The sequence below is a fragment of the Streptomyces sp. NPDC027185 genome (genome assembly GCF_055567035.1).
On record NZ_JBVHRF010000003.1, the window covers coordinates 115,344 to 172,800 of the forward strand.

Below are 57,457 nucleotides of genomic sequence, written 5' to 3' on the forward strand. Positions count from 1 at the left end.
GGTACGGGCTGGCGTCGGAGGCGTAGCGGACGAGGTCGGAGACGGTGTGCAGCACCTTGTCCGCGCCCAGGAGCGCGATCAGGTCGCCGCGCAGCGGTTCCGGGGTGCCGCCAGCGCGCTCCGGGGGGACCCGGTCCGGGGCGGCGCCGCCGCTCGGTTCGGGCCGCAGGGCCTCCGGTCTCGGCTCCAGCAGGGGCATGGGACTCCTCCGGTCGGCTCGTGCCCGCCCGGGGCGCGGCCACGGCGTCCCCGCCCGGCGCGCGACGCCCGGTACGTACCCTCGTGGCATCGTCGGGATCACCCCGATACGCCCAGTATCAGGGCAAACCGTCGCCCGGTGCGGGCAGGCGCGGGGCGCCGCGCGTCCCCTCAGTGGCGCGGTCCCTCCTTGTCGACCAGGGTGGCCAGCAGTCCGCCGAGTACGGTGCGTTGCTCGGGGCTGAGCGGCGCCAGGATGTCCTCCGCGGCGCTGCGGCGCGCACTGCGCAGCGCGTCGAGGGTGGCGCGTCCGGTGGCGGTCAGTTCGACGCGGATCACCCGGCGGTTGGCCGGATCGGGCACCCGGCGGACCGCGCCCTGTGCCTCCAGGGCGTCGACCAGCGTCGTCACCGCACGGGGCACCACCTCCAGACGGGCGGCGAGGTCGGCCATCCGGGGCGGGGTGTCGCCGTGGTGGGCCACCACCCGCAGCAGCCGCGACTGGGCGGGGGTGAAGGCGAGGTCGAGCTGGGCCATGCGGCGTGTCTGGGCACGGTGCATCCGGCGGGTCAGCCGGACCAGTTGCTCGGCGACGTTCGCACCGCCGGGCGCCGGATCGTCCGCCGGGGCCGGTTCCGGCTCGGGGGCCGGGTGGGGAGAGGGCATGCCCAGAGGCTATCAGGAGGGAGTTCATTGTGAGCTTAGGTAACAATGAGCTAGGCTCCGTGAATCACGCGATCCGCACCCGACCTCTCCGAAGGAGCCCATGCGCCGCGACGAACCCGAGTGGACCCCGCCGCCGAAAGATCCCGACGCCCCGGACCAGCCGGTGCAGATCCGGCGGATCCTCGCCCTCTTCCGCCCCTACCGCGCCCGGCTGACCGCCGTCGGTCTGCTGGTCGCCGCCTCCTCCCTGGTCTCGGTCGCCGGACCCTTCCTGCTGCGCGAGATCCTCGACGTGGCCATCCCCGGACGCCGCACCGGCCTGCTCACCCTGCTCGCCCTCGGCATGATCCTCACCGCCGTGACCAACAGCGTCTTCGGCGTCCTGCAGACCCTGCTGTCCACCACCGTCGGCCAGCGCGTCATGCACGACCTGCGCACCTCGGTCTACGCCAAGCTCCAGCGGATGCCGCTGGCGTTCTTCACCCGCACCCGCACCGGCGAGGTGCAGTCCCGGATCGCCAACGACATCGGCGGAATGCAGGCCACCGTCACCTCCACCGCCACCTCGCTGGTCTCCAACCTCACCTCGGTGATCGCCACCGTCATCGCGATGCTCGCCCTCGACTGGCGGCTGACCTGCGTCTCCCTGCTGCTGCTCCCGCTCTTCGTCGGGATCAGCCGCCGGGTCGGCAACGAACGCAAACGGATCACCTCGCAGCGCCAGAAGCAGCTGGCCGCGATGTCCGCCATGGTCACCGAATCCCTCTCGGTCAGCGGCATCCTGCTCGGCCGCACCATGGGCCGCGCCGACTCCCTCACCCGCGGCTTCGCCGACGAGTCCGAGCGCCTGGTCGACCTGGAGATCCGCTCCAGCATGGCCGGACGCTGGCGGATGGCCACCATCGGCATCGTCATGGCCGCCATGCCCGCCCTCATCTACTGGTCCGCCGGACTCGTCCTGCAACTCGGCGGCCCCGCCTTCTCGCTGGGCACCCTCGTCGCCTTCGTCACCCTCCAGCAGGGCCTGCTGCGCCCCACCGTCTCGCTGCTCTCCACCGGCGTGCAGATGCAGACCTCCCTCGCGCTCTTCCAGCGGATCTTCGAATACCTCGACCTGCCCGTCCCGCTGGCCGAACCGGAGCGCCCCGTCCACCTCGCCCGCCCCCGCGGCGACCTCCGCTTCGAGAACGTCTCCTTCACCTACGACACCGCCGCCGCGCCCACCCTGAGCGGTATCGACCTGACCGTCCCGGCGGGCAGCCACCTCGCCGTCGTCGGCGCCACCGGCAGCGGCAAGAGCACCCTGAGCTACCTCGTCCCGCGGCTGTACGACGTGAGCGCGGGCCGGGTCACCCTCGACGGCACCGACGTCCGCGACCTCGGCTTCGACACCCTCGCCCGCGCGGTCGGCGTCGTCTCCCAGGAGACCTACCTCTTCCACGCCTCGGTCGCCGAGAACCTGCGGTTCGCCAAGCCCGACGCGAGCGACGAGGAGATCGAACGCGCCGCCCGCGCCGCCCAGATCCACGACCACATAGCCGCCCTGCCCGACGGCTACGACACCCTCGTCGGCGAACGCGGCTACCGCTTCTCCGGCGGCGAGAAGCAGCGGCTGGCGCTGGCCCGCACCATCCTGCGCGACCCGCCGGTCCTCGTCCTCGACGAGGCGACCAGCGCCCTGGACACCCGCACCGAACACGCCGTCCAGCAGGCCATCGACGCACTCAGCGCGGGCCGCACCACGGTCACCATCGCCCACCGGCTCTCCACCGTCCGCGACGCCGACCAGATCGTCGTCCTCGACCGTGGCCGGATCGCCGAACGCGGTAGCCACGACGAACTCCTCGCCGCCGACGGCCGCTACGCCGCGCTGCTGCGCCGCGACGCCCACCCCGCACCCGACGGCGCCGCGGGTGACCCACGCCTCACCGGTCACCCGGTGCCGCAGGAAGTGACTCGCGGGTAGGGTCGGGCGCGCGGCGGCCGGTTCAACGGTCGGGGCGGCCGCCGCACCCCCGTCCGGCCCGCACCCGCCCGGTGCGCCCGGCCGGGCCCCACCGGCCCCCGGCCCGCCTCTCAGGGAGCACTTGTGGCCGTCACCGTCTCCGCCACCCGTCTGCTGGCCGGTCTCCTCGCCGGTGCGGGCGCCGCCCATTTCGCGCTGCCCCGCCCGTTCGACGCCCTCGTCCCGCGCCGGCTGCCCGGCTCCGCCCGCACCTGGACGTACGCCTCCGGCGCCGCCGAACTCGCCGTCGCCGCGGCCGTGGCGCTGCCCCGCACCCGCCGCGCCGGTGCCCTGGCCGCCGCCGGCCTCTTCGTCGCCGTCCTGCCCGCCAACATCAAGATGGCCCGCGACTGGCGGCACCGCCCGGCCCCGCTGAAGGCCCTCGCCTACGGCCGCGTCCCCGCCCAACTCCCCCTCATCGGACTGGCCCTGCACACCGCGCGGACGGCGGGAGCGCCCTCGGGCCGGTGAGCGCCACCGGGCCCGCCGCCCCCGCGTTCATTGCCGTTTTCTTTCGGCCGCCGCAGACCCTGGCGGCCGGCCGCCCGATCGGTACATGATCGCGGGACGGACCGGCCCGCACCGCGAGCGGCGGCCGGCCACCACGGAACGGACGCGGGACCGAGCGGAGGACCATGCCGAGCGCGGAACACACCGAACCCCTGACGAAGGGGGCGGCCGGCCGACGTCCGTCAGCGGTGCGCCAACTGGCCGCCGCCTCCGTCGGCAACGCCGTCGAGTGGTACGACTGGTACACGTATTCCTTCCTCGCCACCTACATCGCCGCGCAGGTCTTCCCCGAGGACGCGGCGAATCCGCTGGTGCCGCTGCTCTCGACGTTCGCGGTCTTCGCGGTGGGGTTCTTCATGCGGCCCGTCGGCGGGCTGCTGATGGGCGCCGTCGCCGACCGGCGCGGACGCCGTGCGGCGCTGACGGTGACCATTCTTCTGATGGGCGGGAGCAGCCTGCTGGTGGGGCTGACGCCGACGTACGACGCCGCCGGGGTTCTCGCGCCGGTCGTCCTCGTCCTGGCCCGGCTGCTGCAAGGGCTCTCGGTCGGCGGTGAGTTCGCCGCGTCGACCACCTTCCTCGTGGAGTCCGCCGGGCCCGGCCGACGAGGGCTCTTCTCCAGCTTCCAGTACGTGTCGACGACCGCCGGACAGCTCGTCGCGTCCGGCGTCGCGGCGCTGCTCGTCGCGAACCTCGCGCCCGCCACCATGGGCAGCTGGGGCTGGCGGGTCCCGTTCGTGGTGGGCGCGCTCCTGAGCCTCGTGGGCTTCTGGGTCCGGCGCGGCTCGCACGAGACGCGCAGCGAGGAACAGGCGAAGGCGCCCCGCCCCGGCCTCTTCGAGGCGCTGCGCCGCCATCCGCGCGAGTCGCTGCTGATCTGCGGGATCACGGCGGGCGGCACCCTCGCGTACTACACGTGGACGTCGTACCTGCCGACGTACGCGGAGCTCAACGCCGGGGTGACGAAGGCGGACGCGCTGCTGGCGGGCACCCTCTCGCTGACGTTCTTCGCCGTGCTCCAGCCCGTCGCGGGCATGGTGTCCGACCGCTTCGGACGCAAGCCGCTGCTGCTGATGTTCGGGATCGGCTTCGCCGCGCTGTGCGTGCCGCTGCTCCGCGCGCTCGACGACTCCTTCGCCACACTGCTGCTCGTACAGTGCGCGGGCATGATCCTGCTGAGCGGCTTCACGGCCGTCTCGGCGGCGGTGAACGTGGAGACGTTCCCGGCACGGGTGCGCGCCGCGGGCATCGGCTTCCCCTACTCCCTCACCGTCGCCCTCTTCGGCGGTACGGCGCCCTACGTCGGCACCCTGTTCAAGGACCTGGGGGAGGCCGGCCTCTTCCCCGTGTACGTGGCCACGCTGTGCCTGGTCTCCTCCGTCGTCTACCTCCGGCTGCCCGAGACGGCCCACCGGACGCTGGAACGGTGAGGAGGCGGGGGACCGACCGGCTCGGGCGGCGCTTTCGTCGGGGTTGCCGAAGGCACCGACCTACGCACCTACGTTTTGCTTCCCCGAGCGGACTCTTCTGACCTGCGACAACGCTTTTACGGTGACTTTCGGGGCCGTACGCGTTCAGGCAGTCCGGAAGTCCTCATGAAACTGCCCAGCGAGGCCGTTCTCCTCAGAAGCCCCAAGGCGGGGCGCGTAGCGCGTTCCTCGGTGGTTCCGGCCGGTGGTCAGCTACGGGGCACCCGCTTCGCCCAGGCGGGGTGGGTCTGGTGACGGTCACCCATGGATGAGGCATCAGCACGCAGCGGACACCAACCGCGTGCCGGCCCACGCCACGACGGGCAGGTCCTGTTCCTTCACAGCGGTACACCGTCGTCCTGATTAGAGGGCACGCTGTGGGGCGTCACCCGATGTCGTCTACGACCCGGCCTCCGCCTTGTTCGGTCCCGCAGGCGCCGAGCGACCTCATCCCTGTCCGCTACCGCAGCACTCGGGCCGATGGGTCGTCGCCCACCACGCCCTCATATCCCTGCACGGCATCATGCCCGCCCGTACTCCTCCGGATCCGCAGCACCATCGGCCGCCCCCCCCGGCCCGCACCCTCCAGACCGAAGAAGCCCTGGCCTCCGAAGCGGGGCGGAACGTTCTCTCCGCCGATGGTCCGCTGCCCCAGCAGGCATTCAGAAAGCGGAACTGACAGGATTCCCCGCTGCGGGGCGTCGGGACCGATACGGGACGAGGCCGAGCGGCTGGGACGCCACACGTGCTGCGGATCTCCCTGCGGGCGCCCAGTTTTGAGCAGCGACCCCTTCATGGGAAAGCCAGGCTGGGCGGACCGCGCGCAGAGCGCCGAGTCGACCCGGGAGGGACCATGTTTCGCCTTGTTTCCAGGGCACACCGCACACCGAGCTTCGATCGATCTGCCGCATCACGCGCCGGCGGTCCGGTGTCCGAGGCATCGGTCGACCGACTGCGTGCGCTGGGCACGGGGGTCTTCGCCGAGTTGCAGCGTGCCGATGCCAAGGCGGCGATGCTCGCTGCCACGGCCGGGGCCGGGCTGGGTGCCGTCTTCGCGATGGTGACGGCGTTCGCCAAGACCATGCCGCTATGGGGTGTGGTCGGAACGGGATGCGCGAGCGTGTGCTTCGCCCTGTCGATCTGGCAGTGCCTCTCGGCCGTGCGGCCTTCGCTCCGGCCCGGGAACCGGCGGCGACCGGATTGCTATCTCGACTGTGCACAAGCCACAGCGGATGAACTGCTGACCGCTGTGGTGAACCTCTCCGCGTGGGAGGTGGCCCGCGCCGAAAGTCGGCGCGTGACGGAATTGTCGACCCTCGCACAGGCGAAGTTCAGGATGCTGCGGCGGGCAGCCGTCTTCTCACAGCTGGCCGTGGCCGCGGCCTGTCTCGGCGCCGCATGCGTACTCCTCGGCGCTCTCACCGGTACGTGAGGGCGCCGAATATGCTGGTCCCTTCACGGTCCGTTGAGACGGGGGTGCGGGTGGGGACCAGGCGCCTGATGTCTCAGTCTCGGGGAGGGCGTGTTGTACCAGTCCCATCAGGCGTTGCTCGGCGAAGAAACGTGGGCCGCTTTGAAGCGCCTCGCTCCGGAAAGAATCCGCGAGACGCGCAGTTTGCTCCTGCGCCAAGGCGATCCTGCCACCCATGTTCTCCTGCTGAGCCACGGCTCCGCCGCGATCACGCGTCGTGACGGGAGTGGCCAACGGACGCTGCTCGCCGTGCGTGGCGCCGGCGAACTGCTGGGTGAGCTGTCATTGCTCGACGGGGGAGCCCGCAGCGCCACAGTCATCGCGGCCGAGCCCTGCCGGGTCCATACCGTGCCGGCATCCGAATTCAACTCGTTCGTCAGCGACCGCGGTCTGCTGCACAAGCTGATGCGCCATGCGGTGGGGCGTATCAGGGAAGGCGACGAGATCCGCCTGGAGCTGGCCACGGCGCCCGCCGCCGCTCGCCTGGCCGCTGCCCTCCTCCGCCTGGCCGCGGTCTCGGGAGAATCGCCGACCGGCTCCGTCCACATCCGGCTTCCCCAGGAAGAACTGGCCCAACTGATCGGGGCGTCACGTAATTCCGTGGTTCAGCGCCTCGCACCGTGGCGCGCCGAAGGGTGGATCCGTTCCGCGGCCGGCGGAGGACTGGTGGTCGAGGACCTCGGAAGATTGCGCCGGATCGCCGAGAGCCGCTGAGGGGCCCGGCAGGTCGATGAGACCTACGTCATCCGTGGAGTGCCCAGTTCTGGGCAGCGCGACGGATGACAGGCACGCATCATCGTCTCCCACAACCACCGCAGGCATCACCGCCGGAAGGACGTGTCCATATGACAGCCCGTATTGACGACGATGTCCGGGATATACCCGACTATCAGGCCCTCGTCGTGTTCGACATGAAGGGATACAGCAAGGTTCGCTCCCCGTACATGCAGACCACTCGCGACGAGCTCGACAGCATGCTGGCCACGGCTTTCGTGGAAAGTGGCCTCGGGGAGGAATGGCAGCACTGCGCGTACTGGAGCGACACTGGCGACGGCTGCATTCTGGCGATGCCGGTCCGCCGGATGTGGCGCCTGGTCGAGCCGTTGCCGGAAATTCTCGATGGTGTACTGGCCCGGTATGACCGGGAACGGTTCGCCTCCACGCCGGAGATCCGGGTCCGTATGAGCGTGCACCTCGGTCCGGTGTCCGAGAAGTTCCGGGGCGACCCGATCAACGATGCCTGCCGGCTGATCGACAGCGACGCGGCCCGCGACGCGGTGGCGAAAGCCGAGCAACTCGGCTCGTACGTCGCTTTGGTGATCTCCGAAGCGGTTTTCCAGGCCGTCGTGCGAGGAGGACGGACGACCCGGCTGACGGAGCTCGATTTTCTTCTCACGCGTGCGGAAGTCGGCGACAAATACTCCGAACCCGCCTGGGTGCATGTGCCGCGGCGCAGCCCGTCCGCCCTTGGCGTCCCGGCTGCGCAGCCGACGCAGGAAGCCGCCGTCGCACCGGGCGGGCAGTCGGCCCCATCGGTGCCTCGTACCAACACCATCGACACCGTGAACAACTACTTCGACGCGCCCCAGGGGCCGTTGACCTTCACGCAGGACTTCCGGCGTACCGACCGGTGAGTGACCGACACCCCGCTCTGCGTTCAGAGGAGGACCAGTGAACATGAACGAGCCAGTGACCGATGGCGCCACGGGCGAGAACCCGGCGGCGGGCGATGCGCAGCTCCCCGGCGGGTCGGGGAACGCGCCCTCGCCGTCCGCGCCACCGCAGCCGCCTGCCCCGACGCGTCCGGAAGGCGAGCCGTTGATGCCGGACCACGCGGGGACGGGAAGCGCGCCTAAGCCTACGACCGACACCCCCGAGGGCGCAGCAGACCCGGAGCCCAGTCGGAGGCTGCCTCAGGATCCGAACGGGGAGGGACCTGACCCGGCAGGTCCGGGGCAGCAGGCGCAGAGGCCCGAGACGAAGCAGTATGTGCCGATCGCCGCTCTCACCCAGCCCGGTCATCTCCCCTCGATCGGCACCGTCGCCAACCTGATCGCGAGCCCCACGGGGCCTGTGAACATCCAGCAGACCAACGAGGTCCGCACCGCGGATCTGCTGGAAACCGTGGACGTCTCCCGCGAGCAGGTCCTCGCCGACGCTTCCTATGTCGAGGCACAGGAGTGGCAGGAGGCCCGGCGTCGCGGGACGAAGGCGCTGGTTGCGGCGTCCGTGGTCTTCATCGTGGTGCCGCGCCGGTACGGCGCGACGACCTTCTCCCTGCGGATGCTTGCGGAGGAGACCGACTCGCAGGTGACGCTGCAGGTGGTGGAGCCGAGCTGGGACCGCCCGCTGGTGAGCAGGCTCCCGGTGGAGCCCGGTGCCGCCTACCTCCTCGACCTCCAGGACCCGGAGCGGGACCGCGTCGACCGGGCGTTCCTGACCGGTCTCAGCAAACACGCGGACAAGCTGACCAAGGCCGGGTCCCAGCTCGTCCTCACCATCACACCCGAGCTCTGGTCCGCCGTCGCGGGCCAACTGCCCGCCGACATCGAGGTGGTGCGGCTGAGCGCTCACCCGAAGGCCGATCAGGTGGTGCAGCGGCATGTGACCGCCCGCGGGCGTGCGGACCTGCTGCGGTACTTGAACGACCCGCAGGTGCAGGCCGGCATCACCGGCTGGAATCCGGCCCGTGCCGTCTGGCTGGTCGACGAGATGATCGCTCTTGCCGAAGCGGACGCCCGCGCCACCGCGGAGGAGGGAGCCGACCCCACGCAGCGCGAGAGCCACCTGCTCACGGCTGCCCGCGAACTGGCCGAGGGGTGGACCAACGTCCTGAATGTGCGCTTCTCCGGCTCGGGGGGCACAAGGTCACCGGAGGCGAACCACGAGCATGCCGAACCGCTCGACATCGACGACCGCTGCCTGTCCCTCGCCCTCGCCGTACGGGGTTCGGGGCCCGTCACGCAGATCCAGGACGACGCCGAGCGCCTGGTCAATGCGCTCGCCGACGGGAACGCACCGAGTGGCGGGAAGAGCGGCGACCGCAAGGGGAGCCCGGATCTCCGGAAGGTCCTGGGCGGTGTCGGACTGCGCACCCGTTTCCAAGGCATCGGGGCAGAAGTCCGCTTCGGCGAGGCCGAGTTCACCTCGCCCAAGTACGGGGATGCTCTCCTGGCCTATGTCTGGGACCAGTACCACCCTCTGCACGAGCGGCTCGTGGGCTGGATGCTGTCCTGCGGCGGCTCGGACGGTAGCCCGGCCCACGACGACCCGGCCGTACGGGCGCTTCTGGGGGTCCTCACCTACCACCAGGACGACTCGCAACTCGCCGAGATCCGTAAGCAGGGCGCGGCCCAGGGAAAGCGTGCGGTCGCGGCCGCAGTCCTCGCGGGAGCGGCACGGGACGAACACCTGGGCCGGCGGGCCCGGCAATTGCTGTACTCCTGGGCCGATGACCACACGGAAACGCAGCGACTGGTGGTCGCCGTGTGCCGCGAACTCATCGGCGATCAGCCCTTGCCGGCACTGACCAGGCTGCGTCGGGTGGCGGACAACCTCGGCGACGGAGAGGAAGCCCGCAAGGTGACGGCCGAAGTACTGGGCGCCTTCCGGGAAATTGCCCGCAACGCGGAATTGACCGAGTGGTTCGCCACGACGGTCGCTGCGTGGCAGAAGCAGGCAGGGGAGGAAAGCTCACACGCCGTGAGCCTGGGAGCGCTGGCCCTGATGTCTGTTGACGTGGAAGGGCGCCCCTGGCTCCTGACCACCCCTTCGCACAAGCTGGACGTGGCCCTCGCGCTGCGCGGGCTCTTCGTCGACCTCGACCGCAATGCGGTGGTGATCGAGGAGATCTCCCGCTGGATGCGGGCCGACGGCGGGGCGCTGCGGGATCAGGTCCTCACCCTGGTCCAGGAGGCCATTACCCAGCGCGTCGGTTTCCGGGCGCTGGCCAGGCTGTTCACTGAACTGAGCAAGGACCGTACGACCGACGGCGGCAGCACCGGAAACCGGATGGAGGACATCCTCGGGCACGACCCGGATCTCGGCGCCTTCCACCTGGGGGAGCCCTCCGCGTGAGATTCCGTTTCCGCCGCCCGCCCACGTACACCGAACTCACCTTCACCGAGCCGCGGACTCTGCGCAGCGGCACCCCTGGGGTCAGATTCACGGCGATGTTCTCCGCACGATGGTCTCTGGGCGGCGGGGACCACCACACTCCCGAGGCTCTGGTGATCAACGAACTCGTCCGGCTCGCCGGCTCGATCACCAAGGACTGGGAGGCGCTCGACACACAGAGCGCCGAGGACACACTCAACGCGGTGCTCGGCCGGGCCGCTCCGATTCCGCATCTGCCGGGATCGGAGCTCTCCGCACGGGTGCGCTTGACGCTGAGCGCCCAGGCCCGACGTGATGCCGAACAGTACCGGGAGGACAGGAACCGGGTGGACCGGCTGCGGTACCTCAAAAGGCACCTTTACAGCGACCCGGAGATGGTGCTTTTGGACCACCTGGAGAGGCATCCGGAGGACCTGAAGACGGCTGATATCAGGGATTTCCAACGCCTTTCCCGAAGCCTGCGGCTGGGAGGACAATGGTGGTATCCGCTGCTGGACTGCCTGGAAACGCTGACGGTCGAGGCACCCACGCGGCACGGAGACCGCCTGGCGATGAAGTTGTTGTTGCGGGCGTTCAAGGACACACTTCCTGAACTCATCGAAAAGTACGACCTCCAAGGCCTGGCCGACCAGTTGCTGGAGGACCCCGAAACAGAGGGTGTCTAGAACTCCCGCTGCAGTTCGCTGTTCCGGCCCGTGGCAACGGCCTGCGGTGTGTGATCACGGTGCCGTGATGCCGCCAGGGCGGGACACCCTGAACACGCGGCATCGGAACGGCGCTGCCCCCCATCAAGAGGAGTCGAGCTCGAGCTCAAGGGCCCCAGGCCTGGGCCGCTTGCTGAGCTCTCTCGTTGTCATGGCAGGGTGTCGGCGGGAGCAGGAGACATCTGCAGGCTCACCCAGCATGCCCGTCACCACGTGCCGGTCGGTTCTTCCTCCGGCCCCGGGAGCGCTGATCGGGGGCTCCTCGACGAGGCGCGTGTCGTCCCGGCAGCCCTGGGCACCGGTCGCCGGGCATCAGGATCTTCAGTCCATCGTGGAGGGCAGGGACGAGAAGGCGGTGCACGGTGACGCGCCTTGCCGGGCGTCGCCCCGGAGAGCCGCAGGTCCCCCGATGCTCGGGAGCTCCCATGGGCGAGCCGCCGGGGGCGAGAAGCCGTGCCTGCGGCCGGTCCGCCCGTACCACCGGGCAGCGGTGAGGCCCTCATCGAGTCGGTGGTCACAGGTACTGGTGCGGAGGCCGGCGGGGCCCAGGGGAGCGGCGCGTACGGGCAGCGCGGGACCGTCGGCGCGCAGTGGGAAGGCACCCATGACGCAGCCATGCCGTGGCATGCAACTCCCCCCCCCACCCGATCGGCGACGTCGGCGAGCAGGCTGGAGTCGTCCTCGTCTTCCGCGAGCCGTGTCTCGTCGTCCACCTGACGCTGCCGGAGACGGCGCGGCGCCCGCTGGATGCCACGGAACCGGAGCGGACGGCGGCGCCGCAGCCGTAGGCGCACACACGGAGGCGCCGCCCCTCCCTGGGACGGGGAGGGGCGGCGCCGTGGTGCGGTCCGTCAGACGAGCCAGCCCACGAGGTGGACGACGCCGGCGAGCAGGCTGGTGAGGATGTTCATCTGAGTGTTTCTCCTTGTACGTATGTGGGACCAACTCTCCGGCCCAGCAAGGGATGTCGACCGGAGGCGCTGTGACGGTCTGCAGCCCCTCACTCGCGCCCCGTAATCATCACCCGGCGCGAGATGTCCGGGTAACCACTTTCGGGGTCGATCACGCCTTCTGGCGAACACTCGCTCCCGCGTTCGTGTGTTCCCTTTCCGCAGGGTCATCCGCGTGCGCGCTGCCACCGTGACCGTTCGTCCCGCGCCCGTCGGCCGGCTGCGGCGGACCGCCCAGCAGCCGTGTCAGCTCGCGGACGGCCGCCCGCCCCGCGCGATTCGCCCCGATCGTGCTCGCAGACGGCCCGTACCCCACCAGATGCACCCGCGGATCGCGTACCGCCCGCGTCCCCGCCAGGCGGATGCCGCCGCCCGGCTCCCGCAGCCGCAGCGGTGCGAGATGGCCGATCGCGGCGCGGAACCCCGTCGCGTACAGCAGTGTGTCGGCGGCGACGGTGCGGCCGTCGGCCCAGACCACACCGTCCTCGGTGATCCGCTCGAACATCGGCAGCCGGCGCAGCACGCCGTCCTCGCGGGCCCGGCGCACCGCCTCCGTCATGGGCAGCCCCGTCACGCTCACCACACTGCGCGGCGGCAGCCCCTCGCGGACCCGGTCGGCCACCGCGGCGACCGCCGCCCGGCCCTCCGCCTCGCCGAACGGGCCGTCCCGGAAGACCGGTGGCCGCCGCGTCACCCAGACCGTGGCCGCCGCGACCGGCGCGATCTCCAGCAGCTGCTGCACCGCCGACGTTCCGCCGCCGATCACCACCACCCGCCGGCCCCGGAACTCCTCCGGCCCCGGGTACCGCGAGCTGTGCAACTGCCGTCCGAGGAAGCGTTCCTGGCCGGGCAGGCGCGGCAGGAACGGCCGGTCCCAGGTGCCCGTCGCGTTGATCAGCCCGCGCGCCGCGTACGTCCCCTCCGACGTCTCCACCAGCAGCCGCCCGCCGGGCCCCGGCCGCACCGCGGGCACCTCCACCGGACGGTGCGGACGCAGTCCGAAGCGCTCCTCGTAACGGGCGAAGTAGCCGCCTATCACCTCCGCCGACGGGCGCGCCGGATCGGCGCCGGTCAGCTCCATGCCCGGCAGCGCGTGCATCCCGTGCACCTTCGCGTACGTCAGCGTGGGCCAGCGGAACTGCCAGGCGCCGCCGGGGTGCGGCGCGTGGTCGAGCAGCACCGTGTCGCGGTCGGGCGCGTAACCCGCCCGCCGTAGGTGGAAAGCGGCGGACAGTCCCGCCTGGCCTGCGCCGATGACGGCCACCTCGATTTCGCGCACCGCGCCCGGCCCACCGCTGTCGTCCATGCCCGCACCAACGGCCGGGGGCGGCCGGATCTTCCCGTTCCGTCACCGGTGTGACGGAACGGATCCGGCCGCCCCGGGGAGCGATGGCTCAGCGTCCGCCCGCGACCAGCAGGGGCGCCCCGCCGGGCGCGGACGCCGGACGGCCGTTGGCCGCCGGGACGCCCTCCAGTGGCGAGGGGATCCCGGCGAGCAGCCCGCGCGCGGCCAGCTCGGGGCGGACGCCCTCGCCGAACCAGTACGCCTCCTCCAGGTGCGGGTAGCCGGACAGGACGAAGTGCTCGATGCCCAGCGCGTGGTACTCCTCGATCCGGTCGGCGACCTCCGCATGGCTGCCGACCAGCGCGGTTCCGGCGCCGCCGCGGACCAGACCGACACCGGCCCACAGGTTCGGCGCGATCTCCAGCTTGTCCCGGGAGCCGCCGTGCAGCGCCAGCATCCGCTGCTGGCCCACCGATTCGCTCTTGCCCAGGGCCTGCTGGGCGGCGGCCACGGTGTCCGGATCCAGATCCCCCAGCAGCCGGTCGGCGGTCGCCCACGCCTCCTTGGACGAATCGCGGGAGATGGTGTGCAGCCGGATCCCGAAACGGACCGTACGGCCCTCCTTCTCGGCCAGCCCCCGGATCCACTCGATCTTCTGCCGCACCTGCTCCGGCGGCTCGCCCCAGGTCAGATACACATCGACGTTCCGTGCGGCGACCGGACCCGCCGCCGCCGACGAACCGCCGAAGAAGATCTGCGGCAGCGGGTCCGGCGGCAGCGCCGTCAGCCCGCCCTCCACCTGGTAGTGCTCCCCGCGGAAGTCGAACGGCTGCCCGCTCCACACACCCCGTACGACCTGGAGGAACTCATCGGTGCGGGCGTAGCGCCGGTCGTGGTCGAGGTGGTCGCCGAAGCGCTTCTGTTCGGTGGAGTCACCGCCGGTCACCACGTTCAGCAGCAGCCGCCCGCGCGAGAGCCGCTGGTACGTCGCGGCCATCTGCGCGGCCAGCACCGGCGAGATCACCCCGGGCCGGAACGCCACCAGGAACTTCAGCCGGTCGGTGACCTGCGTCAGCGCCGTCGTCGTCAGCCAGGCGTCCTCGCACCAGGTGCCGGTCGGCGTGAGCACCGCCTCGAACCCCAGCTGCTCGGCCGCCTTGGCGATCTGCGCCAGGTATGCGACATCGGGCGCGCGCACCCCGCTGACCGGTGTGATCCGGTCACGCTTGATACCGCCGTCGGTGTAGGCGTGCCGGTCGACCAGGGTGCGCCCGTCGCCGCCGGTCGGCAGGAACCAGTGCAGATGTACGGACATGTCAGTGGGCCTTTCCGTAGGAACGCGGCGCCGTACCCGAAGGCGGCAGATCGCGGTTGAAACGGGGGTCGACGAACTCCCCGAAGTCGAAGGAGCGGGGGATCAGCCCCGCGCGGGCGAAGGCGTCGACGATCCGCTGCTCGGAGGCGACGGCCGCTTTGTCCAGGGCGACCTGCACGGCCGTGCCCCGGGTGCGCCTGACCGCGTCCAGCGCCACCTTCCGCGGCATCCCGGTCTCCCGCGCCCACACCTTCGCCCAGGCGTCCGGGTGCGCGTACACCCAGTCCTGCGCCCGGCGCAGCCGCTCGACGTAGTCCTTCAGCGCCGCCGCCTTCTTCGCGTCGCCGAGCGCGGCGGGCGCGGCCACCTGGAAGCTCAGCCCGTTGACCACGCCCTGCCCGGTGGCGAGCACCCGCGCACCGGCCTGATCCAGCGCCTGCGAGGTGTACGGGTCCCAGATCGCCCAGGCGTCGACCTTGCCGCGGGTGAACGCGGCCAGCGCGTCGGCCGGCTGGAGGTAGTTCAGCGTGACGTCCTTCGGCGTGAGGCCCGCCTTCCGCAGCTGCGCGAGGAGTTGGTAGTGGGCCGAACTGCCCTGTGCCACCGCGATCGACGCGCCCTTGAGCTGCGTGGTCCGGGTCAGCGGTGAGTCCTTGCGCACCAGCAGCGCGTCGCCCTCGGCGCGGCTGTGCGCCCCGGCCACGACCTTGATCTTCGACTTGGCCGCCGCGGCGAACACCGGGGGAGTGTTGCCCACCCCGCCGATGTCCACGGCACCGGCGTTCACCGCCTCCAGCAGTGGCGGCCCGGACGTGAACGTCGACCACTTGATCTTGTACGTGAGGTCGTCCAGCTCCCCGGCGGCCCGCAGGATCGCCTCCGAACCACCCTTCTGATCACCGACGTTGAGGGTCAGGGACCCCTTGCCGTCGACATCGCCGCCCGTCCCGCCGGCCGCGCCGTCCGCCCGCGATGCACCGCCGCAGGCGGCCAGCAACGCCGCGAGCGGCACCAGCAGGGCGGGCGCGGTCAGCCGCCGCACACGTGCTCTCATCCGTCCGTTCCGTTCTCTCGCCACCGTCATCGCTCCGCTCCGCCCGCCGCGACGGGCTCCTTCCCGGCGGCCACGGGCGCCGTGTCCTCGCCACCCGCCGGCTCCGCCACACCGAGGCGGTCCAGCAACCGGGCACGCAACTCCGCGAAGGCGGGATCGGCGGGCGTACGCGGCCTCGGCAGCGCCACCGGTGTCTCGTACGCGATCCGGCCGCCGTCCATCACCAGCGCGCGGTCCGCGAGCAGCAACGCCTCGTCCACGTCATGGGTGACCAGCAACACCGCGCAGCCCCGCTGCCGCCACACGTCCGCGACCAGCCGCTGCGCCGTGATCCGGGTCAGCGCGTCCAGCGCGCCGAACGGCTCGTCGAGCAGCAGCAGATCCGGCTCCCGCACCAGCGCCCGCGCCAGCGAGGCGCGCTGCGCCTCACCTCCGGAGAGCGTCCGCGGCCAGGCGTCGGACCGGTGGCCGAGTCCGACCTCCGCCAACGCCCGCTCCGCCACGGCGCGTTCAGGCCGCCCCGGCAGCCCCAGCAGTACATTGCGCCACACCTTCTTCCAGGGCATCAGCCGCGGTGCCTGGAACGCCACCGCCTTACGGCGCGGTACCCACACCTCGCCGCCGATCTCCCGGTCGAGCCCCGCCAGCACCCGCAGCAGCGTGGACTTCCCGCACCCGCTCCGGCCCAGCAGAGCCACGAACTCGCCCGGCTCCAGCGTCAGTTGAAGATCGTCGATGACCCGCCGTCCGCCGAACTCCCGCACCAGCCCCCGGGCGCGTACGGCCGCCGCCGGATGCCCGTCCTCACCTTTCGAGGTGCTCACTTTCCGGTGAATGTCGGTCGCCATTGCAGCAACAGCCTTTCCAGGGTACGGACGAGGAAATCGGCGAGCAGACCGAGAATCGCGTACACCACCAGGCACACCACGATCACATCGGTACGGAAGAACTCCCGGGCCTGATTCATCAGAAATCCGAGACCGTCATCGGCGTTCACCTGCTCACCGAAGACCAGCGCCAGCCACGCGGTCGCCAGGGAATACCGCAGCCCGGTCATCGCGCCGGGCAACGCCCCCGGCAGCACCACATGCCGTACGAGCCCCCACCGCCCGAGCCCCAACGACGTCCCCGCCTCCACCAATTGTGCGTCCACGCCGCGGATTCCGGCGTACACGTTCAGATACAGATGGAAGGCCACGCCCAACGCGATCAGTGCGATCTTCGGCGCCTCGCCGATGCCCAGCCAGATGATGAAGAGCGGAATGACTCCGACCCACGGAATGGAGCGCAGCATCTGCACCGTGGCGTCGATCAGATCCTCCCCGAACCGCGAGAGCCCGGAAAGCAGCGCCAGTACGATCCCGGCGACCCCGCCGATCAACAGTCCGACCGCGACCCGCTGCAAGGACACCGCCATCGCCGACGGCAGCGTCCCGTCCGCCACGAGCCCCGCGGCGGTCCGCGCGATGGTGCCGGGCGAGGCGAGCACATCCTCCTGGAGCGCCCCCGTGGCACTGAGCATCTGCCACACGACCAGCAGCGTTACCGGTCCCACCGCCCGCCGCAGCCACCGCGGCACCCGGAGCCGCCGCGCCGACACCGCCACGACCGGCTCCAACGCCACCTGCCGGGCGGGGGGTTCCGCCACGGGCGCCGCCTCCCGCCGGCTCCCCGGGGCACCGGTTCCACGGGGCGGGGCCGGTCCGGCGGCGGACCGATCGAGGTCGAGACTCATCGAAAACTCCAGGGGAGGGGGGACGGGCGCCGATCCTGTGGAAAGGCCCGCCGGAGAGAAAAGGGGGAGCCGCTCTTCGCCGATACCGGTGACCGCGGGAGAGCGGTCCGAACGCGGCGATGAATTTCTGCACATCGCTCCGGCACGGCATTCCGGGCGCGAACTCGTGCGGACTCGCGTGCACTCCGAGCCGCAGCACGAGAAAACCCACGGCAACAGAACGAGAAAATCCACGGCACCGCGGACCGGCGCGAGGCGAAAGGAGCGGAAAAGGGAGGGAGGAGAAGGAGAAGAAGGCCAAGAAAGGGGGGTGCGGTGGACGCTTGTGACGCTTTTCGGTGGTCAGTTCACGTACAGCGCCGACGGGCCGTCAGCAGCCGTAAAGGGGAGTGAATCCACCATCGTCGCAACACCGCAACGCACAGCCCCGCGCGCCGCCGCGACGACACGCGGCGGAGGTCACTCGCAGCAGGTCGATGTGACCACGCGTCGTGAGCAAGGCTGGCGTCAACATGTCGCCGAACGTATCCGCGCCTTCCGGAACGGGTCAATCGTCGTCTCGGCAGATGGATATTTATTGCGGACACATTGCGGGATTTCCAGGTGTCGCCGGGCGCTTTCGGGGGAAGTCCGGCCCCCGGCCGGGGCGCGCGGCGGCCCCGCGCCGCGCGAGGCGGCGCGGCGCGGGTCCGGCGTGATCACCAGCCCGGGGCGAATTGTCGCTCTGTGTTAATCTCAAACGTTTGGACGGCCGTGACGTGCGGCGATCCGCGCGCATGCGGTTCCGCCCCGCTCACCGGCCGCCCGTCACTCCTGCCGGGCCTTCCTCGGTATGTCCCTCTGCGGAAGGCTCTTCATGAACCACCCGGACCACCTCGGCACCTCCACCGCCGACGGCCCCGCCCCGACGGCGCCCCCGGTGACCTTCGCCGACCTGGAACTTCCCGCCGAGGTGCTGCGCATCCTCACCGAACGCGGTGTGCACCGGCCGTTCCCGATCCAGGCGGCCACCTTGCCCAGCGCCCTCGCGGGACGCGACGTCCTGGGACGCGGACGCACGGGATCGGGTAAGACACTCGCCTTCGGCCTGCCGCTGCTCATCCGGACCGCGGGGCGGCGCGCGGAGCCCAAGCAGCCCCTCGCGCTGATCCTGGTGCCCACCCGGGAACTGGCCCAGCAGGTGACCGAGGCGCTCGCCCCGTACGCCGACGCGCTCCGCCTGCGGATGGCCACGGTCGTCGGTGGTCTGTCGGTCGGCCGGCAGGTCGCCGCGCTGCGCGACGGCGCCGAGGTCGTCGTCGCCACGCCCGGCCGCCTGCACGACCTCATCGAGCGCCGGGCCTGCCGCCTGGGCCGGGTACGGATCACCGTCCTCGACGAGGCCGACCAGATGTGTGACATGGGCTTCCTGCCGCAGGTCACCGAGGTGCTCGACCAGGTGCACCCCGAGGGCCAGCGGATGCTGTTCTCGGCCACCTTGGACGGCGACGTCGACCAGTTGGTCCGCGGTCACCTACACGATCCGGTCGTCCACTCCGTCGATCCGTCGGCGGGCGCCGTCACCACGCTCGACCACCATGTGCTGGTCGTGCACGGTCCCGACCGGTATGCCGTCACCACGGAGATCGCCGCCCGCGACGGCCGCGTCCTGCTGTTCCTCGACACCAAGCACGCCGTCGACCAGCTCACCCGGCATCTGCGGGCCAGCGGGGTGCACGCCGCCGCCCTGCACAGCGGAAAGTCCCAGCCGCAGCGCACCCGGACCCTCGCGCAGTTCAGGAACGGCCAGGTCAGCGTCCTGGTGGCGACCGATGTCGCGGCCCGCGGTCTGCACGTCGACGCCCTCGACCTCGTGGTGAACGTCGATCCGCCCACCGATCCCAAGGACTACGTCCACCGTGCGGGCCGCACCGCCAGGGCCGGGGAGTCCGGCCGTGTCGTCACGCTGGTGCTGCCGGGGCAGCGCCGGGAGACGGTCCGGCTGATGACCGGGGCCGGTATCGAGCCGACGGTGACCAAGGTGCGCTCGGGCGAGGCGGAGCTGAGCCGGATCACCGGCGCCAAGGCCCCCTCCGGCACCCCGCTCGACGGCGCGCCCGCCGCTCCCCGCCCCAAGAACACCAACGTGCCCTTCCGGGGCCTGGGTACCGGAAAGGGCAGCACCCGCGGCGCCGGCGGCAAGTCGTCCCGTAAGGCGAACGAGGCCCGTAAGCTCGCCGAGGCCCACAAGGCGGCCCGGGTGCGGCGCGGCCACTGAGGGGCGTTGCCCGGGGACGCGCAAGGCTGACGCTCCGTCCCCGTAAGGCCTGCGGCGCCGCCGCTCCGGCCGCGTTTGCCGCCGTGAGGCGTACGCGGGGCGGGTGATCGGGCGCCGGCGCCGGTGGTATTCGCGCGCGGTCACGGCGCACCCGCGCTCTTTCGCGTAGCCGCCCGGCCGGTTGCCGCTCCCCGGCCCGACACCGCCCGGACACCCGCAGGTCGACGCGCACCCGCAGAATCTCACTCGACGTACAAGGTGAGGCCAAAGCTTTTGGCGAAAGCGGGAACCTGGCGCCCCTGCCGCACGTGTTCCCTCAGGGGGATTCACCGGCCGTGAGGGGCGGGGTTCCGGGGCGTTCGCCGGTGTGCCGCCGGGGCTTTCGGGGGTGCGTGGGATCACAGCCCGAAGGCGGCGATTCGGACGGCGTGCGGTGACTGTGGCCGGATACGTCCTGTCGTGGCCGGCCTTCGTGCGTCACGCTCGGTCTTGCCTACCGGCTATCACAGCCTTTGTGGCGCTAAAAGCGATATACGGAATCTGTCTAGTTTTTTAGAAAGGCGGACCACGCAGTGCTGGTCAAGTTAGAGAGGCAGGACCGCGCGCGCGTCGCGCCGTTATTCGGGCCTTCATACCCGAATCTGGCCTTTGTGCATGCTGTCCTGCAAGGGAAGATACCGGGCCGTGTCTGGGCGGATCCCGGTCACGGCACCCCCGTGGCGTGCTTGATCGCCACCGCCTCGCCCTTCTGCTTCGCGGCCGGAACGATGTCCCCGGCCTTCTTCCGTACGGCATACGACCTGCTCAAGGGGGATGGCGAGGTCCAACTCGTCCATCCGCCCGAGCCCGGCGCCGACGCGTCGGCGGTGGATGCCGGGTTCACCCCGGCCCGGCGTCTGCAATGGGGCCAGCCGCCCTCGCCGGACTGGATCGCGCCCGCCGTGGAATTCCCGGACGGGTACGGGCTCGCCGGAATCGACGGTGCGACCTTCGCCCGGCTCGACTCCCCGATGGCCCGCAGCATCTTCGGCTCCGCGGCCGACTACGCCGAGCACGGCATCGGCTTCGCCCTCCACCGCGACGGACGGATCGCGGCGGACGCCCACGGCGTCATCGGCGGGGACCTGATCGAACTGGGCTTCCGCACCCACCCCGACCACCGTGGCCGGGGACTGGCCACGGCGCTGGCGGCGCACGTCAGCCGCTGGGGCACGGAGCGGGGCCTGCGGTCCGTCATGACCTTCTCCGAGCACAAGCAGGCGAGCAAGGCGATAGCCCGCCGCCTCGGCCTGGTCGAGGAATTCAGCTATCCGACGGTGGAGCTGCCGTGACCAACGCGCCGGCTCCCGACGTCACCTTTTCCCCCGAGGCCGTCCGGGACATCCACGAACTCATCGGCCCGCACATCCGGCACACCCCCCTGCTGCGCTCCAAGGCGCCCGGCTCGGCCGAGGCGTACCTCAAGTGCGAGAACCTCCAGGTCACCGACTCCTTCAAGGTCAGAGGGGCGCTGAGCGCGCTCCACGGCTACCGCAGGTTCCGGCCCGAGGTGTGGCGCCACATCCAGGATCACGGAGTGGTGACCTGCAGTTCGGGAAATTTCGCGCAGGGACTCGCCCACGCCACCGCGGAACTGGACCTCGAATACACCGTCGTGGTGCCGGAGTCCATCGCGGCCGCCAAGCGCAGCCAGATCTACCACTACAACCCCAAGTCGCAGATCGTCGAGGTCCCGTACCCGACCTGGCGGCAGACGATGGTCAGCTCGTACTACCCCGGGCACCCCGGCTTCTTCCTCTCCTCCGAGAGCAACGCCTACGCCTCGCTCGGCATCGCCACCCTCGCGCGGGAGATCCTCCAGGACCAGCCGTCCATCGACGCGCTCCTGGTCCCGTACGGTGGCGGCAACCTCGTCTACAGCCTCGCCTCCTTCCTGCGGGAGGCCGGCAGTTCCGTGCCGGTCCACGCCGTGGAGGTCAGCACAGGCGCCCCCCTGACCGCGTCCCTGCGGGCGGGCCGCCCCACGGATGTGCCGTACGAGCACAGCTTCGTCGACGGCATCGGCGCCAGCTTCGTCCTCCCCTTCCAGTTCCACCGGGTCAAGGACATGCTGGCCGGGGCCTTCACCGTGACGCCGCAGGAGATCGGGGACGCGCTGTCGTCCCTGGCGTTCACCGACAAGATCGTCTGCGAGGGGGCGGGCGCGGCCGCGTACGCCGCCCTGCGCAAGTACGCCCCGGCACACGGCTGGCGCCGGCCCTGCGCCGTCGTCAGCGGCGGCGTGATCGACCCCGCCGTGCTGCTGCGCACCTTCGCCGCCGCCATGGAACCGGGGAGCGCGTCCGCGACGCCCCGGGAGGCGGCCGCCGCCCTCCCCGCGGGATAGCGCCCGGGGCACCGGACGACTCCCGCGCCCCCCGGCCCGCCGATCGGCCGGGCCCCCTTCCGTCCAGAACCAGAAGCAACTCTTCGCAACTCTTCAGAAAGGCAAGGTACGAGGAGATATGAGCCGCTCCCTTCCGACCGTGGTGCCGGTCAGCCCGGCCATCGGCGCGCGGGTCCTCGACGTCGATCTGTCGCAGGACCTCACCGACGAGGCGTGGCAGGTCATCCACGACGCCTTCCACCGGTACAACGTGCTGGTTCTCCCGGGTCAGGACCTGACCGTTGAGCAGCAGAAACGCTTCGCCGGCCGGTTCGGTGACCTGCTTGAACACAGCCACCTGCTGAACATGACGCTGCCCGGCCACCCCGAGTGCATGGTGCTCCACAACAACGAGCAGAAGCCGCCGGGGCTCAACGACTGGCACACCGACAACAGCGGCTGGGCGGAGCCCCCGCTCGGCACCGTGCTGTACGCCAAGAAGACCCCCGACGTCGGGGGCGACACCCTGTACTCCAACATGTATCTCGCTTTCGAGACGCTCTCCGCGCCCGTGCAGGAGCTGGTCCTCCAGCTCACCGCGGTGCACGACGTACGCAAGGCGTTCGGCCCGGACTACGCCAACCTCCAGCGCTCGCTCCGGAAGCAGGGCATCGACCCGGACGAGCAGTTCGCCGACCACCCGCCCATGGACCACCCCCTGGTCCGGACCCACCCGGTCACCGGGAAGAAGGCGCTCTACCTCTCCCACCCGTACGTGACGCGGATCAACGGGGTGACCGACGCCGAGAGCCGGGCGATCCTGGAGCTGCTGTACCGGCACATCGAGACCAACGAGATCATCTACCGGCACCGCTGGGCCACCGGCGACCTCCTGGTCTGGGACAACCGCTGCACCCAGCACCTCGCGGTGGCCGACTACTTCCCGCACGAGCGGCTGATGCACCGCATGAACATCGCCGGGGAGAAGCCCTTCCTCACCGTCTGACCCACCGGCGGCGCCCCGGCGCCCCCCGTTCCGCCGAGACCACCGGGACTTCCGGCACCCAGGACCCGGCCGGACTCCGCGGCCACGGGGCGGCGCCGGGGCGCGCCGCCGGTCCGGACGGCGCGGCGGCCAGAACCGTACGGGGCCCGGCCGCGGCGTGCCTGCGCCGCGCCGCGGCCCTCAGACGGGGGACACCAGGACCGGTAGCGCCGTGAGCCCCCGCACCAGGCGGGTCCTGCGCCAGGTGAGCCGCTCGTCCGGCACCGCGAGCCGGATGCCGGGGAACCGGGTGAGCAGCTGCCGCAGCGCGATGTCCGCCTCCGCCGCGGCGAGGGGCGCCCCCACGCACCGGTGGACGCCGTGTCCGAAGCCCAGATGACCGGCGGCGCTCCGGCCGAGATCCAGCTCGTCCGGCGCGGGCCAGCGCTCCGGATCGCGGTTGGCGGCACCGAGAGCGATCAGCACCGGCTCGCCCGCGGGGATGCGGACGCCGCCGAGCGTGACGGCTTCGGTGGTGAACCGGAACGTCGCGGTGGCGACGGGCGAGTCGTACCGCAGCAGCTCATCGAGGGACGCGGCGATCCTGCCGGGGTTCTGGCGCAGGTTCCGCAGTGCCGACGGGTTGCGGAGCAGGGCCAGCACGGCGTTGCCGAGGAAGTTTCCCGTCGTCTCGTGGCCGGCGACCAGGAGGAGCACGCCCAGGGACACCAACTCCTCCTCGGAGAGCCGGTCATCCCCGTCGCGGGCCGCGATGAGGCGGTCGAGCAGCGCGTTCCCCGGCCGGGCGCGGCGGTCGGCGATCAGCCTCGTCATGTAATCGGCCAGGGAGTGCGAGGCGGCGTCGATGACGTCGGGCGCCCCGGCGGCGAACAGCTCACCGGACCACCTGCGGACCACCGCGCGGTCCGGCTCGGGAACCCCGAGCAACTCGCAGATCACGATGACGGGGAGCGGCACCGCCAGCTCCGCGACGAGGTCGACCGGACCCTCGGCGGGCCACCGGTCCATGAGCGCGTCGGCGGTCCGGGCGATGAACGGCCGCAGCTCCTCCACCGCGCGCGTGGTGAACGAGCCGGTCACCAGCTTGCGCAGCCGGGTGTGGGCCGGCGGATCGGTGGCCGGCATGCTCCGCGCGACGGCCGGGTGGAGGCGGCGCGGCGACTCCTTGCCCGCGAAGAACGCCGCGGTGTCCTTCGACAGCCGCGGGTCGGCGAGCGCCTCCCGCGCCTCCTCGAACCCCGTCACCAGATAACCGCCGCGCCCGCCCGGCCCGGCCGGCATCCGCCGTACCGGGCACTTCGCGCGCGGGGCGGCGGGAGCCGGACACCGGTCGTGCGGCGGGGCCGGGTCCGTCATCGGATCACTCATGCCGCCAGCTTCCCCCAGGCCCGGCCCGAGCACCGTCGCGGACACACACGGGGGTGCGCCGGACGCCGCGTGGAGCGACGGCCGCTCCGCCCGGCTCCTGCCCCGGCGCACCCGGCTCGGACTTCCTAACCGAGATCGAAGGTGTTGGGCAGCCCCAGGCGGTAGCGCGCCTCGTCGACGCGCTTGAGGGGCTCCAGCTCCGGCGGCCGGTACAGCTCCTGGACGCGGCACCGCTCGGCGGGCGAACCGTCCGCGTCCAGCAGGGCGTTGACGGCGCGCCGGGCGGATTCGTTGGCGCCTTCCATGGTCGCCAGGTCGACGTCGGTGCGGACGTAGTCGCCCGCGAGGAAGAAGTTCGGGATCGCGGTTCTCGCCGACGGGCGGTGGCGGAGGGTGCCGGTGGGATGGATCAGGAGCTGTTCGCGGTTGCGCGGGTGGGGGCCGCCGAGGTCCGTCACGGCCGGGTCCATGAACCAGCCGAGGCGGTCCTCGTCCCTGAGCGTCGTCCTGCCGGAGTCGTTCAGCCCGTCCTTCAGCTGGGCCCACAGTTCGGCGACGATCTCGTCCTTGGTGCACTCGCGGGCCGTCTTGCCGTACAGGATGCCGGGCTTGTCCCACTCGGAGATGATCGTGGACAGGCAGTCGCGGGCCCGGCCGTCCCCGTAGTCGCGGGCGAAGTCCCGGCCGTCCCAGAACTGTGCCTGGCCGATCGCGGTGACCGCCCAGGGGGAGTCGAGGCAGTTGATGTGGCCGTGGACGACGGGGGTGGGGGTGCGGAGGTAGAACATCACACCGGTCATCCAGTCCGTCTTCAGCGCGTCGCACCGTCCGAGCTGTGGATCGGCGGCGCGCAGGGCCGGGCCCCAGGTGGCGCGGGCGTGCTCGACGGGGAGCGCGGAGACGTAGTGGTCGGCGGTGACGGTGCGCGGCCGGCCGCCCTCGCGCGGCGCCACCCGTACGCCGGTGATCCGGCCGTCGTCGTACCGCACCTCCCGGACCTCGGTGCCGAGGGCGAACTCGACGCCCAGGGAGCGCAAGTGCCTCTCCCAGGGGTCGATCCACGCCTCGCTGGTCGGGGCGTTCAGCACCCGGTCGATGTCCGCGTCGCCGTCCATGCCGCGGCCGAGCATGCCCCACAGGAGGAGCGCTTCGATGATGACGCGGCCGACGGTGCGGGTGGAGGCGATCTCGGCGCGGGTGGCGACGAGGTTACGGGTCTGGCCGATGCCGAGGAGCACCTGGTACTCGCGGCTCATCTCACCGGCCCGGATGAAGTTCCACCAGGTGACGTCCTCCCACTGGCCCTCGCGGCGGGCGTCGCAGCTGGTCAGGTGGACCAGGAGGCGGCCCGCGAAGTAGGCGGCCTCGTGGGCGGGCAGGTGGGTGGTGAGGTCCAGCACCGAGAGGATCTGATCGCGCAGCCAGGACGGGGTGAGGTCGCCGAGGCGCGGCGGCGTGGTGATCCGGCGCAGCGGGAAGTGCAGGTCCGGGCGGCCCGCGCCGCGGGCGAACAGTGCCTCCGTACCGCTGCGGAGGTTGTCGTGGACGCCGTTGGGGTTGCCGGGGACGGGGATGCGGCGCAGGGTGTCCGGCAGGTTCCGGTAGAAGCCGGGGAAGAAGCGGAAGCCGTGTTCGCCGGGGAGCGGCGCGCGGCCGCCGGCCGCGGTCCCGGGGACGTCCATCGAGCGGGCCTTGCCACCGAGGACGTCGTAGTACTCGTAGACCGTGACGGCGTAGCCGCGTTCGGCGAGTTCGTGGGCGGCGCTGAGGCCGGAGACCCCGCCGCCGAGGACGGCGACGCGCTTGCCGGCGGGGGCGGCGGCCGCTCGGCCGGCGGCTCCCGTGGCGCTGACCGCCGCCCCGCCGACGACGGTGGCGACGGCTCCTCCGGTCGCCGCCAGGAAGCGTCTGCGGCTGTGTCCGTCGCGTGCCTCGGGCTGCTGCGCGTGCGCGTGTTCCGTTGTCATGGGTCCCGGAGCGTAGAGAGGGGCTCCGGGGCCCGGAAGCCTTACCCGTCGTCACGCACAGTATTCTCACAAATACGGGGAGGGAGCGGCGTGGAGGCGTCCGCGCAAGGGTGCGGCTCCGGCCACCGGGCCTGTCCGGGAACCGGCCGGTGAGGGAGGCGGCCGGTGTTCGAGACCAGGTACGGCCTGTCGGTGCCGGGCAGGTCGTCGTGGGCGACGGCGAAGTCGCGCAGCACGGTCAGGATGCCCGCGCCACCCCGGCCGCAGCGGGCCCGTGGCCGTGCGCCCGCACCGGAACGAGCCGCCGGTCAGGTGGTGCGGCCGGCCGGACCGCCGTGTACGGTGATGCGCCAACTGCCGCTCCAGGAAAGGGTGGTGGCTCCCACCTGGCCCTTCTCCCCGCCGCCTCCCGTCGGCCACGGCCGGCCGAGGCCCCGTACAGCGGCCGGTGAAGCGGCCGGGCTCCCACCGCCCTGCTCCTCACCCCCCACCACCGGAGGGCTCCATGAGAACCGTCAGGTCCGCCACGCGCGGCATACCGGCGCTGCTCGCCGCCGTACTGCTGGCCGTGACCGCGGCCGTCCCCGGAGCCGCCGCGGCTCCGGACCCCGCTTCCGCCACGTCCCCCGCCACCTCGACGGGCAAGGGCCTCGCGGCCTCGTGGACCGGCCCGCTCAGCACCCGCGGCCGGTACATCGTCGACGCCGACGGAAACCGCTTCAAGCTCAAGTCCGGCAACTGGGCCGGTGCCCAGGGCACGTACACCGGCAGCGGCGACGCCGACGACGTGGCCAACCACCAGGCACACCAGAAGTCGAACAACATCCCGCTCGGCCTGGACCGCACCCCGATCGCCCGGATCCTCGCCGACTTCCACCGCCTCGGCATCAACAGCGTCCGGCTGCCGTTCGCCAACGCGATGATGCACGACAAGAACGCCGTACCGGACGCCGCCGTCACCGCCAACCCGCAGCTCAAGGGGAAGACACCGCTGGAGGTGTTCGACGCCGTCGTCGAGGCGCTGACCGCCGACGGTTTCGCGGTGATCCTCAACAACCACACCACCAGTTACCGCTTCTGCTGCGGTCTGGACGGCAACGAACGCTGGAACAGCGGCCAGTCCACCCAGCAGTGGATCGACGACTGGGTGTTCATGACCGAGCGCTACCGCGACGACAAGCGCGTGGTCGGCGCCGATCTGCGCAACGAGGTCCGCCGCGACACCTGGGACGACGCCAACTGGGGCATGGGCGACGACCACGACGAGTACACCGCCTTCGAGCAGGCCGGGAACAAGATCCTCCAGGCCGACCCCGACATGCTGATCATCATGGAGGGCATCAACTGGCAGGGCATCCCCGCCGCCGGCTTCCCCCACCAGCGCCCGGACCTCAAACCGGTCCGCACCCTCTCCCACGCCCTGATCGACTCGGGCAAACTCGTCTACGCGGTCCACTTCTACGGCTACACCGGACCCGCCAACTCCGGTGCGGGCAGCGGCCCCGGCTCCACCGACGACCCGCGCTACCAGGACTTCACCCCCGAGAAACTCGCCGAGGTCGTCCGCGACGAGGGCCTGTTCGTCACCGAGGAGGGCAAGCACTTCACCGCCCCGGTCTGGGTCAGCGAGTTCGGCGCCGGCGGACGCGGCTCCACGGACACCAAGGAACAGACCTGGTTCAAGAACTTCACCGACATCCTGGTGAAGAACGACACCGACTTCGCCCAATGGCCGCTCGTCGGCTGGAGCGACGACAAAGGCACTCCCAACGACACCTGGGCGCTCCTGTCGTACGACGCCTCCGGGAAGCGGCTCGGCGTCCAGGACGGCGGCGACTGGCGGGCCACCGACTGGAACAAACTGGTCAACGCCCCCGCCAGGACCGGCCGCATCGCCCCGGTGAACCACTGGAGCACCGTCTACACCGACCACGGCGACTGGAACCTCTCCCGCACCATGCTCGCGAAGCCGGACTGGAGCCCGGGGCACTCCAAGGGCAACTGCCCCGACACCGACCGCCTGATCGGCCTCAGCCACCACAACGGCCGCGGTCTGTGCACCGACGCCGCCGCACCGGCCAAGGCGGCGGGCGACTGGGAACGCGTCACCGACGACCACTACGTGAAGCAGGACTGGGCCGGCGGCTACGACAAGCTCCAGTGCCCCGACAGCAGCTTCGCGGTCGGCTACGCCAAGAAGGGCCCCGCCATGGCCGCTCTGCTCTGCGCCCCCTCCGCCACCCCGCTGCCCACCGAGGGCCGCACCGTCTGGTTCGACAGGTCCGACAACCGCCCCGCCACCGGCGGCGCCCACGGCAGCGACTGGGCCGAGAACGACTACAAGGGCCAGTGCGCCGACCACGAGTACGTCGCCGGCGTCGCCATGACGTGGAAGTCCGTCCAGCAGGGGCGCCCGGCGGCGTTGCTGTGCCGGGGGCTGGGCTGAGTTCCCCGTACCGGCTGGTCAGGGCGGTCGGTCCGCTCCGACCAGCCGGTCCCCGCTGCCGGAGGGGCGGCTCGGACGGCCCCGGTCCCGCGTGCGCCGTGAACGTCACCACGGGCACGCTCGTCGGCTCGTTCGCGACCGTTGCGGGGAGGCCGGACGAGGTCGCCGAGGTGCCCGGCGTCACCGGATCATGCCCAGCGCCGTTGCCGCCGCTGGTGACGGCCGGTCGGCGCGGAGACAGCTCGGAGGGGGCGGACCGGTGCCGTACGCCTTCGTGTTCCGTTCGCGGCCGGGCGATCGGCGCCGACCGGGTGTTGCCGTGGCTCAGCGGTCTGCGGCGGGTGCCGTCGCGACGACGCCGAGCACGGCACCGCCCCTCTTCCCGGATTTGCTGTGCTCCGGCCGCCCCAAAAACTGTTCCGGTGGAGCCAGAATTTCAGCCGGGCCTGCGAACAGATTTATTTTCGCCGTGACCACAGGGGAAATGTTGACCCTGCTCGAGCGGCTTCGGCGTGCTACTGTCGTTCTCAGTTGCAGTTGTGGTTCCCAGTATTTCAGGTGCTTCGGCCGGCGTTCGCGCCGCTGAAACCTTCCTGGTAATTCCGGTCTTTTCCGGTGGGGGTAATCATCGCGGCGACACGGCTTTCGCACCGTGCGGACGTCGATGCACTGCCCCGAAGGAGAATGATATGAGTTCAGGTACCGTGAAGTGGTTCAACGCGGAAAAGGGTTTCGGCTTCATCGAGCAGGACGGTGGCGGCGCCGACGTGTTCGCCCACTACTCGAACATCGCCGCCCAGGGCTTCCGTGAGCTGGTCGAAGGCCAGAAGGTGAACTTCGACATCGCGCAGGGCCAGAAGGGCCCGACGGCCGAGAACATCGTTCCCGCCTGACGCGACCGACACACTTGCAGAGGGGGCCCGCATCCTTCGGGGTGCGGGCCCCCTCTGCATGTATGGCGCGGCGTCGGACCCATCCGGAGCAACGCGAGCCGTATTCGATGCATTCGCCCCACCCGAAGTGCCCCGAAGGGGCGCAGGAGCGCACCCTGGCCGCCCTGCGGCGAAGCGCCCGGTGACGTATCGCCCTCGTGTGACCTCCTTTCCCGCGGGCACCTGCGCAGACTGCACGCGATCAATTCCTTTTTCGCGTTCCATCCGGCCGATTCATGCGATTCTCCGTGCTGTTCATCGTTGCGGAAAATTCCTTGATGCGCGCCGTGTCAAGGAAGGTTCCGTATGAACCGCACAGGCAATAGCTTTTCCCGCACCCGTGACAGCAATGCCGGCTCGGGGAAGAGCGGCCACCACGGCTCGCCGAAAGTGGCCCGTTCCGGAAGGCCGGCCCGTTCCGGCGCCCGCAGCGCGCGTCCCGTCCGGGCGCAGGCCGAGTTCGCGCTCCCCAGGACGGTCACCCCCGCGCTTCCCGCCGCGGAGACGTTCGAGGAACTCGACATGCCCGGGGCGCTCGTGGCAGCGCTCGGCTCGCACGGCGTGACCGCGCCGTTCCCGATCCAGGCCGCGACGCTTCCGAACTCCCTCGCCGGCCGCGACGTCCTGGGCCGGGGACGCACCGGCTCGGGCAAGACGCTCGCCTTCGGCCTGGCCCTGCTGGCCCGTACCGCCGGGCGGCGCGCCGAGGCCGGGCGACCGCTCGCGCTGGTCCTTGTCCCGACCCGTGAGTTGGCGCAGCAGGTCACCGACGCGCTCACTCCCTGTGCCCGCGCCGTGCAGCTGCGGCTGGCCACAGTCGTGGGCGGCATGCCGGCCCGCAGGCAGACGGCCGCTCTGCGCAACGGTGCCGAGGTCCTCGTCGCCACGCCCGGACGCCTCAAGGACCTGATCGACCGAGGCCACTGCCGGCTGGACCAGGTGGCCGTCACGGTTCTCGACGAGGCCGACCAGATGACCGACATGGGCTTCATGCCGCAGGTCACCGCCCTGCTCGACCAGGTGCGCCCCGAAGGGCAGCGCATGCTGTTCTCCGCCACCTTGGACCGTAACGTCGACCTGCTCGTGCGCCGTTACCTCAGCGATCCCGTGGTGCACTCCGTCGACCCCTCGGCCGGCGCGGTCACGACCATGGAGCACCATGTGCTCCAGGTCCACGGCGCCGACAAGCACGCCGCCACCACCGAGATCGCCGCACGTGACGGCCGGGTGATCCTCTTCCTCGACACCAAACACGCCGTCGATCACCTGACCGAGCATCTCCTGAACAGCGGGGTCCGGGCCGCGGCCCTGCACGGCGGGAAGTCGCAGCCGCAGCGCACCCGCACGCTGGCCCAGTTCAAAACGGGCCACGTCAGTGTGCTCGTGGCGACCAATGTCGCCGCCCGCGGAATCCACGTCGACGACCTCGACCTCGTCGTCAACGTCGATCCGCCGACCGACCACAAGGACTACCTCCACCGCGGTGGCCGCACGGCCCGAGCCGGCCGGTCCGGCAGCGTCGTCACTCTGGTCACCCCCGCCCAGCGCCGGAGCATGACCCGCTTGCTGGCAGCGGCCGGCATCGTCCCGCAGACCACCCGGGTCCGTGCCGGCGAAGCGGCCCTGCACCGCATCACCGGCGCCCAGGCCCCCTCCGGCATTCCCGTCGTCATCGCCGCACCGGCACCCGAACGCCGCCACAAGCGCACCGCGGCCTCACGCGGCCGGCGCCGCCCCGCTGCGATGGCCGGGCGGGCGCCCGCAGGGCCGTCCGCACCCGGAGTGGCGGCCTAGTCCTTCGTGATCAGGAAACTGACCCCACACTCACTCTGCAGGAGGCACCTCGTGACACCGGTCCGGACGCACCCCCGCCCCGCCGCCCCCCACGCAGTGCAGGAACCGGCCGGTGCCACAGCCCCGGCCGCACCCCAGGTCTGGGACACCATGACCGTCGAGGTGGCACTCTCCCTCATGGCCGCCGCCCGCGCGGGCCACCTGGTCATCTACGACGAGGACGGCCGACGCACCGGAGGTGTCACCCTGGCCGGCCTCACCGATGTCCGTGACAGTCCCCACTACACGGACCGGATCCGCCTGCGTGACGTCGCCGGCGACTCGGTCCCGGGCGCGCTCACCGCCGCCCGCTGAACGCCCCACCCCGCACGGTCCCGTCCACTCCTTCCCTGTGAGGCATCATGCGCTGTGTCATCGCCCGCTTCCCGTTCGACCTGACCAAAGACGGCGTGCTGGAAGCGATGAAGGGTGTCAAGCCCGAGCCGGTCACCGACGACCTCGTCATCATCGGACGCCGCCACTACCCCGCCAAACAGGTCGGACAGGTCATCACCCGCCAGGACCGCCGGGACTTCAGCGCCGTCGAGGTCCTGAGGGCCATGACCCGCCTCGGCTTCACCTGCCGCACGCGCTCCACCGCCGGGCCCGTCCCTGTGACCGACCCCTACCGGAGGGCTTCCGCCATACTCGGCACGCAACCCGTCCCCCTCGACGGCGGTCAGGCGTAAGCCCGAGCCGGAGCCGGACAGAGCCGTGATACGTGACGGAACCGGGCGGGCCTCACCGCCCGCCTCGTCCCGGTGGGCGGTGAAGCCGCCGCCTGCTGTCCGGGCCCGGAACAGCAGTGGTTGACGGCGGCCGGAGTTACCGGAGCGGCGGCGACCATCCGCTACCGGAAGCGGGACCCCGCGGCGCGCCGCAGCCCGGGGACATCGCCGGGGGAGTCCGCGCCCGCGCCTTCCGGTGCTCCGCCTCGTCCGGCAGCCGGGCGAGGCTCAGGCCGAGGGTTCGGACCGGCTCTGACCGCGGAGTTCTTCGTTGATGCGCCGGGCTTCCTCAAGCTGATCCTCAAGGATGATGATGCGGCACGCGGACTCGATGGGCGTCCCGGCGTCGACCAGTTCGCGAGCCCGGCCGGCGATACGCAGCTGGTAGCGGGAGTAGCGGCGGTGGCCGCCTTCGGACCGCAGCGGGGTGATCAAGCGATGCTCACCCAACGCGCGCAGGAAGGCCGGCGTGGCGCCGAGCATCTCGGCGGCCCGGCCCATGGTGTAGGCGGGATAGTCGTCATCGTCGAACTTGTCGGCAGGGCGGGTACTGCGAGGGGGCATAGACCTCTTCTTCCGGGGACGCATCGAGGGGCCCGAGCGCACATGGCGCTCGGGCCCCGAGCTTTCAACACCATCTGCCGGCTGACTGCACCGGCCTTCTTCTTCCGCAGGTCCACCCGCGAGGGCGGGGCTGCGGGGATCGCGGTTGCGTGACCGGGGACCACCTTCCAATCCGGGGTCTGCGGTACCCGGGCGGACATGGTCCAGGCCCCGGGCGATCCTGATGGCGCTTCTGCTCCTTACTCTTCGATCACTACTCTTCGATCACTCTGCACTGGCTGGTGACACGGTACTGCTGTGCGGCCCCTCGGGTCGCCCGGCCCGGCAGCCAGCGGAAGAACCCACCACTTCCGGCTCCACCACTCCGCCGCCGGGCCGCACCTGCGTCGGCCTGCCTGCGCGGCAGTTCGTCTCTGCCGCGCCCTTTTCGACTTCCGGGCTACGGAGAAGACGGTAGCCCGTGCCGATGCCCATGTCTACATCAGCCGCTACAGATTTTCTTCAGTGTCGACCCGTCCCATTCTTCCTCTGCCGCACCCGGAAGGGTTTCCTGGCTGGTCGAATTTCTGGGCTGCGGGCGGGAGAGCCTGACGCGGCGGCGCGACCTGCACGCGGGAGCCCCGCCGCCGCCCTAGCCCCGCCGCCGCCCTAGCCCCGCCCCGGCCCCAGCAGCTCGCCCAGCCACGGCACCTGGCGGCGGTCGGGTACCTCCAGTGCCAGCCAGGAGCCGTCGGTGAAGGCGAGGTCGACCCGGGCCCGGTGGCGGTGCGGGTGGGGCGCGGACCGCGGGCCGTAGCCGCCCTCCGGGACCGTGCCGAGCAGCTGTGCCGCCTCCCGGTCCGGGTCCGCCGGCTCGCTCAGCAGCAACAGCCGCCGGTCGGTGACGGCCAGCGCCAGGCGGGTGTTGCCGTACCCGGCGACGTCCGCCGTGCCGGTGCGGGCGTCGATGACGAAGCGGCCCGCGGCGCTCTCCCAGCCGCCGTCCCACACCCGGCCCCGGAAGATCCGCCGGATGCCGCGCCAGGTGTGGCGGGCGCCGGCCTCCAGCAGACCGACGGGCAGGGAGCACAGCCACATCACGAAGGACACCGGCAGGAGGGCCCGCTGCCACCCGGTGAACCGGGCCTGCTCCTGCGCCGCGGGCTTGGGCCGGCGGTGACGTTTCGGGACGGTCTCCGGGGCCAGTGGATCGAGCCGTACGGGGAGCGCGCCGCGCAGCGTCTCCCCGGGGCCGAGGAACGGCGCGGAGTGCGTCCGGAGCCAGCCGTCCCGCTCCGGGGTCAGGGGGGTGGGGTGCATGTCCCTCTCTTCGGTCCGCCGCGGGCCGGGCGGTCCGCGGCACGGTGTCCGGTCCGCCGCGCGGCCCGTCCCGGCGGGGTCAGCCGAAGGTGTCCTCGATACTGCCCTTGGGCACGCGGTACGGCGCCGGCTCCTCGGGGTCCTTGTCGTCCAGCGCCTCACCGCCGAAGTGCTTGACGGCGTCCTCGGCCGGTGTCTTGAAGTCGCCGGTGAGGCCGGTGACTTCGTTGATCAGCGGCTTCGAACCGTGCTTGGCGATCTGCCCGGTGACGAGGTGGTGCGCCATCCAGTCCTTGCTGCGGAAGGCTCCCGGTCCGGTCGGGCCGCCCAGTTTGCGCAGCGTACCGGCGACCTTGCGTGCTTCGTTGAAGGACTTGGCGCCGCTCTTGAACTCCTTGACCGCCTTCATCAACTCACGCAGCGTCTTGGCCAGTTCCGCCGAGACCTTCTCCACCCGGGCGAGGAAGACGGCGACCTCCGCCTCGGCCACCAGCCCGTCGACCACCGTGGCCAGACCGAGCGTGAGGATGTCGGTGACCACCATCGCGGCCAGCGTCATCGCGGCCCATTCGATCGCCTCGCGGATGATGGCGACGATGGAGTCCTCCGCGAACTTCGACTCCTTCGCCGCCTGGCTGAGGATCTGGGCGGTCTTGCCCATGTCCTTGCCGGTGTCGTCCAGCGCGTCGATGACCTTGCCCATGCTGTGGCCGAAGCCCTCGGAGGCGTCACCCTCCCACTGCTCGGGCAGCCCCCGCGCCCCCGACCGCAGCTCCGCCGCCACCCGGTGCATTGCCTCGCCTTGCGTCTTCCACTCCTCGGCGGCGTGGGTCAGCTGTGTCGGCATACCGGTGACCTGTTCGAGCTTGTCCATCAGCCCGACCTTGTCCAGGAACCACCGGATGGCGTCGTCGAGCCCGGAGTCGAGACCGTGCTCCTCGTTGCTGTGGATCTGCTCGATGTCCGGGAGCTTCTCGATCTCCTTGTCGACCCAGGCGTACGCGTCGGTGACGGTCATCCGGCAGCACCCCCGCCACCGAAGTTCTGCTGCTCGGCGTACTCGGTCTGCACATAGCCGCCCGCCGTCGCCCGCAGCCCCTCGGCCATCCCCTGCAACAGCTCGGCGAGATCGTGGATGTTGCGCTGCGCCGCGGTGGCGTGCTCGTTGTACGAGGCGTGGAGTTCGTCGGATTCCGGCAGCTTGCCGAAGGCGCCCGACGGGATCTCCACGTGCTCCAGTGCCCGCCCGATACGGGGCACTTCCTCCTTCTGCCGATCGGTGTGGGACGCGTAGTGGAACAGCGCGTCGGGATCGGTCCGGAAATTCCCGCTCATGGCGTGAGCCCCCCAACCCGGGTCGTATACGGTCCCGCGACACGATAGGGAGGCGAAGAAAGGCACCTTTCAAGACAGAGTCAAGCGATGCTCACGCCCGCTCCAAGTCTTGTCGAATTCTTGCGGACCCCGTCGTTCAGCGTGCCCGCCGACGGGGACGGAAGCCGGGCCACCGCAGGCCCGCCCCGGCGCCGGGCCGCGTTGTCAGACCCATGGACGACACTGCCGTTCATGGAGACACGATCCGACATGGCCCTGGAGATCCATCTCGAAAAGATCCGCTCCGCCGCGACGGCGGAGACGGTGACGGACGCGGTCACGGCCGCCCTGCACCATGTGCGGTCCGGCTCCGGGGGCAGACGGAGAGGCGGGAGGCGGCTCACCGAACTGCTGCGCGCCGCACGGGCCTCGGCCGCGCAGGCGGAGGAATGGGAGGTGGTCCGGTCCGTGCAGGACGCCCTGCACTACACGGAAGGGCGCCTGCTGCGCCCCGACTACGAGGAGAAGTACCGGCTGCATCACGGGGAGCGTGGTCCGCGCGACCCGCTGGGTCTCAGAGCCGTCACGAGAACCGTGACCATGATGAACGAATTCTGGTGCGAGGAAGCCGGGAAATACCTCGCCGGACATCCCGGAGCCACTCTCGAAGAGGTCCTGGCGCACATACGGCAGCTGGGCCGGGACGCCGGTTTCACACAGGCCCCGGTGGAGGATCCGGCGCGCTATCACATTCCGCGCGGCGCCGCGGAGCTGTCGGCGTGGACGGAGCGGGTGCTGAGCAACCGCGTGGAGATCGTCGACCCGGCGGAGGCCGCCCGCCGCATCGTGTCCTCGCCACAGGCCCTCTCCGTCCTCGCGGCGGACGAGGACGGGCGGACGGTCCTGCGCGCGGCGGAATTGCAGCGCCGCGCCGTTCACCTGCGGGAACTGCGCCGGGTGGCCGAGGACGCGCACGCCTGTGAGCACGCCCTGCAGCAGGCGCTGAAGGGGATGTACTGGGTGTTCGGCGGGCGTTTCATCGGCGAGGCGCAGCGGCGCAGGCTGGTCCCCGGGGACGAGGTCGACATTCCGTTGATCCGCGGGGACGGCTCGCTCCAGATAGTCGAGCTGAAACGGGCCGCGGCGGTGAAATTGGTCAAGGGGCACCGCGGAGCCTGGGTCCCGAGGCGGGAAGTGCACGACGCCGTGGGACAGGCCATCAATTATCTGGTGGGGCTCGACGAGAACCGGGAGCGCATTTCCGCGGAGTTCGGGATCGATACCCGCCGGGCGAACGCCCTCGTTCTCATCGGGCATCCGCTGAGCCAGCCGGAGATCGACGAAAGGGAGATCAACGACGCCCTGCGCATTCACACCTCGCATCTGCACCGCGTCGAGATCCTCACGTACAAGGAGCTGATCGACAGCGCCGAGCGGGCGCTGGCGGCCGGTGACGTGATGTAGCCGAGGGGAGGGGGACCGATGGGGGCGTATCGGTACCCTGGTCGTGTCGGATGGCCCTGGTCAGGGCCGTATCGGGAAGTCCCGGACGTGGCGGTCGCCGCGTCGGGCCGGGAGCCGGTGGCGCCGCGGCAGGATGCGGGACGGAGCCGGCGGTGAGGGCGGAGCGTCGTGGAGAAGGTCGTGCTCACGGCCGCCGGACTGTACGTCATCGTGCTGCTGCGGGCGGGCGGGACCTTCGCCGTCGGATGGCTGGCCGGTGCCGGGGTGCGGCGCAGCCGGCTGGCGGAGCGGATGTCCTCGGCGCCGTTCGTACGGACCGAGCGGGCGATCCAGCGGTGGGGCGCGCCGGTGGTGGCCCTCTCCTTCCTGACCGTCGGCTTCCAGACGGCCGCCAATTTCCTCGCGGGCACCCTGCGGATGCCGCTGCCGCGCTATCTGCCCGCGCTGTTCGTGGGCGGGGCGTGCTGGGCGCTGGTCTACGCGACGGTCGGGATCGGAGCGCTGGAGGTGCTGTCGCGGCTGTTCGCCGCGCAGCCGGCGCTCGGGGCGGCGGCGGTCGCGGTGCTGCTCGCCGCGGTGTGCGGTGCGGTGGTGTACCGGCGGCGGAGGCGGAACGCCGCGTCGGCCGCCGCGCGAGACACGGCGGCCGACGGCTCCTGACGGGGTACCGGGACGGTCACCGGGCCCGTGAGGCCGAAGTCGGGGCCCGGCCTCCGTGAGCCGGGCGCGAGGCGCGGGCACCCGGGCCCGGTGACCCGGCCCTTGTACGCGGCCCCTGGGAACGGGCCCGGCCTCCGTGAGCCGGGCCGGGGGAGCCGGGCCCCGGCCCAGGGGCCCCGGGCCCGGCCCCGTCCCTACGGCTCCAGGATCAGCCGGATCGGGTCGCCGATCTTGTGCTCCAGGCGGTGCACGGCCTCGGCGGCGTCGGCCAGGGGGAGGTGGCCGGTGATGGAGGGGGCCAGGTCGAGGCGGCCGGTGGCGGCGAGGCGGACGAGCTGTTCGACGTGCTCGGGCGAGGAGCCGTAGTGGCCGCGGATCTGGTTGCGGTTCCAGCTGAAGCGGGTGCCGTCGGTGACGGTGAGCGGGTGCGGGGTGAGCCCGGCCAGGACCAGGGAACCGCCGCGGCGCAGTACGGTCGCGGCCTGCTCACGGACGGCCGGGACGCCCGCGAAGTCGTACGCGACGTCCAGACCGCGGCCCCCGGTGGCCTCCCGGACGGCGGCGGCGAAACCGTCGTCGGCCGGGTCCAGGGCGAGGTCGGCGCCGAAGGCGAGGGCACGTTCGCGGGCGCTGGGCAGCGGGTCGACGGCGAGTACCGGCGCGGCTCCGGCCAGCCGGGCGAGGCGGATGCCGTGGGCGCCCAGACCGCCCGCGCCCCAGATGCCCACGGCCTGCGCGGGGCGGACCGCGCCGGTGTCCACGATCGCGGCGTACGGGGTGGAGACGGCGTCGGGGATGATCGCCGCCTGGTCGAAGGGGAGGTGGTCGGGGATCGGGACGAGGGTGTCCTCGCGGGCGAGGGCGTAGGTGGCCCAGCCGCCGTCGTAGTCGACGCCGCGGGTTTGCGGGTTCAGACACGGGGTGCGGCGCATCGCGCAGCTCGCGCACCGGCCGCAGCTCTGGCCCGCCTGGAGCGCGACCCGCGTGCCGGGCGTCCAGTCGCCGAGGAGACCGGGGCCCAGGGTGTGGATCACCCCGGCGACCTCGTGGCCGAGGGTGAGGGTGTCGACGGGGACGAACGGCTTCAGGCTGCCGTCGATGAGGTGGACGTCGGACAGGCAGACACCGGCGGCCTTGACCTCGATCAGTACCTCTCCCGGCCCGGGTTCGGGCACGGGGACCTCCTCGACACGGAATGTCGTGCTGGGTACGTGCAGACGTCCGGCGAGCATCGTGTTCATGGGGAACCTCCGGGTTCGGTGGGCGGTGGTCAGGAGGCGGCGTAGACGTCTTCGACGTAGCGGCCGTCGGCGATCAGGGTGTCGAGCCAGGCGGCGGCGCCGGCGTCGTCCGCGCCGGGGGTGTGCGCGACGTACAGGGCGCGGAAGGCGTCGCGGACGCCGGGTGCCATCCGGGCGCCGTCGCCGCAGACGTAGACCCGGGCCCCGGCGCCGAGCAGCCGCCACACCTCGGCGGACTCGGCGGCTATCCGGTGCTGGACGAAGCGCCGGCCGTCAACGGGGGCCTCGCTGAAGGCGGGGCGCATGTCGACCACGCCGGCCAGTTCGGCGGCGCGCAGTTCCCGGGCGTGCAGGTAGTCGGCGTCGGGGGCGTCGCAGCCGAAGTAGCAGAGCGCCGGGGCGAGGGCGGCGCCGTCCGCGGCGAGGGCGAGCCGGTCGGCGACGGCACCGCGGAACGGCGCGAGGCCGGTACCGGCCGCGATCATGATCAGCGGGGTGTCCGCGTCGTGCCGGATCCGGAAGACCTCCCGGCACGGCTGGATCCGGGCGTACACGGTGTCGCCGGGGCGCACGGTGTGCAGATGCCCCGAGCCGGTGCCGCGGTAGGTGCCCCGGCCCGAGCGCGCGGGTGCTTCGAGCAGCGAGACCATCAGGTCGACGTGGTGCGGGTCGACGGCGGGGGAGGACGAGACGGAGTAGTGCCGCGGCCGGATCGGCTCCAGCAGCTCCAGCAGGACCGGCCAGCTCAGCTCCGCCGCCAGCGCCGGGTTGTCCTCGATGACGTCCAGCAGCCCGCGGTGGTCGGCGGCGCGTGCCTCGGCGTCCGCCGCCAGCGCCGCCAGGGCCTGCCGCTCGGGCGGGCAGGGGTTGAGCCCGGCGAGGAGCGTCAGCTGCGCGGCGGTCGGACGGCCCTGCAACTCGACGTGGTGGGTGAGGAGATGGCGTACGGTGACCGGCCGGTCGAGCGTGAGGGAGTCGCGGCGCGGGCGGTGGGCGGCGATCTGCAGGACGGTGTCCGGGTCCGCCCGCAGGATGCCGAGGGCCCGTTCGACCAGCTCCGGGGCGTTGGCCGGGAGCACCGCCACATGGTCCGCGGTGCGGTACGTCGATCCCTCGGGCAGGGCGAGGCGGACGAAGCGCTTGGCGCGCGGGTGGCCCGGGTCGGTGAGGCTGCCGGTCTCGGTGACCGTCATCGCGGTGAGGTCGTGCCGGGCGGCCAGCGCGTCCAGCGGGCCGCCGGTGACCTCGGTGACGGTGTAGGCGGGGCCCTCCGGCGCGGTGGCGGGGGCGCCGGCGGTGGCGGGGTCGCCGTACCCGGTGAGCAGGGCGGTGCGCAGCGCGCCGGTGAACGCGGTGACCGTGCCCGAGAGGTCTCCGGCGGCGTCGGCGGCGGCGCGCTCCAGGAGCCGGGTGCCGCCGAGGGCGGCGAGCCGGTCGTCGATGAGGGTGGGGATGCGCTGGTAGGTGGCGGACCAGTTGCGGTCGCCGACGCCGAGGACGGCGTAGGTGACGCCGTCGGCGGCGCCCGGCTCGGCGGTCTCCAGCCAGTGGACGAACTTCGCGGCGTCGTCCGTGGGGCGGCCGTTGTACGAGGCGGCGGTGATGATGACGGGCCGGTCGGTGGGGAGCGCGCCGGTGTGGTCGTCGAGCGGGGTGATCACCGTGTCGCAGCCGGTCTCGGCGGCGGTGTCCGCGAGCCGGGTGGCGAAGTCGCGGCAGGTGCCGTAGTTGGTGCCGTGCAGCAGCAGGGCCCCGGTGCCCTGCCGGACGCGGGTGGGCAGGGCGCCGGCGTCGGCGGGCGCCGCCTCCTCGTGTGCGGCGTTGCCGGCGGGCAGTGCGGTGCGGTTCGCGGCGCGGTCGGCCGGGGTGCGCGGGGCGAGGGAGAGGGTGAAGCCGTCGGGCTTGATGGTGAGCGCCTGCTTGAGGTCCATCGTGTAGCCGGCGTGGTCGAGCAGCCGGTAGCGGTGGACCAGCATGGCGAGCAGCATGGTGGCCTCGTGCAGCGCGAACTGCCGCCCGATGCAGGCGCGTTCGCCGGTGCCGAACGGTTTGAAGGCGTGCGGGGAGCGGGCCGCCTCCGCCTGGGGGGAGAACCGCGCGGGGTCGAACAGCTCGGGGTTGTCGCCCCAGACCGGGTCCAGGTGCAGCATCGGCGTCAGGACCGTCGCCCACTGCCCGGCCCGCAGTGGGACGCCGCCCAGTTCGGTGTCGGTGAGCGCCTCGCGGGAGAAGCCGGGGGCGGGCGGGTACATCCGCAGCGTCTCGTTGAGCACCTGGCGGGTGTAGTGCAGCCGGCCGATGTCCTCGAACGTCGGCTCCGGGTCGGGCGTGTCGCCCCACAGCTCGTCCACCTCACGCTGCATCAGGCGCAGCGCGGTCGGGTGCTTGAGCAGGTTGTACAGGGCGAAGGACAGGGTGCCCGAGGTGGTCTCGTGCCCGGCGATGAGGAAGGTGATGACCTGGTCGCGGATGTTGGCCAGGTCGAGGGTGGTGCCGTCGGAGGGGTGGGTGGCGCCGAGCATCAGCCCGAGCAGGTCCTCGTTCTCGGGTGCCGGGGCGCCGGGGGCGGTGCGCGCCGCGATGACCTCGTCCACCACGGAGGCGAGGTAGTCGGCGTCGGCGCGGAACGCCTCGTCGGTCCGGGTGTGGTCGAGGGCCGGGTCGCGGCTGAGCTTCGTCATCGCCCAGTGCAGGCAGCGCACCAGCGCTCCGACGAAGGGGTGCAGGTCGTCCCGGTCGAAGGAGCCGAAGTCGAAGCCGAATCCGGTCAGTCCGATGGTGTCCAGGGTCATCCGGGTCATGTCGTCGGGCACGTCGACGGGGGAGCCGTCCGCGCACCGCAGGTCCCAGGCTTCGATCAGTCGGCGGGCGACCCGCAGCATCACCGGGTGGTACGTCCGCATCGAGCCGAGCGCGAAGGCGGGCATCAGGATGTCGTGCGCCTTGGCCCAGTTGGGCTCGTCGTTGTAGGCGGTGAACAGACCGTCGTGGGTGAACTCCCGGACGTTGGTCAGCGCCGGGCCGACCGCCTTGCCGAAGCGCCGTTCGTCGGACAGTTCGGTGACCAGTTCCAGACTGCTGACGAAGAGGGTGTCCTGGCCGTGCTGGCGCTGGATGAAGGCCGGACCGTGCCGCCGGGCCAGCGCCATGCTCCGCAGCAGCGGGGTGCGGGCCGGGGTGTGGGAGACGTCGACGACGGGGATGCCGCCGGGGCCGTCGGTGTGCGGGGGGAGCGCTGGCGCGGACATGGGACGAACCGCCTTCCGTGAAGCAGAGGAGCCCGGAACCGTCCGCGGGGAGCGGTTCCAGCGGTCCTCCCCAGCCTCGCCGCTGGCCGGTGCGCGCGCCGCCGCCGCTCTGCATGATCGTGTAGTGGTCCGGCGCGCGAGGGTCTTGCGGAAGTGTCCGGGGTGTGCATCGGGGTGCGATCGCGGGTGAACGGGACGGTGGAACGGCCGGTGGGGATCCCGTCCGCGGCGAGGTGCGAGAAAGGTCACCTTTGGGCGGCTCATGACAGCTGGGGATCATTTCGCCGCGGTGTCAATGACAGGATAGAAGGGCAATCGCAGGGAATCCGCACCAATTCTGTGCGTTCCTGCCCGCTTTCCGCTCACGTCCTCGCCGGACCGCATTACCGATAGGCCCGTCCTGCCATGCCGCTCGCCTTCCTCAGCCGCCTGCGTGACCGAATGCCGCACAGCCCTGCCTCGCCGCTGCCCGGCGGGGCGGGCGCGTTGGACCTGCGGGTGGACGATCCCGTCGGACTGCCGATGGCGGGGGTGGCGGTCTCGGTCCGCAATCTCGGGGGCCAGGAGGTGACGCAGGGGCGGACCGACCCCAACGGCCGCCTCACGGTGACGCTGCGCCCCGGCTCCTACCGGCTCATGGTGACCTCCGACGGTTTCCGGCCGGTGCGGTGCGACGCCGAGGTGGTGGCGGGCGAGCGGACCGCGCCGGCGCCGATCGCCCTGGAGCTGGCCCCGGCGCTGCCGCTGCCCGCCACCGGGCAGTGGCGGCTCGACCCCGACCACAGCGCCATCCGCTTCACCGCCCGGCACATCGGGCTCGCCGAGATCCACGGCCGGTTCAACCGCTTCGAGGGCGGACTGTGGATCGGCGAACGGATGGAGGACTCGCGGGTCGAGGTGACCATCGAGGCGGCCAGTATCGACACCGGGGTGCGGATGCGCGACGAGCATCTGCGGTCGGCGGAGTTCCTGGACGTGGCGCGCTTCCCCTACCTGCAGTTCGCCGGGGAGCGGTTCGTGCACAAGGGCGGCAGCCGCTGGGCGGTGCAGGGTGTGCTGCATCTGCACGGTGTCAGCCGCACCGTGCAGCTCGACACCCGCTACCTCGGCATCGGCACCGGTATCGCGGGCGAGACCCGTACGGCTTGCCAGGCGGTCACCGAGCTGCACCGCGAGGACTTCACGCTGGACTGGCGCAAGATGCTGGCCAAGGGTATCGCCGCGATCGGCGCGACGATCCGGGTGGAGCTGGACATCCAGGCGATCCGGCCCGAGTAGCGGCGGGCCGCCCGCTCGATGGGAGGGGCGGAGGCGCACGGTGACGCACCGTGCGCCTCCGCCCTTTTCGCGTTCTGTGCCGGCGGCCGGCGGGCTTTCCGCCGCCGCTCGTCCGCGGGCCCGCGGCGGCCGGAATCCGCCTTGTCATCGTATGATGTCATCAACTGGTGACGTCGTTGACGGGAGGGGTCGCGTGGAAGCCGCCGAGAGGATGCCCGCGTGGAAGGAGCGGGCGCTGGTGCCCGTGCTGCTGTCGGTCGGGATGCTGGTGGCGATCATCAGCAGTCTGGGGGCGCCGCTGATCCCGACCATCGCGCGCGTCGACCACGTCTCCCTGGAGGCGGCCCAGTGGTCCCTGACGGTGACGATGCTGGTCGGCGCGGTCGTGACCCCGCTCATGGGGCGGCTGGGGGACGGACCGCACCGGCGCCGGGTGATCCTCGGCGGACTGGCGCTGACACTCACCGGCAGCCTGCTGGCGGCACTGCCGACGGGCTTCACCGGGCTGCTGACGGGGCGGGCGCTCCAGGGCGTCGGTATCGCGCTGACCCCGCTGACCATGGCCACCGCCCGTGACGCGCTACCGCCCGAGCGGGCCCGGCACACGGTCGCGACCCTCTCCCTGACCGCCGCCGCCGGGGTCGGGCTCGGCTATCCGCTCACCGGCGTCCTCGCCCGCTACCTGGGACTGCACGCCGGATTCTGGTGCGCCGCGCTCGCCTCGGCGCTGGCGCTGACGGCCCTCGCCGTGGTCCTCCCCGCGCCGCCGCGCAGAGCCGCGCACCCGCTGGACGTCACCGGGGCACTGCTGCTCGCCGCCGGTATGGCCGGACTGCTCCTGACCACCACCGCGGGCGGACGCTGGGGCTGGACCTCGCCGAAGCTGATCGCGCTGGCCGGGACGGCCGTGGTCCTGCTCGGCTGGTGGGCGGTGCACGAACTGCGTACCCCGCACCCGCTCGTCGACATCCGCCTGGTCCGCGGGCGCCCGGTGCTCGCCGCCGATCTCACCGCGGTGCTCTCCGGCATCGGGATGTACGTGATGCTGTCGATGGTGCCGCAGTACGTGCAGACGCCGCCGTCGGCGGGGTACGGCTTCGGTGCCTCGGTGGTCGTCGCCGGATTGATCCTCACGCCGTTCTCGGTGGCCAGCATGGTCTCCGGACGGCTGGTGCGGCTGGCCTCCCGCTCCGTCTCCCCGGGCCGGATGCTGCCGTTGGGCTGTCTGGTCTGCCTGGCCGGTACGGCGCTGTTCACCTGGGTGCGGGGCGGGCTGTGGGAGGCGTTCGTCGCCATGGGGCTCATCGGGCTGGGCGCCGGGGTGACGGTGTCCGTGATGCCGGCGCTCATCGTGGGCGCGGTCCCGGCGCACGAGACCAGCAGCGCGCTGAGCTTCAACCAGGTGGTGAAGTACCTCGGTTACTCCTCCGGCAGCGCGTTCACCGCGGCGGTGCTCGCCGCCCACCCCGGGGCCGGCTCCCTGCCCGCCGAGAGCGGCTACCGCACGGCCGGTCTCGTCGGATGCGTGGTCTGGGCGCTCACCGCCCTCGTCGGACACCTGCTGGTACGCGGCCGGTCCGGGCGGACGACACCCGGCTCCCCGGCGACGGCGTCGGCCACCTCGGGACATAGGGTGACGGCGGCCAAAGGGTGAGCCCGCGGGGCGGGAGGATGTGGAGGCACGGCGGTGACCGGCACTCAGGAGGCGCGTCGCAGGGATTCCGCGCGCAGCCGCGAGGCGCTGCTGCGCGCGGCGGGCGAACTCTTCTCGGAGCGCGGCTTCGACCGCACCACGACCCGGGACATCGGCCGCCGCGCGGGCGTCGATCCGGCGCTCATCGCCCGGTACTTCGGCGGCAAGACGCAGCTCTATCTCGCCGCGGTGCAGGCCGAGCGGGGCGACGCGCAGGTCAGCGACCTCCTCGCCCCGGACCGGCTGCGGCAGATCCTCGAACGCGCCGACCTGCGCGGGCTCGTCCCCATCCTCCAGGTGGGGGTCCAGCCGCTGAACGATCCCGCGGCGGACGAGGCGGCCCGTGCCGCACTGCACGCCCGGCTGGTGGAGCCGCTGCACCGCCGGTTCGTCCAGGAGGGCCGGGCGCAGCCGCGGTTGCGCGCCGAGATCGTGGTCGCCGCGGTCATCGGCATCCTGCTGGGCCGCCGCTCCGGCGCGTTCGAGGAACTGGGCGCGGCGGCGCTGGACGATCTGTCGGAGCTGCTGCGGGAGACGCTGGGCGGCGGGGAGTAGCGGGAGGAACGCCGTGGCCCCGGTGCCCGCCCTTTGCCGGGGCGGGCACCGGGGCCACGGCGCATGGGGGAGCGGAGCGGTTCAGCGGGTCACGCGGATCCGGTTGAGCTGGTCCTCGCCCTGCGGGCCGGAGCCCGACTTGTCGACGACGTGGGCGGTGCCGCGCGCGATCTCGATGTGGTTGGGGCGGGCGCCGGTCGCGACGGTCCGTACGACGGTGCCCTTGCGGGGGTCGAGGAAGGAGACGGTGGCGGTGGTGCGGTTGGCGACCACGACGGCGCCGGTGCGCGGATCGCTCGCGACGGCGAGGGTGCCCTCGCCGGTCGCCACGGTCCGCACGACGGAGCCCTTGCGCAGGTCGACGACGGAGACCGTGCCGGCCTTCTGGTCGGCGGTGCAGGCGGTGCGGCCGTCGCGGGAGAGGGTGAGTGAGATGGGGCCCTGGCCGGTGGGGATCAGCCGGGGCTTCGCGGCGCCGGGCGCCGCCTCGATGATCTGGTTGCCGTTCAGATCGGCGGCGTAGACGGTGCCGGTGCGCTCGTCGACGGCGAGCCCGGTCGGCCCGGCGCCCTCGATGGTGACGCGCTTCTTCTCCTGGTACGTACGGGTGTCGAACGCGACGAGCGAGCCGTCGCCGAAGCCGCCGGCCCACGCGGTGTGGTGGCGTTCGTCCACGACGACCTCGCGGGCGTGGGCGACGCCGGGGAGGGTGGCGAGGCGCCTGCCGGTGCGCTGGCTGTAGACGGCGACGGAGTTGTCGCGGGTGTTGGTGGTCCAGACGGTGTTGTGCCGGTCGTCGACGTCGACGCCGTAGACCGCTTCGACGGCGCCGGTGGCGCGGTCGGTGACCGGCGGGGTGTAGGAGGCTTGGATGGTCATCGTCCGCGGGTCGACCTTCACCAGCGCGGAGGTGGTGACCGGCGGGCGGCCCACCGCGGAGGTGGCCCACAGGACGTGGTTCCGCTCGGAGTACGCGGACTGGTAGAGGCCCTTGACCAGCGGCGCCGCCGTCGCGGGCGCCGCTTCGGCGGCGGCCGCCGGGTGGGCGGCGGGCGTCGCCGGGGCGGCGTGGGCGGCGCCGGTGAGGGTGAGCGTGCCGCCCGCGGCGAGGGCCACGGCGGTGGCGGCGAGCCGTCGGATGCGGAGGGTCAGTGCGGACATGCGGCGTCAGTCTCCTTGGCGGGGATGCCTTTGGGGGGTGTTCGCGGAGAAGCGAGCTGGCAATAAGTTAGCTTAGGCTTACCTAAGTTCGATCTGGAAATGGTGTGGCCTCCGTCATAGGTGAGGTGGGGGTGACCGCTCTCCGGAGCGCCTGAGCGGCAAAGGTAAGGTGACCCTAAGTTCCCGGGGTGTCCGTCAGGCGCCCCGGGGGTCCGCCCGGGTGCGCGGTCCGCGCGACCGCCCGCCCCCGTCACCGGAGTTCCGCCGCATGTCCGCGTCCGCGCCGCCCGAGGGCACCGCCCACCACCCGCCCCGCACGGCCCGCCCGCAGCCCCTGCCGCGGATCGCGACCGGCCCCGTCCTGCCCGCGCCCGACCGCACCGCGGAGTTCTGGGACGAGGTCGCCCGCACCGGCACCCCGCTCATCGCCCCCGACCCGGAGGGCGACCCGGACCACGCCGCCGTCACCTTCCTGTGGCGCGGCACCCCCGCCACCCGCGCCGTCCAGGTGCTGCCCAACAAGCTCACCGACCCCCGCGACCCGGGCGCGAACCTGATGGAGCACCTGCCCGGCACCGACGTGTGGCACTGGACGCTCCGGCTGCGCCGCGACTGGTACGGCACCTACGACTTCCGCGTCGATGAGGGCGACGGGCCCGCACCGGACGGCGCCGGACACCCGGCCCGGCTGCACGCCCCATGCCGCCTCGACCCGTTCAACCCCCGTACGCTGCCCGGCCGTTGGGGCGGTCCCGGAGTCTCCTGTGCGCGGCTGCCCGGTGCGCCGCGTGACACGGAGTGGGAGGTGCGGCCCGGCGTCGCCCGGGGCACCGTCACCCCGCACGACGTACCGAGCGCCCGCCTCGGCGGCGCCCGCCGGGTCCGGCTCTACCGGCCCCCACACACCGCGCCGGACACGGAGCTGCCGGTGCTGGTGCTGCTCGACGGTGAGCACTGGCAGCCCCGGCTCGGCCTCGCGCACCTCCTGGACAACCTCATCGCCGACGGCCGTGTCCCGCCCCTCGCCGCCGTCCTCCCCGAGTCCGTCGACGCGGCCACCCGCTGGCGGGAGCTGACCTGCCGCCCGGAGTTCACCGCCTTCCTGACGGAGGAACTGCTGCCATGGGCCGCCGGGCAACTGCCGCTCACCGCCGACCCGGCCCGTACGGTGATCGCCGGGCAGAGCCTGGGCGGGCTGACCGCGGCGTACGCGGCGCTCACCGCACCGCACCGGTTCGGCAACGTCCTCGCCCAGTCCGGCTCGTTCTGGTGGCCGGCCGGTCCGGACGCCGAGTGGCTCACCGCCCGCATCGCCGCCGCCCCCCGGCTCCCGGTGCGCTTCCGGCTCTCCTCCGGCGAGCAGGAGTGGGTGGCCCTGCCCGCCGCCCGCCGGCTGCGCGACGCGCTCACCACCGCCGGATACGACGACGCCACCTACCGGGAGTTCAACGGCGGCCATGACTACCTGTGCTGGCGCAGCGAACTCGCCGGGGGGATCGTGGAGTTGTTCGGCGACGGGCGCGGGGCGCCGGACCGGCCGCGGACGTAGGGCGGTCCGCCGGGGCGGGACCGGCGGACCGGCGCCGCGGGCGGCCGGTAGGTTGGCGGCGCCGTGGCCGGGAGCGGGGCGCGCCGTGTCCCGCCCGCCGCGGCGGACCCCGTCCGCGCCCGACCCGAGGAGAGACCGTGCCGGAAGACCGCCCGCCCCACCCGCCGTTCACACGGGAGACCGCCCGGCAGAAGGTCCAGGCGGCCGAGGACGCCTGGAACACCCGCGATCCGCACCGGGTGGCGCTCGCCTACACCCCGGACTCGGTGTGGCGTAACCGCGACACCTTCCTCACCGGACGCGAGGAGATCGTCGCCTTCCTGACCCGGAAGTGGGAGCGCGAACTCGACTACGCACTGCGCAAGGACCTCTGGGCGTACCAGGAGAATCGGATCGCGGTCCGCTTCCAGTACGAATGGCACGACGCGGCAGGCCGCTGGTGGCGCAGTTACGGCAACGAACTGTGGGAGTTCGACGAGCACGGCCTCATGCGGCGCCGCGAGGCGAGCATCAACGACACGGTCATCGCCGAGACCGACCGGCGGATCTTCGGCCCCCGGCCCCGGGACGAGCACGGGACGCACCTCCCCCTCAGCTGACGCCCGCCCCCGCGCCCCGCACCGCGCACGCCGCCGCCCAGCCGGCCGGGGCGGGTACGTCGGTGAGTTTCCACCCCGCCACGGGGGCCGGACGCGGTCCGCACCCCAGGTAGCGGTCATGGAGGGCGGTGCCGGACAGGCCCTCGCCGGTCGCCTTCAGGTACGCCTCCTTGCGGGTCCAGCACCGGGCGAAGGCGGCCGGACGGCCGTCGCCGGGGAGCCGTGCCAGCTCCGCGCGTTCGGCCGGGTGGAGCGCTCCGGCCGCGTCGGCGGCGGTCCGGGCGGCGGGGACGCGTTCGATGTCCACGCCGACCGGGGCGGACGCCAGTGCCAGCAGCGCCAGGCCGTCGCCGTGGGAGAGGGAGAAGTGCACCGCCGCCCCGGCCGGACCCGCCACCGCCGGACGGCCGTGCGGCCCGCCGCACCCCGGGCACGCCAGCCGGACCAGTTCCACCGCCCGCGGCGCCGTGCCCAACACCGCGCCCAGCGCCCGGCGCAGCTCCGCGTGGACGGCGATGTACAGCGCCCGGTCGGCGGGGCGGCGCAGCGCGGCGGCTCGGCGCCGCTCCCGGGCGTCCAGGAGCGGCGTGCCGTCGTCACCGTCCGCCGTGACGAGGCGCAGCCACGGGCCCCGCGCCAGCTCCGCGGCGGCGGGCGCCGGCCCACAGCGCACGGGGGCGGGCCCGGGGCCGGGCCCGCCGGGCACCCGATCCGGCACGGAGCCGGGCCCACCGCCTGCGGGGCCCGGCGACGCGGGGCCCTCGGCCCTCACCCGGCACCGCCCGCCAGATACGGCGCGAGGACGGCGGCGACGGCGTCCAGCCGCTCCTCGCGCATCAACTGCGGGTGGGTGCAGTCCAGATCGTGGTTGACGATCCGGCCCGAGACGTGCGGGCGCCACGCCTCGCGGGTCAGCCAGTCCTCCGCGCGCGGCGCCGCCGCCGTGAAGAACAGGACGTCGCCGTCGAAGCGGCGGTGCCGGTGGGCGCGCATCAGCCGGGCGTGGTGCGGCACGATGTCGACGATCCGGGACAGGGCGCGGTCGCCCAGCCCGGCCAGCGGACTGCCCGCCTCGCGGAGCGTGGCCAGCACGTCCTCACGGCTGCGTTCGCCGGTCCGGTCGAAACCGGCCATCCGCAGGACGGCGGTGAGCGCGTCGCCCTCCTCCGGCGCGGGCCGCTCGCGCCACTGCTCGGCCGGGAACGCGTCGAGCAGCGCCAGCAACTCGACCTCCTCGCCCGCCTCCTGGAGCAGCACCGCCACGGTGTGCGCCAGGATCCCCCCGACCGACCAGCCCAGCAGCAGGTACGGGCCGTGCGGCCGCACCGCCCGCAGCTCACGGACGTACCCGGCGGCCTGCGTCTCCAGGTCCGGCGGGAGCGGCCCGTCGTCGAGCAGACCGGGGGCCTGGATGCCGTACAGCGGCCTGCCGGGGCCGAGCCGCGCGGACAGACCCGCGTAGCACCAGGCCAGACCGCCCGCCGGGTGGAAGGCGAAGAGCGGCGGGCGGTCGCCCCCGATGCGCAGCGGCAGGACGGTGCCGAGCGCGTCCCCGGCGGCGGGCGCCGCGGTCGCCAGCCGTGCGGCGAGGGCCGCCGGGGTCGGTGCCTCGAAGAGCGAGCCGATGGTCAGCTCCGTACCGCACTCCTCGCGGATCCGGGCGATCAGCCGGACCGCGAGCAGCGAGGTGCCGCCGAGGTCGAAGAAGGCGTCGTCAGGGCCGGTTTTTGGGACGCCCAGGACCTCGGCGAAGAGCCGGGTCACCGTCGCCTCCCGCGCGTTCGCCGGGCGGCGGGCCGCGCCGCCGCCGAACACCGGCGCGGGCAGCGCCGCCCGGTCCAGCTTGCCGTTCGGGGCCAGCGGGAACGCGTCGAGCGCGACGACCGCCGCCGGGACCATGTGCTCGGGCAACACCGTGGCCAGCTCCGCGCGGACGGCCGCCGGGTCGGCTGCGCCCGTCACGTAGCCGATGAGCCGCTGCTCGCCCGCCGCGTCCCGGTGGACCAGCGCGCAGGCGCCGTCCACCCCCGGGCGGGCCGTCAGCGCCGCATCGATCTCGCCGAGTTCGATGCGCTGGCCGCGCAGTTTGACCTGGTGGTCGGTGCGGCCCAGGTACTCCACCTCGCCCGCCGCGCTCCAGCGTGCCAGGTCGCCGGTGCGGTACATCCGCGCGCCGGGTGCCCCGAACGGATCGGCGACGAAGCGCTCCGCGGTCAGCTCCGGACGGTTCAGGTAGCCGTCGGCCAGCTGCCGCCCGGCGAGGAAGAGTTCGCCGGGCACACCGGGCGGGCAGGGCTGCCGGGCCGCGTCCAGGACGTACAGCCGGGTGTTCCACACCGGTCGGCCGATCGGCACCGGACCGTCACCGTCCGCCGCGCAGGCGTGGTACGAGACGTCGACCGCCGCCTCCGTCGGTCCGTAGAGGTTGTGCAGCGCGGCGCCCGGCAGGGTGCGGGCGAAGAGCGTCGCCGTCTCGCGGGGCAGCGCCTCGCCGCTGGCGAAGACCTGCCGCAGCGACGCGCAGCCGGCCGCCCGCGGCGCCGCCAGGAAGACCTGGAGCATCGACGGGACGAAATGGCAGGTGGTGACGGACCGTTCGGTGATCAGCCGGGCCAGCCGGTCCGGGTCCTTGTGCACGCCGGGCTCCGCGACGACCAGCGCCGCGCCCTGGCGCAGCGGCCAGAAGAATTCCCAGACGGACACGTCGAAGGAGGACGGGGTCTTCTGCAGGACCCGGTCGGCCGCGCCGAGCGGATGGGCGTGCTGCATCCACCGCAGCCGGTTGTCGATCGCCCCGTGCGAGACCACCACACCCTTGGGACGGCCGGTGGAGCCGGAGGTGTGGATGACGTACGCCGGGTGCGCCGGGGTGAGCGCCCGCCCCGGGGTGACCGGCGGGTACCCGGAGACGTCGAGGGTGTCGAGGGCGACCGGCGGTGTCCCGGTGCCGGACGGCAGCCGCCCGGCGCGGTCGGTGACGGCGCAGACCGGCGCCGCGTCCTGGAGCATGAACGCCAGCCGCCGCTCCGGGTATTCCGGGTCGAGCGGCAGATACGCGGCGCCCGCCTTGAGGACCGCGAGCAGCGCCACCACCAGCTCCGCCGAGCGCGGCACACAGACCGCGACCAGTTCGCCGGGGCCCGCGCCGAGGCGCTGGAGGTGGTGGGCGAGCCGGTTGGCGCGGGCGTCGAGCTGCCCGTACGTCAGGGCGGTGTCGCCGAAGAGGAGCGCGGTGGCGTCCGGGGTGCGGGCGGCCTGCGCCTCGATCGGACCGATCAGGGTGGTCGGCGGCACCGGGTGCGCGGTGCGGTTGAACTCGTCGGTCACCAGCGCGTGTTCGGCGGGCGTGGCGATGGTGTGGGCGGCGAGCGGCCGGTGCGGATCGGTGGCGGTGAGCCGTTCCAGAAGTTTCAGGAAGCGTTCCTGATGGACGGCGAGCGCGTCGGCGTCGTACAGCGCCGGGTTGCCGTCGTGGTCGATGCGCAGGCCACGGCCGTCGGCGCGGTCGTAGATGTTGACGGTCAGATCGTCGACGGGACCGGCACAGAGGTTGCGGGCCCGCGCCGGGGCGCCCGCGAACTCGGCGCCGTAGTCGAACGGCATGACGTTGACCAGCGGCCCGACCAGGCCCCGCGCCTCACCGAGCAGCCCCAGGTCGCGGCGGATGTCCTCGTAGCGGTAGCGCTGGTGGCGGCGGGCCTCGCGGACGGCGAGGACCACCTGCCGCACCAACTGCGCGAAGGTCGCACCGGGGGTGACGGTCAGCCGCAGCGGCAGCACGTTCATCACCATGCCCGGCACCCGCAGCGCCACCGAGCCCAGACGCCCCATCATCGGCAGTCCGAGGACCACATCGGTGCGGTCGCAGGCGCGGGAGGTGTACAGCGCCTGCGCGGCGACGAGCACGTCAGGCCAGGTCGCGCGGAGCCCGGCGGCCAGCTCCCGCAGCCGCTCGGTGTCCTGGGGGGAGAGGTAGGCGGTGCTGCGCAGGAAGGTGCGGGAGGGCAGCGCGCCACGCCCGGCGAGCCGGGGCGCCTCCGGGCGGTCGGCGAACGCGGTCCGCCAGTGGTCGCGGTCGGCGGCGTACGCCCCGGACGCGCGGTACTCGGCGTCCTGCGCGACGAGAGCGGCGAGCGTTCCGAAGGCGCGCGGGCCCGGTTCCGCGCCCCGGACCAGCGCGGAGTACACCTCGGCGGTGCGGCGCACCAGCAGCGAGTAGCCGTAGCCGTCCATGACGAGATGGTGGATGCGCTGGTACCACAGCCACCGCTGTTCGCCGGTGCGGAAGAGCGCGTGCCCGAACGGCGGTCCGGCCGCCAGGTCGCACGGCTTCGCCAGATCGGCGCGCATCCACGCCTCGGCCGCCGCGCCGGGGTCGGGCACCTCGCGCAGATCGTGGACGGACAGCGGCGGTTCGGTCTCGGCCAGCAGGCGCTGGCGCGGCCCGTCCGGGGTGTCGGTGACACGGACGCGCAGCGCGTCGGTCTCGGCGGTGACGTGGCGCAGCGCGGCGGCGAACACCTCGGGATCGAGCGGCCCGGCGATCTCCAGGCACTCGGCGGTGTTCTGCGCCGGGCTGAGCGGGTCGAGGGCCTGCGCATACCACATGCCCGACTGGGCGGCGGTCAGCGGCAGGGGGGTCCCTTCGGCCGTCTTCGGCGGGGCGGCTTCGGCCCGCGGGGTGGTCATCCGATCCCCAGCAGCGGTGCCCACGCCTCAAGGGCGGGCGCTTCGGCGAGGTCGGCGAAGCCCGCGTCCACACCGTGGTCGCGGCGCCAGCGCTCCAGCAGCGCCATGATGCGGACCGAGTCCAGGCCGAAGTCGAGAAGGTTCTCGTCGAGGGGGATGTCCGCCGGGTCCTCGCCGAGGGCGTCGGCGACGTCGGCGCGGAGTGCCTGAAGGGTCAAGGCCATGCTCAGATCTCCTCAAGAAGGGCGTCGGTGCAGGTCACGGCCGCGCAGCGGCCGGCGGCCCACCGCAGGGCCGCGTCGTGGTCGGCGCGGGAGAAATCCGCGACGGCGTCGGCGACGACGAACGCCCGGATGTCGCGCATCCACGCGTCGCACGCGGTCATCACCACGCCGATGTGCGCGTACACCCCGACGATCACCAGCTGATCGCGCCCGGTGTCGCGCAGCAGCCGCTGAAGGTCGGTGCGGACGAAGGCGCTGTACTTCCACTTGGTCAGGACGGTGTCGCCCGGCTCGGGCGCGACCTCGTCCGGGACGGCGAGCTTCGCCGGGTCGTCGGCGACGCCCGGCCCCCAGAAGTCCAGCTGGAGCCCGCGCTCCTCGGGCGTCTGACCGCCGCGCTGGGTGGAGTAGACGACGGGCACGCCGCGCGCGCGGAAGGCGGGCAGCAGCCGCGCGGTGTTGGCGAGCATCCCGGTCAGCGGCTGCTGACCGGCCGGGTACGCGCCGAGGAAGTGCTGCTGGAGGTCGTGGACGAGGACCACGGCGCGCGCCGGGTCGACGCGCCAGGCGACCCGGTTGCCGGGCAGCTCGTCCGGGGTCGGGAGCGGATAGGGGGCGATGGCGGGAAGGGCCATGTCGGGCGGGCCTCTCAGTGCTGCTCGGTGGGGGTCGCGGCGGAGCGCAGACCGTTCTTGCTGACCTTGCCGATGCCGGTCTGCGGGAAGGCGTCCACGAACGTCACGAGGTCGGGGACCTTGTGGTCGGCGACGCCCGCCTGCCGGACGTGCCGTCTGATCGCGACCGGTTTCAGCGGCCCGGCGCCCGCGCGGGGGATCACGTACGCCAGCGTCCGCTCGCCGAGACAGGCGTCGGGGACGGCGACCACGGACACGTCGTGGACGTCCGGGTGGCCCAGGACGATGTTCTCGATCTCCTCCGGCGCGATCTTCTCGCCACCCCGGTTGATCTGGTCCTTCGCCCGGCCCTCGACGACGAGGTGCCCGGTCGGGGTGCGGCGCACGAGGTCGCCGGTGCGGTAGAAACCGTCCGCGGTGAAGGCCCGCGCGTTGTGCTCCGGGGCGCGCCAGTAGCCGCGGATGGTGTACGGGCCGCGGGTCAGCAGATGGCCCGGCTCCCCGTCGGGGACGGGCTCGTCGGCGTCGTCCACCACCCGGATCTCGTCGTCCGGGGAGATCGGCCGGCCCTGGGTGGTGACGACGGTCTCCGGATCGTCGTCCAGCCGGGTGTAGTTGACCAGCCCCTCGGCCATCCCGAAGACCTGCATCAGCCGGCAGCCCAGCGCCGGCGCTAGGCGCCGGGCGGCGGCCACCGAGAACTTCGCGCCACCCACGAGCACCAGCTCCAGGCTGGACAGGTCGTGCGCCGATTCCGGCCCCGCCTCCGTCCACACCAGCGCCAGCGGCGGCACCAGCCCCGTCATGGTGATCCGCTCCCGCGCGATGAGCGGGAACGCGGTCGCCGGATCGGGCCGCGGACAGAGCACCACCGTGCCGCCCGCGTACAGCACGCCCAGCCAACCGGGCGACGACATCGGGAAGTTGTGCGCGGCCGGCAGCGTGACGAGGAAGCGGGTGGCGGAGCCGACACCGCAGATCTCGTTGGAGCCCCGCAGTGAGTAGCCGTAGTCGTCGTGGGTGCGCGGGATGAGCTTGGGCACGCCGGTGGTGCCGCCGGACAGCTGGAGGAAGGCCAGCTCGTGTGGTTCGGGCCCGTCGAGCGGACCGGTCGGCTCGCACGGTACGTCGGCGAGCGCGGTGTGCCCGCCCGGCTCCCCGGCGACGAAGACGTGCCGCAGCGCCGGAGCCTGCCCCTTGACCCGCGAGGCGAGTTCCCGGTGGTCGTAGCCCGCGTGCCGGTCGGGAATGACGTACGCGACCGCCTCCGTGAAGGCGCAGAAGTAGCCGATCTCGGTGTCCCGGTGGGCCGGGAGCGCGTACACCGGCAGCGCGCCGAGGCGGAACAGCGCGAAGACGACGATCAGGAACTCCCCGACGTTCGGGAGCTGGACGACGACCCGGTCGCCCTTGGTGATGCCGCGGGCGGCGAAGCCGGCGGCCATCCGGTCGGCGGCCTCGTCCAGTTCGCGGTAGGTCCAGGTGCGGCGCTCCGGCGCCGGGTCGATCAGCGCGGTGCGGTCCGGGTGCGCGGCGGCGCGCTCGCGCAGCACGGCGCCGAAGGTCTCCCCGCGCCAGTGACCGGCCGCGCGGTAGCGGGCCGCGAACTCCTCCGGCCAGGTCGGCGAGTCGAGTCCCGGGGTGGTGGCGGGCGGCGTGGTCACAGGGCGGCTCCCACGGCGCTGAGGAAGGTGGCGAACTTCGCGCCGGTCTCGGCGGTCTCCGCCTCCGGGGAGGACCCGGCGACCACGCCCGCGCCCGCGAAGAGCCGCAGACCGCGGCCCTCGGCCTCCGCGCAGCGGATCGTCACGACCCACTCGCCGTCACCGTCCGCGTCCTGCCAGCCGACCATGCCGGTGTACGGGCCCCGGTCGAACGGCTCCGACGCGACGATCACCTCGCGCGCCACCGGCGTCGGGGTGCCGCACACCGCGGGCGTCGGGTGGAGCGCGGACGCCAGCTGAAGCGCGCACACGTCGGGGTCGGCGAGGTCACCGGTGACGGTCGTCGACAGGTGCCACATCGCCGCCGTCCGCACCAGGGTGGGCCGCTCGGGCACCTCCAGGCGGGTGCAGTACGGCGCCAGCGCGGCGCGGACCGCGTCCACCACGACGGCGTGTTCGTGCAGGTCCTTGGGGGATTCCAGCAGGGCGGCGGCGCGCTGGACGTCCTCGGCGAGGTCGGCGCTGCGCGGGGCGGACCCGGCGAGCGGGTTGGCGGTCAGCCGACCGCCGGTGCGGGCGACGAGGAGTTCGGGGCTGGCGCCGACGAGGGTGCGGCCGGGCCCGCTGGGGACGGCGAAGGTGTAGCCCGACGGGTCGCGCCGCGCCAGCCGCCGCACCATCGCGGGCAACTCCAGCGGCTGACGGGACGTCATCTCCAGGGTGCGGGCCAGAACGACCTTGTCGAACTCCCCGGCTCGCATCCGCGCCACGGCCGCCGCGACGGCCGCGCCGTACACCCCGGGCTCCGGCACCTCCCGTATCTCCCAGCCGCCGGTCTGCTCCGCCTCGGGTGCGGGCAGTGCGATCAGCGGGTCCTGGCGCAGCGGTGGCGCCCACGCCACGGACGCGGGCACGGCCAGCGCGGGCGCCCCGTCCGGCGCGAACGGCAGCGCGCCCACGACGACCGGCGCCGCGTCGCCCGCGGCCCGCCGCTGCCGCAGCGTCTCGCGGACCCGCAGATACACCGGTCCGGAGTCGTGGGGTACGTCGGCGAGGGTGCCGCGCCCCAGCAGGGTGTGGCGGGGTGTGCCGAGGAAGCGGTCTCTGCCGGCGCGGTAGGCGTCGAGCAGGGCGGTGGCCTCGCCCGGGATGACCACGGGCGAGGCGGGCGCGCTCAGGGAAGCGGGCATGGCGGACTCCAGGAGGGGAGGGACGAAAGGGGTGCCGGGGCCGGGGCGGC

At 72.6% G+C, this 57,457-nt stretch carries 47 protein-coding genes (1 of these 47 running past the window's edge); 25 read left to right on the top strand and 22 right to left on the bottom strand.

Annotated features, from left to right (window positions below):
• Positions 1–199, bottom strand: partial view of an FAD-binding and (Fe-S)-binding domain-containing protein gene (locus tag ACZ4M8_RS10905; protein WP_467605528.1) — the beginning only. 2,738 nt of this gene lie to the left of the window's left edge; only the first 199 of its 2,937 coding nucleotides appear in the window; its start codon is at positions 197–199; its stop codon lies beyond the left edge, outside the window.
• A gap of 170 nt (positions 200–369) precedes the next feature.
• Positions 370–759 carry a MarR family winged helix-turn-helix transcriptional regulator gene (locus tag ACZ4M8_RS10910; protein ID WP_467606522.1) on the bottom strand — a complete coding sequence of 130 codons (390 nt, stop codon included), beginning with the start codon at positions 757–759 and terminating at the stop codon, positions 370–372.
• A 205-nt stretch (positions 760–964) separates the two neighbouring features.
• On the opposite strand from ACZ4M8_RS10910, the gene ACZ4M8_RS10915 reads away from it, so the two are divergent.
• The 9 genes from ACZ4M8_RS10915 to ACZ4M8_RS10955 all read left to right on the top strand — a co-directional run bounded on the left by ACZ4M8_RS10915 (position 965) and on the right by ACZ4M8_RS10955 (position 11,927).
• Positions 965–2,830: an ABC transporter ATP-binding protein gene (locus ACZ4M8_RS10915; protein ID WP_467605529.1), complete on the top strand. Its 1,866-nt coding sequence runs from the start codon at positions 965–967 to the stop codon at positions 2,828–2,830.
• 123 nt (positions 2,831–2,953) lie between these two features.
• Positions 2,954–3,340 carry a DoxX family protein gene (locus tag ACZ4M8_RS10920; RefSeq protein ID WP_467605532.1) on the top strand — a complete coding sequence of 129 codons (387 nt, stop codon included), beginning with the start codon at positions 2,954–2,956 and terminating at the stop codon, positions 3,338–3,340.
• A 164-nt stretch (positions 3,341–3,504) separates the two neighbouring features.
• Positions 3,505–4,809: an MFS transporter gene (locus ACZ4M8_RS10925; RefSeq protein WP_467605534.1), complete on the top strand. Its 1,305-nt coding sequence runs from the start codon at positions 3,505–3,507 to the stop codon at positions 4,807–4,809.
• 892 nt (positions 4,810–5,701) lie between these two features.
• Positions 5,702–6,280 carry a Pycsar system effector family protein gene (locus tag ACZ4M8_RS10930; protein ID WP_467605536.1) on the top strand — a complete coding sequence of 193 codons (579 nt, stop codon included), beginning with the start codon at positions 5,702–5,704 and terminating at the stop codon, positions 6,278–6,280.
• A gap of 90 nt (positions 6,281–6,370) precedes the next feature.
• Complete coding sequence (locus ACZ4M8_RS10935) at positions 6,371–7,033, top strand: Crp/Fnr family transcriptional regulator (protein ID WP_467605539.1); 663 nt, start codon at positions 6,371–6,373, stop codon at positions 7,031–7,033.
• Positions 7,034–7,164: 131 nt separating this feature from the next.
• A complete protein-coding gene (locus tag ACZ4M8_RS10940) occupies positions 7,165–7,953 on the top strand; it encodes a hypothetical protein (RefSeq protein WP_467605540.1) in 789 nt (262 codons plus the stop codon).
• A 355-nt stretch (positions 7,954–8,308) separates the two neighbouring features.
• Positions 8,309–10,396, top strand: a complete 2,088-nt coding sequence (locus ACZ4M8_RS10945; RefSeq protein ID WP_467605542.1) for a hypothetical protein — start codon at positions 8,309–8,311, stop codon at positions 10,394–10,396.
• Positions 10,397–10,548: 152 nt separating this feature from the next.
• A complete protein-coding gene (locus ACZ4M8_RS10950) occupies positions 10,549–11,100 on the top strand; it encodes a hypothetical protein (RefSeq protein WP_467605544.1) in 552 nt (183 codons plus the stop codon).
• Positions 11,101–11,759: 659 nt separating this feature from the next.
• Positions 11,760–11,927 carry a hypothetical protein gene (locus tag ACZ4M8_RS10955; protein WP_467605547.1) on the top strand — a complete coding sequence of 56 codons (168 nt, stop codon included), beginning with the start codon at positions 11,760–11,762 and terminating at the stop codon, positions 11,925–11,927.
• A 274-nt stretch (positions 11,928–12,201) separates the two neighbouring features.
• Here ACZ4M8_RS10955 and ACZ4M8_RS10960 read toward each other — a convergent pair whose 3' ends face one another.
• The 5 genes from ACZ4M8_RS10960 to ACZ4M8_RS10980 form a co-directional block, all read right to left on the bottom strand.
• The gene (locus tag ACZ4M8_RS10960) at positions 12,202–13,395 is read right to left on the bottom strand and encodes an NAD(P)-binding domain-containing protein (protein ID WP_467605549.1); all 1,194 of its coding nucleotides are present in this window, start codon (positions 13,393–13,395) and stop codon (positions 12,202–12,204) included.
• A gap of 88 nt (positions 13,396–13,483) precedes the next feature.
• Positions 13,484–14,689: an LLM class flavin-dependent oxidoreductase gene (locus tag ACZ4M8_RS10965; protein WP_467605552.1), complete on the bottom strand. Its 1,206-nt coding sequence runs from the start codon at positions 14,687–14,689 to the stop codon at positions 13,484–13,486.
• A 1-nt stretch (position 14,690) separates the two neighbouring features.
• Positions 14,691–15,743, bottom strand: a complete 1,053-nt coding sequence (locus ACZ4M8_RS10970) for an ABC transporter substrate-binding protein (RefSeq protein ID WP_467605554.1) — start codon at positions 15,741–15,743, stop codon at positions 14,691–14,693.
• A gap of 26 nt (positions 15,744–15,769) precedes the next feature.
• Complete coding sequence (locus tag ACZ4M8_RS10975; RefSeq protein WP_467605556.1) at positions 15,770–16,591, bottom strand: ABC transporter ATP-binding protein; 822 nt, start codon at positions 16,589–16,591, stop codon at positions 15,770–15,772.
• Positions 16,564–17,478: an ABC transporter permease gene (locus ACZ4M8_RS10980; RefSeq protein ID WP_467605558.1), complete on the bottom strand. Its 915-nt coding sequence runs from the start codon at positions 17,476–17,478 to the stop codon at positions 16,564–16,566. Before ACZ4M8_RS10980 ends, ACZ4M8_RS10975 begins: the two co-directional genes overlap by 28 nt.
• Positions 17,479–18,334: 856 nt before the next feature.
• On the opposite strand from ACZ4M8_RS10980, the gene ACZ4M8_RS10985 reads away from it, so the two are divergent.
• The 4 genes from ACZ4M8_RS10985 to ACZ4M8_RS11000 all read left to right on the top strand — a co-directional run bounded on the left by ACZ4M8_RS10985 (position 18,335) and on the right by ACZ4M8_RS11000 (position 23,106).
• The gene (locus tag ACZ4M8_RS10985) at positions 18,335–19,735 is read left to right on the top strand and encodes a DEAD/DEAH box helicase (RefSeq protein ID WP_467605560.1); all 1,401 of its coding nucleotides are present in this window, start codon (positions 18,335–18,337) and stop codon (positions 19,733–19,735) included.
• A 716-nt stretch (positions 19,736–20,451) separates the two neighbouring features.
• A complete protein-coding gene (locus tag ACZ4M8_RS10990; protein ID WP_467605562.1) occupies positions 20,452–21,066 on the top strand; it encodes a GNAT family N-acetyltransferase in 615 nt (204 codons plus the stop codon).
• On the top strand, positions 21,063–22,121 hold the full coding sequence (locus ACZ4M8_RS10995; RefSeq protein WP_467605565.1) for a pyridoxal-phosphate dependent enzyme: 1,059 nt from the start codon (positions 21,063–21,065) through the stop codon (positions 22,119–22,121). Before ACZ4M8_RS10990 ends, ACZ4M8_RS10995 begins: the two co-directional genes overlap by 4 nt.
• A gap of 118 nt (positions 22,122–22,239) precedes the next feature.
• Positions 22,240–23,106: a TauD/TfdA dioxygenase family protein gene (locus tag ACZ4M8_RS11000; protein ID WP_467605567.1), complete on the top strand. Its 867-nt coding sequence runs from the start codon at positions 22,240–22,242 to the stop codon at positions 23,104–23,106.
• 180 nt (positions 23,107–23,286) lie between these two features.
• On the opposite strand, the gene ACZ4M8_RS11005 is transcribed toward ACZ4M8_RS11000, so the two are convergent.
• Both ACZ4M8_RS11005 and ACZ4M8_RS11010 read right to left on the bottom strand, forming a co-directional pair.
• On the bottom strand, positions 23,287–24,474 hold the full coding sequence (locus tag ACZ4M8_RS11005) for a cytochrome P450 family protein (RefSeq protein ID WP_467605570.1): 1,188 nt from the start codon (positions 24,472–24,474) through the stop codon (positions 23,287–23,289).
• A gap of 125 nt (positions 24,475–24,599) precedes the next feature.
• Positions 24,600–26,441, bottom strand: coding sequence for an FAD-dependent oxidoreductase (locus ACZ4M8_RS11010; protein ID WP_467605572.1), 1,842 nt, complete (start codon positions 26,439–26,441; stop codon positions 24,600–24,602).
• Between the two features lie 505 nt (positions 26,442–26,946).
• On the opposite strand from ACZ4M8_RS11010, the gene ACZ4M8_RS11015 reads away from it, so the two are divergent.
• The 5 genes from ACZ4M8_RS11015 to ACZ4M8_RS11035 all read left to right on the top strand — a co-directional run bounded on the left by ACZ4M8_RS11015 (position 26,947) and on the right by ACZ4M8_RS11035 (position 32,341).
• Complete coding sequence (locus ACZ4M8_RS11015; protein WP_467605573.1) at positions 26,947–28,887, top strand: glycoside hydrolase family 5 protein; 1,941 nt, start codon at positions 26,947–26,949, stop codon at positions 28,885–28,887.
• Between the two features lie 689 nt (positions 28,888–29,576).
• Complete coding sequence (locus ACZ4M8_RS11020) at positions 29,577–29,780, top strand: cold-shock protein (protein ID WP_360711000.1); 204 nt, start codon at positions 29,577–29,579, stop codon at positions 29,778–29,780.
• A 345-nt stretch (positions 29,781–30,125) separates the two neighbouring features.
• Entirely contained in the window at positions 30,126–31,613 is a 1,488-nt protein-coding gene (locus ACZ4M8_RS11025) for a DEAD/DEAH box helicase (protein ID WP_467605576.1), read from the top strand.
• Positions 31,614–31,763: 150 nt separating this feature from the next.
• Positions 31,764–31,967 (top strand): hypothetical protein, encoded by a 204-nt coding sequence (locus tag ACZ4M8_RS11030; protein WP_467605579.1) that lies wholly within the window; start codon positions 31,764–31,766, stop codon positions 31,965–31,967.
• A 47-nt stretch (positions 31,968–32,014) separates the two neighbouring features.
• Positions 32,015–32,341 (top strand): SCO5918 family protein, encoded by a 327-nt coding sequence (locus tag ACZ4M8_RS11035; RefSeq protein WP_467605581.1) that lies wholly within the window; start codon positions 32,015–32,017, stop codon positions 32,339–32,341.
• Positions 32,342–32,608: 267 nt separating this feature from the next.
• On the opposite strand, the gene ACZ4M8_RS11040 is transcribed toward ACZ4M8_RS11035, so the two are convergent.
• From ACZ4M8_RS11040 to ACZ4M8_RS11055, 4 genes are all read right to left on the bottom strand, one after another.
• Positions 32,609–32,944, bottom strand: a complete 336-nt coding sequence (locus ACZ4M8_RS11040; protein ID WP_467605584.1) for a MerR family transcriptional regulator — start codon at positions 32,942–32,944, stop codon at positions 32,609–32,611.
• A gap of 648 nt (positions 32,945–33,592) precedes the next feature.
• Positions 33,593–34,243: a hypothetical protein gene (locus tag ACZ4M8_RS11045; RefSeq protein ID WP_467605586.1), complete on the bottom strand. Its 651-nt coding sequence runs from the start codon at positions 34,241–34,243 to the stop codon at positions 33,593–33,595.
• Positions 34,244–34,322: 79 nt separating this feature from the next.
• Positions 34,323–35,261 carry a WXG100 family type VII secretion target gene (locus ACZ4M8_RS11050; protein WP_467605589.1) on the bottom strand — a complete coding sequence of 313 codons (939 nt, stop codon included), beginning with the start codon at positions 35,259–35,261 and terminating at the stop codon, positions 34,323–34,325.
• The gene (locus tag ACZ4M8_RS11055) at positions 35,258–35,578 is read right to left on the bottom strand and encodes a hypothetical protein (RefSeq protein WP_467605592.1); all 321 of its coding nucleotides are present in this window, start codon (positions 35,576–35,578) and stop codon (positions 35,258–35,260) included. Before ACZ4M8_RS11055 ends, ACZ4M8_RS11050 begins: the two co-directional genes overlap by 4 nt.
• 231 nt (positions 35,579–35,809) lie before the next feature.
• Here ACZ4M8_RS11055 and ACZ4M8_RS11060 point away from each other — a divergent pair, with 231 nt between their 5' ends.
• Complete coding sequence (locus tag ACZ4M8_RS11060; protein WP_467605595.1) at positions 35,810–37,021, top strand: Shedu anti-phage system protein SduA domain-containing protein; 1,212 nt, start codon at positions 35,810–35,812, stop codon at positions 37,019–37,021.
• Between the two features lie 168 nt (positions 37,022–37,189).
• Positions 37,190–37,681, top strand: a complete 492-nt coding sequence (locus tag ACZ4M8_RS11065; protein ID WP_467605598.1) for a DedA family protein — start codon at positions 37,190–37,192, stop codon at positions 37,679–37,681.
• Between the two features lie 194 nt (positions 37,682–37,875).
• Here ACZ4M8_RS11065 and ACZ4M8_RS11070 read toward each other — a convergent pair whose 3' ends face one another.
• Both ACZ4M8_RS11070 and ACZ4M8_RS11075 read right to left on the bottom strand, forming a co-directional pair.
• A complete protein-coding gene (locus tag ACZ4M8_RS11070) occupies positions 37,876–38,922 on the bottom strand; it encodes a zinc-binding dehydrogenase (protein WP_467605600.1) in 1,047 nt (348 codons plus the stop codon).
• 29 nt (positions 38,923–38,951) lie between these two features.
• Positions 38,952–42,170, bottom strand: a complete 3,219-nt coding sequence (locus ACZ4M8_RS11075) for a cytochrome P450 (RefSeq protein WP_467605601.1) — start codon at positions 42,168–42,170, stop codon at positions 38,952–38,954.
• A 405-nt stretch (positions 42,171–42,575) separates the two neighbouring features.
• Here ACZ4M8_RS11075 and ACZ4M8_RS11080 point away from each other — a divergent pair, with 405 nt between their 5' ends.
• The 3 genes from ACZ4M8_RS11080 to ACZ4M8_RS11090 all read left to right on the top strand — a co-directional run bounded on the left by ACZ4M8_RS11080 (position 42,576) and on the right by ACZ4M8_RS11090 (position 45,696).
• Positions 42,576–43,448, top strand: a complete 873-nt coding sequence (locus ACZ4M8_RS11080; RefSeq protein ID WP_467605604.1) for a YceI family protein — start codon at positions 42,576–42,578, stop codon at positions 43,446–43,448.
• 193 nt (positions 43,449–43,641) lie between these two features.
• Complete coding sequence (locus ACZ4M8_RS11085; RefSeq protein WP_467605606.1) at positions 43,642–45,102, top strand: MFS transporter; 1,461 nt, start codon at positions 43,642–43,644, stop codon at positions 45,100–45,102.
• A gap of 33 nt (positions 45,103–45,135) precedes the next feature.
• A complete protein-coding gene (locus tag ACZ4M8_RS11090) occupies positions 45,136–45,696 on the top strand; it encodes a TetR/AcrR family transcriptional regulator (RefSeq protein WP_467605608.1) in 561 nt (186 codons plus the stop codon).
• 81 nt (positions 45,697–45,777) lie between these two features.
• Here the strand turns inward: ACZ4M8_RS11090 and ACZ4M8_RS11095 are convergent, their stop codons facing one another.
• Positions 45,778–46,857 carry a YncE family protein gene (locus ACZ4M8_RS11095; RefSeq protein ID WP_467605611.1) on the bottom strand — a complete coding sequence of 360 codons (1,080 nt, stop codon included), beginning with the start codon at positions 46,855–46,857 and terminating at the stop codon, positions 45,778–45,780.
• Between the two features lie 268 nt (positions 46,858–47,125).
• Here ACZ4M8_RS11095 and fes point away from each other — a divergent pair, with 268 nt between their 5' ends.
• Entirely contained in the window at positions 47,126–48,406 is a 1,281-nt protein-coding gene (gene fes / locus ACZ4M8_RS11100; protein WP_467605612.1) for an enterochelin esterase, read from the top strand.
• A 137-nt stretch (positions 48,407–48,543) separates the two neighbouring features.
• A complete protein-coding gene (locus ACZ4M8_RS11105; RefSeq protein ID WP_467605614.1) occupies positions 48,544–49,005 on the top strand; it encodes a nuclear transport factor 2 family protein in 462 nt (153 codons plus the stop codon).
• Here ACZ4M8_RS11105 and ACZ4M8_RS11110 read toward each other — a convergent pair.
• The 6 genes from ACZ4M8_RS11110 to ACZ4M8_RS11135 all read right to left on the bottom strand — a co-directional run bounded on the left by ACZ4M8_RS11110 (position 48,998) and on the right by ACZ4M8_RS11135 (position 57,407).
• Positions 48,998–49,678, bottom strand: a complete 681-nt coding sequence (locus ACZ4M8_RS11110) for a 4'-phosphopantetheinyl transferase family protein (protein ID WP_467605616.1) — start codon at positions 49,676–49,678, stop codon at positions 48,998–49,000. The genes ACZ4M8_RS11105 and ACZ4M8_RS11110 overlap by 8 nt on opposite strands.
• A 95-nt stretch (positions 49,679–49,773) precedes the next feature.
• Complete coding sequence (locus ACZ4M8_RS11115) at positions 49,774–53,694, bottom strand: amino acid adenylation domain-containing protein (protein WP_467605618.1); 3,921 nt, start codon at positions 53,692–53,694, stop codon at positions 49,774–49,776.
• The gene (locus ACZ4M8_RS11120) at positions 53,691–53,918 is read right to left on the bottom strand and encodes a phosphopantetheine-binding protein (RefSeq protein WP_467605621.1); all 228 of its coding nucleotides are present in this window, start codon (positions 53,916–53,918) and stop codon (positions 53,691–53,693) included. The genes ACZ4M8_RS11115 and ACZ4M8_RS11120 overlap by 4 nt, the downstream gene beginning before the upstream one ends.
• Positions 53,919–53,920: 2 nt before the next feature.
• A complete protein-coding gene (locus tag ACZ4M8_RS11125) occupies positions 53,921–54,553 on the bottom strand; it encodes an isochorismatase family protein (protein WP_467605624.1) in 633 nt (210 codons plus the stop codon).
• Between the two features lie 14 nt (positions 54,554–54,567).
• A complete protein-coding gene (locus ACZ4M8_RS11130) occupies positions 54,568–56,217 on the bottom strand; it encodes a (2,3-dihydroxybenzoyl)adenylate synthase (RefSeq protein WP_467605626.1) in 1,650 nt (549 codons plus the stop codon).
• A complete protein-coding gene (locus ACZ4M8_RS11135) occupies positions 56,214–57,407 on the bottom strand; it encodes an isochorismate synthase (protein WP_467605628.1) in 1,194 nt (397 codons plus the stop codon). Before ACZ4M8_RS11135 ends, ACZ4M8_RS11130 begins: the two co-directional genes overlap by 4 nt.
• Between the last annotated feature and the right edge of the window lie 50 nt (positions 57,408–57,457).

What these genes read in the sequence shown, in the direction of transcription:
- ACZ4M8_RS10975 (WP_467605556.1), bottom strand. Translation starts at nt 16,591, where the DNA reads ATGGCGACCGACATTCACCGGAAAGTGAGCACCTCGAAAGGTGAGGAC.
- ACZ4M8_RS11025 (WP_467605576.1), top strand. Translation starts at nt 30,126, where the DNA reads ATGAACCGCACAGGCAATAGCTTTTCCCGCACCCGTGACAGCAATGCC.
- ACZ4M8_RS10940 (WP_467605540.1), top strand. Translation starts at nt 7,165, where the DNA reads ATGACAGCCCGTATTGACGACGATGTCCGGGATATACCCGACTATCAG.
- ACZ4M8_RS11000 (WP_467605567.1), top strand. Translation starts at nt 22,240, where the DNA reads ATGAGCCGCTCCCTTCCGACCGTGGTGCCGGTCAGCCCGGCCATCGGC.
- ACZ4M8_RS10915 (WP_467605529.1), top strand. Translation starts at nt 965, where the DNA reads ATGCGCCGCGACGAACCCGAGTGGACCCCGCCGCCGAAAGATCCCGAC.
- ACZ4M8_RS11080 (WP_467605604.1), top strand. Translation starts at nt 42,576, where the DNA reads ATGCCGCTCGCCTTCCTCAGCCGCCTGCGTGACCGAATGCCGCACAGC.
- ACZ4M8_RS11015 (WP_467605573.1), top strand. Translation starts at nt 26,947, where the DNA reads ATGAGAACCGTCAGGTCCGCCACGCGCGGCATACCGGCGCTGCTCGCC.
- ACZ4M8_RS11125 (WP_467605624.1), bottom strand. Translation starts at nt 54,553, where the DNA reads ATGGCCCTTCCCGCCATCGCCCCCTATCCGCTCCCGACCCCGGACGAG.
- ACZ4M8_RS11120 (WP_467605621.1), bottom strand. Translation starts at nt 53,918, where the DNA reads ATGGCCTTGACCCTTCAGGCACTCCGCGCCGACGTCGCCGACGCCCTC.
- ACZ4M8_RS10970 (WP_467605554.1), bottom strand. Translation starts at nt 15,743, where the DNA reads ATGAGAGCACGTGTGCGGCGGCTGACCGCGCCCGCCCTGCTGGTGCCG.
- ACZ4M8_RS11115 (WP_467605618.1), bottom strand. Translation starts at nt 53,694, where the DNA reads ATGACCACCCCGCGGGCCGAAGCCGCCCCGCCGAAGACGGCCGAAGGG.
- ACZ4M8_RS11030 (WP_467605579.1), top strand. Translation starts at nt 31,764, where the DNA reads ATGACCGTCGAGGTGGCACTCTCCCTCATGGCCGCCGCCCGCGCGGGC.
- ACZ4M8_RS11070 (WP_467605600.1), bottom strand. Translation starts at nt 38,922, where the DNA reads ATGAACACGATGCTCGCCGGACGTCTGCACGTACCCAGCACGACATTC.
- ACZ4M8_RS11005 (WP_467605570.1), bottom strand. Translation starts at nt 24,474, where the DNA reads ATGAGTGATCCGATGACGGACCCGGCCCCGCCGCACGACCGGTGTCCG.
- ACZ4M8_RS11010 (WP_467605572.1), bottom strand. Translation starts at nt 26,441, where the DNA reads ATGACAACGGAACACGCGCACGCGCAGCAGCCCGAGGCACGCGACGGA.
- fes (WP_467605612.1), top strand. Translation starts at nt 47,126, where the DNA reads ATGTCCGCGTCCGCGCCGCCCGAGGGCACCGCCCACCACCCGCCCCGC.
- ACZ4M8_RS10925 (WP_467605534.1), top strand. Translation starts at nt 3,505, where the DNA reads ATGCCGAGCGCGGAACACACCGAACCCCTGACGAAGGGGGCGGCCGGC.
- ACZ4M8_RS10930 (WP_467605536.1), top strand. Translation starts at nt 5,702, where the DNA reads ATGTTTCGCCTTGTTTCCAGGGCACACCGCACACCGAGCTTCGATCGA.
- ACZ4M8_RS11135 (WP_467605628.1), bottom strand. Translation starts at nt 57,407, where the DNA reads ATGCCCGCTTCCCTGAGCGCGCCCGCCTCGCCCGTGGTCATCCCGGGC.
- ACZ4M8_RS10910 (WP_467606522.1), bottom strand. Translation starts at nt 759, where the DNA reads ATGCACCGTGCCCAGACACGCCGCATGGCCCAGCTCGACCTCGCCTTC.
- ACZ4M8_RS11040 (WP_467605584.1), bottom strand. Translation starts at nt 32,944, where the DNA reads ATGCCCCCTCGCAGTACCCGCCCTGCCGACAAGTTCGACGATGACGAC.
- ACZ4M8_RS10985 (WP_467605560.1), top strand. Translation starts at nt 18,335, where the DNA reads ATGAACCACCCGGACCACCTCGGCACCTCCACCGCCGACGGCCCCGCC.
- ACZ4M8_RS11055 (WP_467605592.1), bottom strand. Translation starts at nt 35,578, where the DNA reads ATGAGCGGGAATTTCCGGACCGATCCCGACGCGCTGTTCCACTACGCG.
- ACZ4M8_RS11075 (WP_467605601.1), bottom strand. Translation starts at nt 42,170, where the DNA reads ATGTCCGCGCCAGCGCTCCCCCCGCACACCGACGGCCCCGGCGGCATC.
- ACZ4M8_RS10960 (WP_467605549.1), bottom strand. Translation starts at nt 13,395, where the DNA reads ATGGACGACAGCGGTGGGCCGGGCGCGGTGCGCGAAATCGAGGTGGCC.
- ACZ4M8_RS10980 (WP_467605558.1), bottom strand. Translation starts at nt 17,478, where the DNA reads ATGAGTCTCGACCTCGATCGGTCCGCCGCCGGACCGGCCCCGCCCCGT.
- ACZ4M8_RS11050 (WP_467605589.1), bottom strand. Translation starts at nt 35,261, where the DNA reads ATGACCGTCACCGACGCGTACGCCTGGGTCGACAAGGAGATCGAGAAG.
- ACZ4M8_RS10965 (WP_467605552.1), bottom strand. Translation starts at nt 14,689, where the DNA reads ATGTCCGTACATCTGCACTGGTTCCTGCCGACCGGCGGCGACGGGCGC.
- ACZ4M8_RS11095 (WP_467605611.1), bottom strand. Translation starts at nt 46,857, where the DNA reads ATGTCCGCACTGACCCTCCGCATCCGACGGCTCGCCGCCACCGCCGTG.
- ACZ4M8_RS11020 (WP_360711000.1), top strand. Translation starts at nt 29,577, where the DNA reads ATGAGTTCAGGTACCGTGAAGTGGTTCAACGCGGAAAAGGGTTTCGGC.
- ACZ4M8_RS11045 (WP_467605586.1), bottom strand. Translation starts at nt 34,243, where the DNA reads ATGCACCCCACCCCCCTGACCCCGGAGCGGGACGGCTGGCTCCGGACG.
- ACZ4M8_RS11035 (WP_467605581.1), top strand. Translation starts at nt 32,015, where the DNA reads ATGCGCTGTGTCATCGCCCGCTTCCCGTTCGACCTGACCAAAGACGGC.
- ACZ4M8_RS11060 (WP_467605595.1), top strand. Translation starts at nt 35,810, where the DNA reads ATGGAGACACGATCCGACATGGCCCTGGAGATCCATCTCGAAAAGATC.